The following is a 56,575-nucleotide window of genomic DNA, read 5'->3' as shown; positions in this document are numbered from 1 at the left end:
ATTAAATTTTTCTTTCAATTACATAATTCACCATCAAGATTAGGGCATCTTTGTATTCAGAATCAGGATATATTTGCAACAATTGTAGTGCTTCTTGTTGAAATTCAAGCATTTTTTGCTCGGCGTATTGAAGTCCATTGTTGCTTTTTACGAAAGCAATGACTTCTTTCACACGCTTCTTATCCTTATTATGGTTTTTGATGGAATTGATTAACCATGATTTTTCTTTAGGTGTACAATGGTTCAAAACGTAAATCAATGGCAAAGTCATTTTTTGTTCTTTGATGTCGATTCCGGTTGGTTTGCCAATCGCATCTTCAGTATAATCGAATAAATCGTCTTTGATTTGAAAAGCCATGCCGATAAGTTCCCCAAACTTGCGCATATTTTCAACTTGCACTTCATCATCAATTACAGATTTCGCACCCAATGCACAACACGAGGCAATTAAAGTAGCTGTTTTCTTGCGGATGATTTCGTAATAAATATCTTCCACTATATCAAGTCGACGTGCTTTTTCTATTTGTAACAATTCGCCTTCACTCATTTCTCTTACGGCCACTGAAATAATTTTAAGTAAATCAAAATCGCCATTGTCAATCGAAAGCAACAATCCTTTCGACAATAAATAATCGCCAACCAAAACGGCAATTTTATTTTTCCAAAGCGCATTGATCGAGAAAAAACCGCGTCTTCTGTTGCTGTCATCAACAACATCATCATGCACGAGTGTTGCGGTGTGGATCAATTCTATAACTGAAGCACCACGATAAGTGCGTTCGTTTACGGTTCCGTTGTGAAGCATTTTGGCCGTCAGAAAAACAAACATCGGTCGCATTTGTTTTCCTTTTCTATTAACAATATAATAAGTGATTCGATTAAGAAGTGCTACTTTGGAAGTCATCGATTCATAGAACTTTTTCTCGAAAAGCTCCATTTCAACCAGAATCGGACGTTTTATTTGTGAAGTGATGTTCATTACTTTTCCAAAGATACTTATTAAGTTTAGAGTTACAAAAGTAATAATTTCGTAATTTTCAAGTTTTAAATTAAACCATCTTGAACCCTAAAAGTCTTAACGGAAACTTAAAAAATTAATATTATGAAAACAAAGATTTTATTTCTGGGATTAGTTTTATCTATCCTATCGATTGGTTGTAGCAAAGATGACAATAAAGATAGCTCACAAGCTTTTTCATCCGATGAAGCCAAAGTAAATTCGAAAATTGATGTTGCCAATGATGATGTATCGGATATCGTAGAAGGGCAATACGATGCTACAGCAAGCAATGAGGCAGGAAGATCTTCTGCAGGCGCAGTTCTTATTAATTTACCTTCTTGCGCCACTGTTACAAGAAATCCAGATTTTGGAATTACTTTAACGCCGGGAACCGAAGTTACTAAAACCGTTGATTTTGGAACTGAAGGTTGCCCGATGGCAAACGGAAATGTTTTAAAGGGAAAAATCATCATTACTTTTACCTATCAACCAGAAGCAACTTCACACACCATCAATTATCAATTCGATAATTTCTATCACAATGCGATTAAATTTACCGGTAACAAAACCTTCACTAGAACCATGAGCGGCGGCGAAACCAGTCATCCGATTGTAACGATGGTTATGGACATGACCGCAACCTTTCCTGACTCAAGAGTTTTCACAAGAGTTGGAACCAGAACCAGAGAAATTATTGCCGGAATGAATACACCAAATTATTTTGCTGACAATATATACCAAGTTACAGGAAATTGGACAACTACTTTCCCAAATACAACGGTACAAACCAGCACAATTACAACACCTTTGTTAGTAAAAATGAGTTGTGTAAATCAAAACAAACCGTTATTAGTTCAAGGTGTGATTACTTTTTTAAGAAACGGAAATACAGCCACTTTAGATTATGGCAATGGAGAATGTGATAATCTCGCAGTATTCACAATCAATGGAAATTCTTATAATATTATTCTTGGCGGTAATTAAAATCGTCCATCTTACTTAATAAAAAACGTCTCAGTATTTGAGGCGTTTTTTTATGCTTCTTTATTGGCCAATTGCCCGCAAGCGGCATCAATATCTTTACCGCGACTTCTTCTGACTTTAGCGACAATTCCGTTTGATTCTAGTGCTTTGATGTAAGCATTAATCGATTCTTCTGAAGCTTGTTGGAATTCGCCATCATCGATTGGGTTGTATTCAATCAAATTAACTTTACAAGGAACGTACTTGCAGAATTTAACCAACGCATCAATTGAAGCTTTGTTGTCGTTGATGTCTTTCCAAACAACATATTCGTAAGTGATTTTGCTTTTGGTTTTTTGATACCAATATTCTAATGATTCCCGTAAATCTGCCAATGGAAAGTTGGTGCTAAACGGCATAATTCGAGAGCGAATTTCATCAATAGCAGAATGCAACGAAACTGCGAGTTTGAATTTGACTTCATCATCAGCAAGTTTTTTAATCATTTTAGGTACTCCTGAAGTAGAAACCGTAATGCGCTTAGGCGACATACCCAAACCTTCTTCCGACGTAATCATATCGATGGCTTTGATGACATTGTTGTAATTCATCAGCGGTTCGCCCATGCCCATAAAAACAATATTCGATAATGGATGATTGTAGTATAATCTGCTTTCTTTATCAATCGCAATCACTTGATCGTAGATTTCTGCAGGTTCAAGATTGCGCATTCTTTTGAGTCGAGCCGTTGCGCAAAAATTACAATCCAAACTGCAACCCACTTGACTCGAAACGCAAGCGGTTGTTCTCGTATTGGTTGGAATTAATACTGATTCGACCACCAATCCGTCATGCAAACGAACTGCATTTTTTACTGTGCCGTCTTCGCTGCGTTGCATCTGATCAACTTTGATGTGGTTGATGACAAAATTTTCTTCGAGCATCGTTCGAGTAGCTTTAGAAATATTGGTCATGTCTTCAAAACTGTGCGCGCCTTTGCTCCATAGCCATTCGTAGACTTGGTTGCCGCGAAACGACTGATCGCCTTGCGACACAAAAAAGTCACGCAGTTGGTCTTTGGATAAAGCTCGAATATCTTTTTTGTCGATTTGCATGGCGCAAATTTAGTGTAATTTGGTTATTCGCTTATTTGATATTTTGATAACTTTGAGGAAATTTTATAAAATGCACTTCATATCCCAAGAACTCGAAGATTATATCGAACAACATTCTGAAAAAGAACCTGAATTGTTGGCAGCTTTGAATAAGGAAACCTATCAAAAAATTTTATTGCCAAGAATGCTTAGCGGTCATTTTCAAGGTCGTGTATTAAGCATGTTATCGAAGTTGATTCGCCCGGTGAATATTCTCGAAATCGGAACTTATACCGGTTATGCTGCGTTGTGTTTGTGTGAAGGCATGCAAGAAAACGGTTCGTTGCATACGATTGACATTAAAGAAGAATTGATTGATTTTCAGCGCAAGTACTTTGATCGTTCGCCATGGGGAAAACAGATTGTCCAGCATTTGGGGGAAGCCATCGATGTGATTCCGACTTTGAATATCAAATTCGATTTGGTTTTTATTGATGCTGATAAAGAAAATTACCTCCACTATTATGAATTAATCTTACCGAAAATGAATCGCGGTGGCATCATACTTTCTGACAATGTGCTTTGGAGCGGAAAAGTTTTGGAACCTTTGCAGGCAAATGATATCAGCACGAAAGTACTTCTCGAATATAATGAATTACTCAAAAATGACCCTCGCGTAGAAACCGTTTTGCTTCCTATTCGCGATGGTTTGACCGTGAGTCGGGTGCTTTAAAAATTCATAACTTTTTTTGCGCCTTCGCGTCTTTGCGATAGAAAAAGAATATGGCTCGCAAAGACGCAGAGACGCAAAGTCAATAAATTCTCAAGTATATTTTATTTGAAATAAAATGTTCAATATTTCCGAATGCTCTAGCCCTGATCGCAGCGGTATCTTTTTGTGCCGTTGTTCGGCGCAAAAAATTTAGCGTAGAGCAGGAAACAGCTCCTAATTAAACTTCTGGAAAATATTTGGATTGTAAATATTGATACCCTTTGTAGAATAAAAATCCGAAAGTTGCACCGAAAACGTAGCCTGTGATTATGTCTAACGGGAAATGTAGCCCGAGATAAATTCTGCTGTAGGCGAAAATCAGTGGAAACACGAATACTAAAAACGCATAGCGGTAGTATTTTTTGAAAGTCATAAATACAAAAACCGTTGTTGCCATTGAATTGGTGGCGTGTCCTGAGAAAAAACTAAAAGTGTCGCTCGATTTTACGATACGGATAATGTCTTTGATTTCAGGATCGTTGCATGGGCGAAGTCGTTGTACGGAATCTTTAAAAAGATTGGCAGTTTGGTCGCCAACCAAAATCAAAACTGCGATGAAAAGCATCATAATACCTATGTTTTTCCAGCTTAATTTTTTTTGCAATAAATACAACACGAGTAGAAAAAGTGGTGTCCAATAAAGTTGTTTGGTGATGCAAAGCCACAAATTATCGTAGGTTTCAGTGCCTAATCCGTTGAGGAAAACGAACAACTGTTTGTCTGAAGCGATAATTTTTTCGAGCATTTATTTTTGTCTTTTAATAGGTCCGACAACATCTTCAACTTCTGCTGTCACGTCATCTTTTACTGATGTATCGGCGAGCAGTTTGTCTTTGGCTTTATTGATTTCGGAATTGATATTCTCTGTGATGCCGGTGAAATTGCCGTGCATTTCTTGAAAGGTTTTATCAAGTCCATTGGCTTCTGCTCCTTTTTGAATTTCGCTTTTAATATCGTTGGTCGCGTTTTTGAGTTGCGCCATGATTTTGCCCAATGTGCGTGCAATTTCAGGAATTTTGTCTGATCCGAAAAGCATTAAAGCGATAAATAGTATGAAAATTAATTCTCCTCCTCCAATTCCGAACATAATGGTTTATTTTGCTGCAAAGTTACAAAGTTTACGAGAAGATTTTTTCCTAAAATTATAATAAATTATTAGTGGCTTTAGTCTAAAAAATACTTTAACCACATAGAAACATAGAAAACAAAAATAAAGTCAGCTTTGTTTATTTAGAGATTAGATAGCCTATGCAAAATGAAATTTCTATAACAATTCTTTTTATATTAATTAAAACCTATGTTTCTATGTGGTTTAAAATATTAGATAATAATTTGTATCAGTCGAATTTTGATTTTTGTTCTTGTTTCGGCCATGTATTGTTGTTGGTATCGATATCCGCTGTTTCAAGTTTCGGGTCGATGACAATTTTAGCAATGGCTTTTTTGGTAGCAAAAGTACGGCTCACTTCAGCATCGTTCATTCTCCAGATTTGTGCCGGGAACTTTTGGTTTTCTGTGGTGCCGTCATCGTAAGTGATTTCAACAATAATCGGCATAACCAATCCGCCTGGCTTGTCGAAAGTAACTTGGTAAAAATATTTTGGACTGTCTAATTTCGCTCTTTCTTCTTCTGTGAATTTTGTTTGAATAAACGCATCTAAAGTCGCCACGGCTTTGAGGTCAAGTGGTTTGTTTAGCTCAGGTTTGAAATCTGTACTCGCATTGTCAATCATGTACACCAATGGTCCGGAAGCTTTGAGTCGGTTTCTTCTGTTAACTTCAGGTGCTTTGAAATCTTTGGGCGCATCGTTGCTTACGAAATATTGTTTCACTTCTTTGATTCCGATATCATTGTAATCGGTGGTGTAGAACCAGCCTCTGAAAAACCAATCCAAATCGACTGCCGATGCGTCTTCCATCGTTCTGAAGAAATCTTCTGGCGTTGGGTGTTTGAATTTCCAACGGTTCGCGTAGGTTTTAAAAGCATAGTCGAATAACTCGTGCCCCATAATCGTTTCGCGCAAAATATTCAATGCCGCTGCGGGTTTTCCGTAAGCATTATTTCCGAATTGTTTGATGCTTTCCGAGTTCGTCATAATCGGTTCAATTTTCGATTGATCGCCGCTCATATAAGGAATGATGGTTTTGGCTGGTCCACGATCAACAGGGAATTTTGGGTCAAAAGAAATTTCTGCAAGGTATTCCATAAATGTATTCAAGCCTTCATCCATCCAAGTCCATTGGCGCTCGTCGGAATTGACAATCATTGGAAAGAAGTTGTGCCCCACTTCGTGAATAACTACGCCCAACATGCCATACTTTACACGATCTGTATAGGTTCCGTCTTCTTGTGGCCGACCAAAATTCCAACAAATCATTGGGTATTCCATGCCTTGGTCTTGAGCATTTACTGAAACTGCTTTTGGATAAGGAAAATCAAAAGTATAACTCGAATAACTTTTCAAAGTATGCGCCACAGCTCGTGTAGAATAAGTCTCCCACAAAGGATTGCCTTCTTTCGGATACAACGAAACCGCCATGACTTTCTTGCTACCAAACTGCACAGCCATCGCGTCGAGTATGAATTTTCTTGATGTCGAAATTCCAAAATCACGCACATTTTCCGCTTTGAATTTCCATGTTTTTTTCTGAGTAGAAAATCCTTTTTCAGCCACCATTGCTTCCGCTTGGGTAACAATCACGACCGGTTTGTCGAAGGAATTTTCTGCTTGGTTGTATCTTTTCAATTGTTCTGGTGTAAAAACTTCTGCTCTGTTTTGCAATACACCTGTCGCTTCCATAATATGATCGGCAGGAACAGTAATATTAACTTCAAAATTTCCAAACGTCAAGGCAAATTCGCCACTGCCCCAGAATTGCATATTCTGCCAGCCTTCAACATCATTATACACCGCCATTCTTGGGTAGAACTGCGCCAATACATAGAGATTATTACCGTCTTTGAAATGCTCGTAACCTGAACGACCGCCATCAATCATATAGTTGTTGATGGTGTAATTCCATTTGATATTCAAAGCGATTTTTTGTCCGTGTGCCAATGGTTTCGCTAAATTGACACGCATCATCGTTTCATTAATCGCGTAAGGAATTGGATTGCCTTTGCTGTCTTTTACATAATCGATTTTAAAACCACCATCGAATTTGTCTTCGAGGTATTTTCTTGAAAATCCGGCCGCACTGATGGACGGATCTATTTTTGAATTTTCAATCAATGGTGTTTTGGAAGTTTTGGCTGCAATATTCTGATCGAGTTGAATCCACAAATAGTCTAATGATTCTTTGGCATTATTAGTATAAGAGATGGTTTCTGTACCGTAGAGTTTGGTGTTTTTATCATCGAGTTCAACATCAATTTTATAATCTGCTTGCTGCTGATAATAGTCCGGACCAGGTGCACCCGAAGCAGTTCGGTAGCTATTTGGAGTGGCCAACAAATCATACATCTGTCTGAATTTGTTTTCATCAAGATGTCCTTTTTCCTTTACTTTTGGAGTTTCCTGAGCGTTGATTTTTGGTAAAATAATCAGTAACAACAGCCAAATTGCAGTATTTTTTTTCATGAAATAAATTTTTAAAGAAGCGGTAATTTTCTGAGTTAAAAGTAATTGTTTTTTGCAATTTGTTATACAAACGAACTTATTTTAACACGCCGCTCGTGTTTTCATTGGTCAACAAAAGGCTTTGCTTTTTTCCGTTGCATGTGGTTTGAATGACATTCTGTTGGTCGGAAAACATATCCATTAAACTGGTGTTTTTAATGTCGAGCGACGTAACTTTAGCAATATCGTTAATTTTATAATAACCGATGACGACATTATTTTCAAGTTCTTTACTTACAAAAACAAACGGTTTTTTAGTTCCGTTGATTTTGATTGTAAAATGTTCTGCAAGGTATTGGTTCATGAACGCAACATCTTCGGGCGTTTCTGTTGGTTCACCAATGTGTGTGGTTTTAGTGTACTTCAATTGAAGGGCTTTATTCAAATCATCTATAAAAATTCGAGTCGTAATTTCAACGCGTTTCTTTGGTGCCACATAATTGATTTGATAAATCGAAATGTAGAATTTATGCACCGCAAAAGCCGTCAGCGTCACAAACAAAATCATTCCTAAAATCAATGTTTTTTTCATGGCTCAAAAATACTTATTTCTGTTCAACTAATAGAGAATCCTTATATTTTAAAGCCAATCCTTTAATCAGAAACTGCGTTAAGGTTTTGTTTTTGGCTTTCAATGCGCGAACGAAATCAGTATCTTCAATTAAAAAATAATGAAACCCTTTGATGTAATCCGCCGGAATTTTTAAAGTATTGACATAATAATCTTCTTCAAACCAGCCATCAAGTTGTAGCAACAATCTTTCTTTTTTTTCTACTTGAACTTCCTTTTTCAGCATTGTAGTTCGTCCAGAAATGGCATTCAATATTGGATTTAAAGGAACGATTCCGCTTCCGGTTGTCGCTTCATGAACTCGCCGTTCGGCAGGCGAATATTTTTTTTGCCCGTAAGGAATGATGCCAAGATTTTCGGCATTGATATTTGGGTTTTGATTGACTTTTACTTCTTCCAACGGCGTTATTCTTTCACTCATTTTAATCAGAACTCGCTCTTGAGATAAATCTTCTTCCAGAATAATCCTGCGTTTGGTTTCTAAATTAACTGCAGAAAACACAAGCGCGTCGCCTATTTTTACGGGGATGTTGAATATTCCGAGTTCATTGGAAACAGTCGCCTTTCCGGTTGTGGCATTTAATATATTGACTTTCTCGACGGCTACATCATTTGAAATGATTTTTCCAATCAATAATTTTTCGTTTGTTGTTTGAGCTGAAATAACTTGCGCCAACAGTAGTAAAAATAAAGTATGTAGTTTTTTTGTTGGCACTGGCGATTACTTCGTTGAAGGATTACTTTTCAAGAGCGGTAATTTTCTTGAACTCGTTGTTTTGCCCCACCAAGAAATCCATCAATTCGAAATTGGTGCTTGACTTAGCAATCGATTGGGCTTTGGCGTCATTTTCACAAAACACCAGAAAAAGTTTAATCTCATCGTCACGAAGTTTCAGACTGTTTGTGAAAAACGAGTAATGGATCTTTTGCATGACCACTTCGGTGAAATTGATATTGGAAGTAAAATCTTTTTTGTTTGGGTTTTTCTTGCGCAATAATTTCAACACATCTTTATACAATCGAACAAAATCGACACCGTTTTCGATGGCATTATAATTAGGCATCACCGTGTTTTTTGGAGAAGATTGTTTGTCGTCAAAATACTTTTTATCAACTTCAGCTTGTGAGTTTATTTTCGGAGTTTTGGTTTTGTTCCTTTCTACCAGCACTTCTCTTAATTGGTTAGGAAAGACTTTCAAAGGAACGATGATTACCTCATTTTCAATATCTTCTTTTGTAATGACTACTTTTTTCGATTTGAATAACAAACTCGAAAAAACCAAAGTGTCATTTTCTCTCGCAGAAATTTCAAAAGCACCTTCAAATTTGGTGATGGTTCCTGTTCTCGCATTGGTATTAAAAACAATCACATTTTCTACTTTAATGGAATCATTTACCACTTGTCCACGAATCATTTTCCTAGATGATTGAGCAAAGCCCAACTGGCTTAGAAGAAAGAAAATCAGTATGACGATGTTGGTTTTCATGGGTTGTGATTGCAATAGTATTTAAAAAATAAAAATACTACATCATTGCCAAAACTATGATAACACTATGTTAATTTAAAAAAGAAATCCGCTGCAAAATGTCGCGAAAGGTTTTTTATCTTTAACCCAAATTAGAGTAATTTTCTATGAAAAACCTTATTATCGCGAGTACTTCAACGCTGCATGGCGGCGGCTATTTAGACTATATTTTGCCGGAATTGGCAGTGCATTTTAAAAATTGCAAAACCTTATTATTCATTCCGTATGCCAGACCAAGTGGCATCTCGCATGATCAATATACCGAAAAAGTATCGACGGCTTTTGCAAAAATTGACATTAAGGTTCGGGGCATTCATGAATTTGAAAATCCAAAAGAAGCCATAGAAAACGCTGAAGGTATTTTTACCGGTGGTGGCAATACCTTTTTATTGGTTTTTCAGTTGTATAAAAACCACTTAATGACCGTTTTATCCAATACAATAAAAAATGGGACGCCATACCTTGGTTGCAGCGCCGGCAGTAATATTACAGGTTTGACGATGCAAACGACGAATGATATGCCGATTATTTATCCGCCGAGTTTTGATACTTTGGGGTTGATTCCTTTTAATTTAAATCCACATTATTTAGATCCGGATTCGCAATCGAAACACATGGGTGAAACGCGCGAAACTCGAATCAAGGAATTTCATGCATTCAATACGGTTCCTGTTTTGGGATTGCGTGAAGGAAGTTGGCTCGACGTCAGAGGAGAAAAGATACTACTCAAAGGAAATTTATCGGCTCGATTGTTTAGACAAAACCAAATGCCCGAAGAATTGGAAAGCGGAAGCGATTTGAGCTTTGTGGGGATGATATAAAATAAAAAAGTCGCCCGAAATGGACGACTAATGTTATTTGTAAAGTAAAAATTATACTTCCAATACGCTGTTTTCTGCACCTGCAAATTCGTTCCAGATGTATGAATCTGCTTCTACTTCGTTTACGAAAGCACCATCAATTACATATTTAAATTCGTAAGAAGCATCTTTGTTTACTTCAAAAACACCTTTGAAAGTTCCGTTTTTAAGTTTGCTTAATTCGCCTTCTTTTGAGTTCCAGTTGTTGAAATCTCCAACTACTGCTGCTGTGTTTGCTTCTTTAGCCTCTACTGTAAAAGTTACTTTGCAAACCGGTTTCGTTTTTATAAATTGTTTCTTAACTGACATAACTATTTCATTTTTAGAATTATGGGGCAAAGTAAATAAATTCATCGCAAGAAACCATAACCAAAAATACGATTTGAGAATATGGTAGAAAGTATCCAAAAAAATGGTTGTATTCTTAGGTTTTGAGGTCTGAAATTCTGAATATTGAATCAGAAAACGTTTTCGTTGTGAAGAGTTTTTATATAAAAAATCATCGATTTTTGAAATTAAATAGTTATTCAACTTCAAAAATCGATGATTATAATCGTTTGGCTTAGAATCTTTTACAATTTTGGCCCAGCTTTCACTAAATTTTGTCCTTCGGAATTGTCTGTATATTGTGCGAAGTTTTTGATGAATCTTGCTGCTAAATCTTCCGCTTTGGTATTCCATTCTGAAGCTTCAGCATAAGTATTTCTCGGATCTAAAATATTAGAATCTACATCGGGAAGTGCTGTTGGTACTTCAAAATTGAAAGTAGGAATCATTTTAGTTTCGGCTTTTTCAATCGAACCGTCTAAAATCGCATCGATGATGGCGCGTGTATCTTTAATTGAAATTCGTTTTCCTGTTCCGTTCCAACCGGTGTTGACCATATAAGCTTTGGCTTGGTGTTGTTCCATTTTTTTTACGAGTTCTTGTCCGTATTGCGTTGGGTGTAATGATAAAAACGCTTTTCCGAAACAAGCTGAAAAAGTCGGCTGTGGTTCTGTTACGCCTCTTTCTGTTCCTGCTAATTTAGCTGTAAAACCTGAAAGGAAATAGTATTTGGTTTGTTCCGGTGTGAGTTTAGAAACTGGCGGCATTACTCCAAAAGCATCAGCAGTTAAGAAGATTACTTTCGTAGCATGACCCGCTTTAGAAACCGGTTTTACAATATTGTGAATGTGATTGATTGGATATGAAACACGCGTGTTTTGCGTTACCGAACCATCTTTAAAATCGATTTTACCATTGGCGTCAACGGTTACGTTTTCTAATAATGCATCTCTTTTGATGGCTTCGAAAATATCGGGTTCGTTTTCTTTGCTTAAGTCGATGGTTTTGGCATAACAACCGCCTTCAAAATTGAAAACACCATCATTGTCCCAACCGTGTTCGTCGTCACCAATCAATTCTCTTTTCGGATCGGTTGATAAAGTAGTTTTTCCTGTTCCTGACAATCCGAAGAAAACGGCAACATCGCCATCTTTCCCTTTGTTTGCCGAGCAGTGCATTGAGGCAATTCCTTTGAGTGGCAAATAGTAGTTCATCATTGAGAACAACCCTTTCTTCATTTCGCCACCATACCATGTACCACCAATCAATTGGATTTTTTCGGTTAGGTTGAACGCAACATATACTTCAGAATTCAAACCATGTGCTGCGTAATCTTTGAAACTGGTTTTAGAACCGTTCATTACGATGAAATCGGGTTCACCAAAATTTTCTAATTCTTCTTCCGTTGGGCGAATGAACATATTCTTTACGAAATGCGCTTGCCACGCCACTTCCATGATGAAGCGAACTTTGAGTCTTGTATTTTCATTGGCACCGCAAAAAGCATCTACTACGAATAGTCTTTTTCCTGAAAGTTGGTTGACCGTGGTTTCTTTTAATGCGTTCCAAGTGTCTTGTGAAATGGGTTTGTTATCATTGACGGCTTTGTCTGAATTCCACCAAATGGTGTTTTCGGTGATGCTGTCTTTTACAATGTATTTGTCTTTTGGCGAACGTCCGGTGAAGTCTCCGGTCATTACGTTTACGGCTCCTAATTCTGTTAATTGTCCTCTTTCGAAACCTTGCAAGGATGGTTTTAATTCTTCATGGTATAAAAAATCAAACGAAGGATTGTAAATAACTTCTGCTGCATTTTTGATTCCGTACTTTTCTAACGAAATCGATTTCGTAATTTGAGCGTAATTATCCATAGAAATGAGTTTGTATTGTGTTTTAAATAAAGGACAAAAGTAAAAATAATATTTTATGTAGATTTATATTATCAAAATATTATCGTTTTTTCTTATAAAAATCGATGAAAAGCCATAACCAGCCGACGATTAATAACAATCCGCCAATGGGTGTTACGAATCCTATGGGTTTAAAATTGATAGTCGTTACATTCTGAGTCGCAAGCAAGTAAATTGAACCTGAAAAAAGCAACACGCCCGTCGTAATGAAATAGAAAATCATCTTCTTAGTTTTTTCGGCAATACTTTCTGACAGCCCGACAAACATCAAAAACAATGCGTGGTACATTTGGTATTTTACGCCGGTTTCGAATGTGTTGAGTTGTTCGAGATTTAAAACTTTCTTCAAGGCATGTGCTCCAAAAGCGCCTAAGATGATGGCGGTCATTCCTAAAAAAGTTGCGGTCGTAATTATCTTTCTGTCCATTTTTGATATCGTTATACTAAGCTGTAAAATTATCTGTTATAAAGGAAACGTCAAAGAAATTTAGGTTTTTTTAGCCCCGGTTGCAGCGGTATCCTTTTTCCTGCTTCTTTAGCAGGGAAAAGATTTAGCGGAAAACGGGATGAAGCTCCTAACAAAAAAATATTACATTTGCATTTTAAAACTACAAATAATATGAGAAAATTATTTTTTATCACATCGGTTTTATTGGCTAGTATCGCCAGTGCGCAAACCAATAAGGCGGTCAAATCGGGTGAGAAATTTGTGTATGCTGCTTCGTATAATATGAGTGGATTGATGACGCAACTTGCGCAGGTTATTATGGAAACCGAAACTGTAAAAACGTCTAAAAGTACTTTACTGCATTTGAATTGTGAGGCGACAACTTACAGCAAATGGGATACTTTTTTTAAGATTCGCGACAGTTATGAATCGTATGTGAATCCGACTACGCTCAAACCAAGTTTGTATAAAAGAGATATTCTTGAAGGCACTTTTACCAAAAAGGAAAAATATATTTTCAAAGGCAATACAATTGAAAGTACGCTCAAGAGAAAAAACATGCCCGAATCTAAAAAGGCTTTTCAGATTGGTGCGAATACGAATGATATTGTTTCTACGATTTATTTATTGCGTAACATCGATTTTAGCACAATGAAACCAGGGCAAATTAAATCATTTACCGTAGTTTTCGATGAAAAGGAAATGAGTGTTTCCGCAAAATATATGGGTAAAGAAACGGTGAAAGCCGGAAATTTGGGAACAAAAACCTGTTACAAAGTTTCGATTGGCGCCAAAATCAACAAGCTTAAAGGAACCGATAAAAACATTATTTACCTGACTGCTGATGCGGCGAAAGTGCCTGCTTTGATTCAGTTTAGCATTCCTGTAGGAACAGGTCAATTAACATTAACTAACGCAACCGGATTATAATTATGAGAAAAGTATTGATTGTTTTAGCCTTTTTATTTGCATTGCTGGGCATTGTATTCGCAATTTTACCGATGGGAACATTGGGTGTTTTACCTGTAGGATTGTCTTTGATTTTTGGTGGTTTGGCGTATTACAAATCCGAAGCTAATGATAAAGCCGTTCCGAAATGGTTGTTGATTGTCGCGGGATTGACTTTACTAGTGGTAATCGTAAGAAGCATGATTCCCGATGAAGTGGAACAAGATGTTCAATTTGAACAACATAAAATCGAATCCAAACAAGAAGATTTAAAAGATTTGGAAGGATTGGAATAGTATTGAAGACGGATTTTACGAATTGATACGGATTAAATCCGTGAAATCCGTGTTACCTTTTAAGCTCACATTTTGTGGGCTTTTTTTATATCAACAAATTCATACCTTTGGAAACTATTTGCAAAAAAACATGAGAAATATTCTAATTATCGGCGCCGGACGCTCGGCTTCTTCCTTAATTCAATATCTATTACAAAAATCGGATGCCGAGAATTTGCATCTGACCATTGGCGATTTATCGCTCGAACTCGCACAGCGCAAAACCAACAATCATAAAAATGCTACGGCCATTGCGTTCGATATTTTCAACGAAAGCCAACGCCATATTGAAATACAAAAAGCCGATATCGTCATCTCGATGCTTCCGGCACACATGCACATCGAAGTTGCCAAAGATTGCATCACTTATAAAAAACACATGGTTACCGCTTCTTATGTCAGTGATGCTATGCAAGAACTCGACGCCGCTGCCAAAGCCAACAACCTTATTTTCATGAATGAAATCGGACTCGATCCAGGAATCGACCACATGAGCGCCATGAAAATTATCGACGAAATCCGCGACCAAGGCGGCAAAGTAATTTTGTTCGAATCGTTCTGCGGTGGACTCGTAGCTCCGGAATCCGACAACAATTTGTGGAATTACAAATTCACTTGGGCACCGAGAAATGTCGTGTTGGCCGGCCAAGGTGGCGCAGCGAAATTCATTCAAGAAGGCACTTACAAATACATTCCATACCACAAATTATTCCGCCGCACCGAGTTTCTCGAAGTTGAAGGTTACGGAAGATTTGAAGGTTACGCTAACCGCGATTCTTTAAAATACCGTTCTGTTTACGGACTCGATGACGCGCTGACTTTATACCGCGGCACCATTCGTCGTGTAGGTTTCTCCAAAGCTTGGAATATGTTCGTGCAACTCGGTATGACCGACGACAGCTATAAAATCGACAATTCAGAAAACATTAGTTACCGCGAATTTGTCAATTTGTTTTTACCGTTTCATCCGACAGATTCTGTTGAAATTAAATTGCGTTTGCAACTCGGCATCGAACAAGACGATATCATGTGGGACAAACTCCTTGAACTCGACTTATTCAACAAAAACAAAATCGTTGGACTCAAAGATGCTTCTCCAGCGCAAATCCTCGAAAAAATCCTGACCGACAGTTGGACACTCGAAGAACACGACAAAGACATGATTGTGATGTACCACAAATTCGGTTACGAAATCAACGGCGTAGAAAAACAAATCGATTCGAAAATGGTCTGTATCGGCGACGACCAAACCTATACTGCGATGGCAAAAACTGTGGGTTTACCCGTAGCCATGGCGACCTTACAAATCCTCAACGGCAACATCAAAACGCCTGGCGTACAACTGCCAATCAACAAGGAAGTTTATTTACCGATTTTAAATGAACTCGAAACTTTCGGAATCCATTTCAAAGAAACTGAAATGCGTTATGTGGGTTACAATCCGGATCATATTAAGCTTTAGTATTAGGAGCTGTTTCCCGCTATCTGCTAAATCTTTTGTGCCGAACGCCGGCACAAAAGGATATCGCTACTATCGGGGCTAGGACTGCGGGGTTCTAAAATACGAACGTCATTGCGAGCGAAGCGAAGCAACCTGTCTTAAGTTGAGCAGATTGCTTCGCTGCGCTCGCAATGACGGTGCACCAATACAACCTTTTGTTTTATTCCTATATTTGCTTTTTAAATACAATCAAAAACACAACATTCTGTTACAATTTAAAACCAAATGAAAATCAATTCCCTTCAAATAGAAATCGACGGCATCGACAAAGAAATCCTGCGCGACCTCATGGAAGATGCCCGAAAGCCCATTCTCCAAATCGCCAATAAAATCGGAATTTCTGGCGCGGCCATTCACCAACGTCTCAGAAAATTGGAGCAAGCCGGAGTTATTTCAGGTTCGAAATTTATTGTCAATACCAAAGTTTTAGGCTACAGCACGATGGCTTTTGTAGGCGTTTATCTCGACAAAGCCGCAAAGAATTCAGAAGCCGTAAGAGAATTAAAAAAAGTTCCGGAAGTTTTAGAATGCCATTATACTACAGGAAACTGGTCGATACTCATTAAAATCATTTGTCGCGACAACGAACATTTAATGCAATTGCTCAACACCAAAATCCAAGCCATTGAAGGTGTTTCGAGAACGGAAACTTTCATTTCTTTGGATCAGCAAATCAACCGACAGATTCAATTATAGTTGCTTTAGAAAATCGAATGAAGTAACCATAGTAAAATACTGTAGGCAATCCATGCTATAGTACCAATCAAGAGAAAAAGCAAAATCAAAACTGGCACGACGACTTTCCATGCACCACCTTGATGTCGGCCATCCAAATAATGTTCATGAATAAGTTTCATGTTTCGCTCATTAGCTTTAAAGGCCACGTCAAAAATATCCCCAAGAATCGGTATCGACCCAATAAGTGCATCAATCACAATATTGAATGAAATTCTAGCAATCACAAATCCGCTCGCACCATTGCTTGCCAAAACAGCAATCATGTAGCCAGAAACTAAAAACCCTGCAAAATCTCCAACACCCGGAATAAGACCAATCAAAGCATCCAAACCGAATTTAATTTGAGTTCCGGGAATTTTAAATTGGGAATCCATCAGTTTAGCTAATGAATCCAAATTTCTAATTGTTGCGTTTTTTTGTATTTTCGACTCCATCTTTTTTAAAGTTTTTTATCAACATGTTGTGCCGTTAAAATTACCATTAACGTCAAAAAAAGTGTTTCGTGATTTTGGAAAATAAATGCATAATTTCCATATTGGTTAAACAAAAAAATCCGCAATTTTCATTGCAGATTTTTATTATCTTAATGGTGTCGATCACCTTCTGTTCATGTAAATCATCACGTAATACATCAATGTAGCTACCGAACCAATCGCTGCTACGACGTAAGTTCTGGCGGCCCATTTCAAAGCATCTTTGGCTCCGGATTGCTCTTCTTGTGTGAGCATTTGTTTGTTTTCGAGCCAAGCTAAAGCACGATTGCTTGCATCATATTCTACCGGAAGTGTAATCAGCGAAAACAAAGTAGTCGCAGCAAAAAGCACAATACCCACCAATAACAATTGTGGAAACGTGCGCATCATCAAAATACCAGCAATCAAAACCCACTGGATGTAACTTGACGCTACACTAACCACAGGAACCAATTTCGAACGCATTTCGAGCCAACTATATGCGGTGGCATGCTGCACAGCATGACCACATTCGTGAGCGGCAACGGCTGCAGCGGCGGCATTTCTTTGGTTGTATACGGCTTCACTTAAATTGACTGTTTTGTCCGCCGGATTGTAATGATCGGTTAATTGCCCTTCAACGGAAATCACCTGAACATCCGTAATGCCATGATCGGCCAACATGCGTTCTGCGATTTCTTTTCCCGACATGCCGTTTTGCAATTGTAATTTCGAATACAATTCGAATTTGTTCTTAAGCCTGTTGCTGACCAACCAACTTACCAACATCAATAAACCTGCTAATATCAAATACATAATTTTTAGTTTTAAAATTTAAAAGTACAAATTCGCTGTCAATTTACAAGCCAATTTGGTTTGCGTTAACATTCGTGCAATTTTGTCATGTTTTTTTGCGACTTTGCGTCTTTGCGAGATTTAATTTTTTCTCTCGCAAAGACGCAGAGGCGCAAAGTATTTATCCAACGAGATTAATTATTTTCCCAGGAACGACAATGACTTTATTAGGCGTTCTTCCTTCGAGTTGTTTGATGGTGCGTTCGTCTTTCATAACAATTTCTTCAATTTGTGCGGCAGTTAAATCGAGTGGTAATTCTAATGTGAAACGCATTTTTCCATTGAATGACACCGGATATTCTTTACTGCTTTCGACCAAATGTTTCGCATCGAATTCAGGAAAAGCAACTGTTGAAATTGAATCTTGATTTCCCAATTGGCTCCACAATTCTTCTGCGATGTGCGGCGCGTAAGGCGAAATAAGAATAGCTAATGGTTCGAGAATCGCACGCTCATGACAATTTTGTGCTGACAATTCATTGACGCAAATCATAAACTGACTCACCGACGTATTGAACGAGAAATTCGTAATGTCCTCGCCTACTTTCTTAATCGTTTTATGCAACGTTTTCAAACTGTCTTTCGATGGTTCGTTGTTCGTGACAATCAAACCATGGTCATCAAAATACAAACGCCAAAGTTTTTTAAGGAAACCGAAAACACCGGTGATTCCTGCTGTATTCCATGGTTTGGCTTGCTCGAGTGGACCGAGGAACATTTCGTATAGGCGTAGTGTGTCGGCACCGTATTCGTTGCATATGTCATCGGGATTAACCACGTTGTATTTGGATTTGGACATTTTTTCGACTTCACGGCCAACGAGGTATTTGCCGTTTTCCAAAATAAATTCAGCATCGTCATAGTGGGAATATAATGGATGTGCTTTGAATTTCTCGATGTCGAGTTCATTGGTCACATCATTGATGACAGCCAAATCAACGTGAAGTGGGCTAAAATCAAATTTGATTATATACAAACCGCCATCTGGAAATTTCTCCTCAAGAATCCTATTCAGTTCCTCTGTTAAAAAATCCTTTTCGCTTCTTTTTCCCGATGAAACCAAAATTTTAAATTTAGAGCTATCAAAAGGACCTGGCCCGCCAATTGTCGGTTGAATGCGATACACAAAAGCACTCATCCCCAAAATCATTCCCTGATTGATCAACTTCTTAAACGGTTCTTCCGTCGGAGCAAAACCTTTATCTTTCAAAAACTTGTTCCAGAATCGCGAGTACAACAAATGTCCTGTTGCGTGTTCGCTTCCGCCAATGTATAAATCTACATTCTGCCAATAATCGAGTGCTTTTTTGCTTGCGAATTCATTCGGATTATGTGCATCCATATAACGCATCCAATACCATGAACTTCCCGCCCAGCCCGGCATCGTGTTGAGTTCTAAAGAAAAAATCGTTTTGTTATCGATCAGGTCGTTAGAAACGACTTTGTTAGAATTCGTGTCCCAAGCCCAATCCGTGGCGTTGCCTAGTGGTGGTTGCCCGTCTTCGGTTGGCAAGTATTTCTCGACTTCAGGCAATACGATTGGTAAATATTGCGCATCAATCATTTGTGGTAAACCATTGACGTAATATACCGGGAACGGCTCACCCCAATATCTTTGGCGGGAAAATACAGCATCGCGCAAACGATAATTGGTTTTGCCTTTGCCTTGGTTTATTTTTTCGAGTTCGGCGATAACTTTCTTCGTCGCTTCTTTATAATTCAATCCGTTTAGGAAATCCGAATTTGCAATCTCAACATTGTCTTTTGAAGCAAAAGCTTCTTCTGAAATATCGGCATTGGCGAAAATATTTTTGATGGCTGGCATTCCGTTTTGTCCTTTGAAGAAATTCGCAAACGCATAATCGCGCTCATCGCCACAAGGAACAGCCATGACAGCTCCAGTTCCGTATCCTGCGAGAACATAATCGCCAATCCAAACCGGAATCGGTTCTTTGGTGAATGAATGTTCGGCATATGCTCCTGTGAAAACTCCAGAAATGGTTTTTACATCGGCCATTCTTTCGCGTTCGGAACGTTTGGCGGTTTTTTCGATGTAGGCTTCAACAGTGGCTTTTTGTTCGGGCGTTGTGATTTTTGAAACCAATTCATGTTCGGGTGCTAAGGTCATGAAGGTTACTCCGAAAATGGTGTCGGGTCTTGTAGTAAATACTTCTATAGCTTGTAGAGTTTGCTTCGCTTCGCTCGCAATGACGTAGTTTGGTTGGACGTTAAAGGTAATCATTGCTCCGACCGATTTCCCGATCCAGTTGCGTTGGCTTTCTTTGATGCTTTCGCTCCAATCGATAGTGTCTAGACCTTGCAGCAAACGCTCAGCGTAAGCCGAAATGCGCATGCTCCATTGTGTCATTTTTTTTCGGATGACCGGGTGACCGCCACGTTCGGAAACACCGTTGACAATTTCATCGTTGGCGAGAACGGTTCCGAGTGCTGGACACCAATTGACTTCAGTTTCAGCGAGATACGTTAAGCGATATTGCAGTAATATTCTTTGTTGTTCTTCGGATGAAAGCGCATTCCATTGCGCTGCGGTGAAAATGGTTACGTTGTCATCGCAAATCGCTTCTACCATCTCGTTGCCTTCTGACTCGAATACTTTTATGAGTTCAGTGATATCGAACGCTTTATCAGAATTTTTGCAGTACCAAGAATTAAACAATTGGATGAAAATCCATTGGGTGTGTTTGTAGTAATCTTTGTCTGATGTGCGCACTTCTCTACTCCAATCGAATGAAAATCCGATTTTGTCAAGTTGTTCGCGGTAACGTGCTATATTTTCTTTCGTTGTTTTATCAGGATGTTGCCCGGTTTGAATCGCGTATTGTTCTGCCGGCAATCCGAAACTGTCGTAGCCTTGCGGATGCAGTACGTTGAATCCTTGGTGGCGTTTGAAACGTGCATAGATATCGGAAGCGATGTAGCCTAATGGATGCCCAACATGCAAGCCTGCTCCGGACGGATAAGGAAACATATCAAGTACGTAATATTTAGGCTTGTCAGAATGGTTACTTGCGGCGAAAGTTTGTTCTTTTGCCCAATGTTTTTGCCATTTGGCTTCGATTTGGTTTGGATTGTATTTCATTTTTTTAGTTGCTGAGTCGCTGAGTGACTGAGATGCTGAGTTTTGTATGCGTTAACGGGAACGCTATGTTTGTTTTATTGTTCGTTTTTGTTGAGGCGCTGCTGCGTTGTTGGTAGCAAAGTACGCTCAAAAATTAGCCCCGATTACCTCACCTGACTCTTATTTGATTTGGAGTTCGGTGAACACTGCGTGTTTGCAGTGGTTATCCTTTTGTGCCGGGGTTCGGCGCAAAAGATTGGAACGGAAAGCGGGACTGCGGTTCTTGGGAAAAACAAATATACTGCTCCTAAACCCGAGCGACAGCGAACTGACGCAGTAAACCGGAAGCAAATTTACGTTTATTGTGCGAAAGACAAAACTTTGGGCGTTATAAACTGTGATTAAAGAAATTCTTTATTATTTTTACGCCATAATAACAACATTTATGAGTTCTTCTTTCGAAAAATTTCAAAAGCGCCGACTGATTTCTTCTTATTTTTCGGTGGTACTGAGTATGTTTCTGGTGCTTTTTCTTCTGGGTATTTTAGGTTTTTTTGTAATCAATTCTAAGAAATTGTCTGACGATTTTAAGGAAGAAATTGTGATGACCGTTTTCTTTAAAAGTGAAGCGACCGACAGTGTGACGTCTGCTTTTGCGCAGGAATTGAAAGTGGCGAAATTTGTCAAATCGAGTGATTATATGACGAAAGAACAAGCAGCGAAACAGCACACGGATGTGATTGGCGAGGATTTTATGACTTTTTTGGGCGCCAATCCGTTGTTGAATTCTTTTGATATTCATTTGAAAGCGGATTATATTGATGCGGAAAATATCAGAAAAATTGAGAGTCGATTTCGTGCCAATGACATGGTTTCGGATGTGGTTTATGACAAGCAATTGGTGAATTTGGTCAACGATAATATCAAAAAAGTAAGCATGTGGATTTTGATCATCAGCGGTATTTTGGCGCTTGTGGCGGTTTTGTTGATCAACAGTTCAATGCGACTTTCTATTTACTCAAACCGCTTTATTATTAAGACCATGCAAATGGTGGGCGCGACCAAATCGTTTATTAGAAAACCGTTTATTTGGCAGAGCATTCGATTGGGATTTATTGCAGCGGTATTGGCGGTATTGGCTTTGATTGGTACGTTGTTTTACATCAATACGAATTTCCCGGGCTTGGGTATTATGGATGATCAGGTGCTCATTGGCATGGTGCTCATTGGCGTTTTGGCGTTGGGGATTTTGTTATCGTGGATTAGTACATTCTTTGCGACGCAGCGATTTTTGAATTTAAGAACGGACGATTTGTATTAATTTAGATTTTTAGACTATTGGATCGTTGGATTATTAGATGAAGCCGCATCCTAAAAATATATACTCATGAAAGAACAGGAACACGAAAAACAGGAATTCCTTTTTGATAAGATTAATTATAAAGTGCTATTGATTGGAATTGCAGTGATTGCTTTGGGATTTATATTGATGTCTGGTGGCGGAAGTGATAATCCGAAAGTTTTTAATGAATCTGTTTTCGATTTCAGAAGAATTCGTTTGGCTCCGACTATGGTTTTGATTGGGTTTGGGATTACGATATATTCGATACTTAAAAACCCTAAGAAAGCTAATTAGATTGCAAGACTATAAGATTGTAAGATTCGTTTATCGAATTCTGGTCTTAAAATCTTATAGTCTTATAGTCTTAAAATCTTATAGTCTTAAAATCTAAGAAATGAATACACTACAAGCACTCATACTCGCCATCATCGAAGGCATCACAGAATTTCTACCCGTTTCTTCAACCGGCCACATGATTATTGCGAGCTCCTTTTTTGGGATTGAGCATGAGGAATTCACCAAACTCTTTACGATTGTGATTCAGCTCGGCGCGATATTGTCGGTTGTGGTTTTATATTTCAAACGGTTTTTCCAGACTTTGGAATTTTACTTTAAACTATTAGTTGCCTTTATTCCGGCAGTTGTTTTGGGATTGTTATTCAGCAAAAAAATTGATGCTTTATTGGAAAACCCTGTAACGGTAGCGGTTTCGTTGTTGTTGGGCGGTATTCTTTTATTGAAAGTTGACGATTGGTTCGGCAATTCAGAGAATATCGAAATCACGTATATGAAAGGTTTGAAAATCGGTTTGTTTCAATGTTTGGCAATGATTCCTGGCGTTTCAAGAAGCGGCGCAAGTATTGTCGGCGGTATGTCACAGAAACTTTCACGAACTGCGGCAGCGGAATTCTCGTTCTTTTTGGCGGTTCCGACGATGTTGGGCGCGACAGTTAAAAAATGTTACGACTATTATAAAGACGGATTTGTATTGACGCACGATCAGATTAATTTTCTGATTATTGGTAATGTAGTTGCTTTTATTGTAGCGCTTTTAGCCATCAAAACTTTTATTGGTTATTTGAGCAAACACGGATTTAAAGTGTTTGGTTACTATCGTATTGTAGTTGGAATTGCTTTGTTGGTGATTCACTTTTTCATTCATCCTTTGTCTGTAATATAATGACTGGCGAAGATTTTCAAAACGGACAAATCTTATTGATTGACAAACCTTTGCAATGGACATCCTTTCAAGCGGTCAATAAAATGAAATGGGTTTTGAAAAGCAAACTCGGACTAAAGAAAATCAAAATCGGACATGCCGGAACGCTAGATCCTTTAGCGACGGGATTATTGTTGGTTTGCACGGGAAAATTCACCAAAAGAATTACGGAACTTCAAGGGCAAGCGAAAGAATATACAGGCACTTTTTATGTTGGAGCGACAACGCCATCCTATGATTTGGAAACTCAAATCGACCATACTTTCCCGACTTCACACATTACTGAAGATTTAATTCACGAAACCATCGAGCAATTCCTTGGCGAAATCGATCAGAAACCACCAATATTTTCCGCAATTAAAAAAGAAGGTGTTCGTTTGTATGAGCATGCACGAGCCGGAGAAACGGTAGAAATCGCTTCGAGAAAAACGACCATTCATGAATTTGAAATTACGCGAATTGCGCTTCCTGAAATTGATTTTCGGGTAGTTTGCAGTAAAGGAACCTACATTCGTTCACTAGCTTTTGATTTTGGAAAAGCATTGAATTCAGGTGCCCATCTAACGGTTTTGCGCAGAACAAAAATCGGCGATTATGATGTAAAAGATGCTATGGATGTTACTTTATTTGAAGATTCAATTGCTCGCAGTGCAACATAAGTTCAACGATTTCATTTTGGGTGCTGATGCCTTTGTCGTGCAAGTACCATAACTGCAATTCCTTTTTAGCGGTTTCATCAATGACTCCGTATTGTTGTTTGTAGCTTTTGATTAATTGGGTTGCTCCTTTTGGTCGAGCGCCCCAATTTCCCAGAACTTTTTCTGTAGTGTTATCGAGAACAATCAGTTTTGGAATGGCTTTATTTCCGTTGGTCAGAAACTGATTCATCAGCAATTCATGTTCATCGCGAAAGACAATTTTCAAATCGATATGTTGCGAGAAAGCAGCCATTTTATTCATAATCGGCAATAATTGTGCAGCATCGCCACACCAACCTTCAGACAAAACCAACCAAGTATATTGCTTTTTGAGTTGCAATAATTTTTGAATGTTGTCTTCAGCAATCACCATTTTCTTATCGAGTCGATTCATTCTGGCTTCGTTGAGTTCAGTATAATGAATCAAATCCTCCGATTGTTGATGGCCCGAAACCTTACCTTGAGCCAATAATTCAGAAACAATAGTTCGGTATTTTGCGTAGGAATGACTGTTCAATAATGCTTGGGCGACGGCAACTTTCATGATGTAAGATTTTGGCATTACAAAGTTACTATTAAAAGTATCTAATCAGTATGAGAATTATCATTTCCTGTTACACTTTTAATAACTTAAAAATTCTACCACATAGAAACATAGAAAAAGTAATAAAATAACATCTTAAAGGAAATTCTTTCCAACATAGTTAAATCTATATCCAACAAAGTTGCTTTTCTAATATCATTAATGCTATGTTTCTATGTGGTGAAAAAAAATTATATGCAATAAAACTCACAAGTATATTTTTCAAAAAGACTATTTCACGAAAAAAGAATATAACTATATTTGCACAACTCAATAAACAAAGTAATGAAGTACAAAAGAATTCTTCTAAAATTAAGCGGTGAAGCATTGATGGGCGACCGACAATACGGAATTGATCCGGCACGTTTGTCCGAATATGCAGACGAAATCAAACAAATCCATGATCAGGGCGTTCAGATTGCTATTGTGATTGGAGGCGGGAATATTTTTAGAGGAGTTGCCGGTGCCAGCAATGGTATGGATCGCGTTCAAGGTGATTACATGGGAATGCTCGCAACGGTTATCAACGGCATGGCTTTGCAAGGTGCTCTCGAAGACAAAGGCATGTTAACGCGTTTGCAAACCGCTTTGAAAATTGAAGCGATTGCCGAACCTTACATCAAAAGAAGAGCAGTGCGTCATTTGGAAAAAGGACGGATTGTAATCTTTGGCGCCGGAACCGGAAACCCTTATTTCACGACTGATACTGCTGCCGTTTTGCGTGGCGTTGAGATTCATGCCGATGTGATTTTGAAAGGAACCCGTGTCGATGGCATTTATACTTCCGATCCTGAAAAAGATTCTACAGCCACCAAATTTGATTTTATTTCATTTGAAGATGTACTTAAAAAAGGCTTGAATGTAATGGACACAACAGCATTCACCTTGAGCCAAGAAAACAAATTGCCGATTCTTGTTTTTGATATGAATAAAAGAGGAAATTTATTGAAAATTTGTAACGGAGAAAATATAGGAACCGTAGTTAATGTTTAATAAGATTATAAGATCGTAAGATTGCAAGACCATAAGATTGACTTTATTGAAATCTTACAGTCTTAAAATCTTAAAGTCTTACAGTCCAAAATCCAAAATATGACCGAAGAGATTGAATTTATTATAGACAGCACCAAAGAATCAATGAACGGTTCTATCGCGCATTTAGAAAAATCATTTCTAAACATTCGTGCCGGAAAAGCATCGCCAGCCATGTTGGGCAGCGTGTTTGTAGATTATTATGGTTCACAAACACCATTGGCTCAGATTTCGAACATCAATGTTCCTGATGCGAGAACGATTACGATTCAACCTTATGAAAAAACGATGTTGCATCCGATTGAAAAAGCGATTATGGTCGCCAATATTGGTTTCAATCCGATGAATAATGGTGATATCGTTATTATTTCTGTGCCGCCACTCACCGAAGAACGCCGACGTGATTTGAGCAAACAAGCCAAAGTAGAAGCCGAAGATGCTAAAATCGGAGTTCGTAACGCAAGAAAAGATGCGAATACCGAAATCAAAAAGTTAGAAAAAGAAGGCACATCGGAAGATATTTGTAAAACTGCTGAAGACGAAATACAAAATCTGACCAATGCATTCATCAGAAAAATAGACGAACATCTTGCTTTGAAGGAAGCTGAAATCATGAAAGTCTAAATCCACTACAATATCAAAAAATCCGTCGCGTTACTGAACAAGACGGATTTTTTATTTTGTCTATCTTTATAAAATCAGATTCGCTTTCGAAACCAAACCATGAAAAAACACTGTTGGCTATTGTTGTTATTGTCGCTTGTAAGTCAGGCGCAATTTCATGTCAATGGTGTCATCAAAGACAGTGCTTCCAAAAAAGCTTTGCCGTTTGCTTCGATTGTTTTGAATGGAACTTACAGCATTAGCGATGTCGATGGGAAGTTTTCCATCACTTCAACAGCAAAAATATCAGGTTTAAAAATTTCTTATGTAGGTTACGCTTCCGCAGAAATTGCAGTCGATGATGAAAAGAAATTCTACACCATTTCATTAACTCCAAAATCGAATGATTTGAATGAAGTCAGGGTTTCCAACAAAAATTCCGCACTCGAAATCATCCGCAAAACCATTCAAAATAAATCGCAGAACAATCCGCTTCAAAAACTCAAAAGCTTCGAGTTTAAAGCCTATAACAAATTACTGATTACAGCCAATCCGGATTCTATTGACGGCAGAATCGACACGCTTTTTATCAAAAAAACATTGGGTAAAAAGCAAACCAAAATTGATTCTTCGGATTATAAATTTAAAAAAATTATCACGAAACAGCATTTGTTTCAAACCGAGAAAGTATCGCAGTTTCAATACAACGACAAAGGATTTAAGGAAACCATTCTCGGCACCAAAATGTCAGGTTTTAAAAATCCTATCTATGAAATTCTGGCGTTCAATCTGCAGTCGTTTTCGATTTATGACAATCAATACGAATTGTTCGAAACGAAATACAACAGTCCGATTTCGGATCATTCGTTTGAGCAATATCGATTCAAAATCCTCGACAGCACTTCCATTCAAGGCAGAAAAGCCTACATGATTTATTTCAAAAACAGAAAAAAAAGCAAAGAAGCCGGACTCGAAGGTGTGCTGTATATCGACGCGGGAAATTTTGCCGTTGCCAAAGCCATCATGCGCATCAAAGGCCTTTTGGATGTTAGTGGCACGCATGAATTTGAATACATTCCTGAAGAAAAAATCTGGTTTCCAGTACATAAAGCTTTCAAAATTGTCAAAGGAAAAAACAATTATGACATCCGCATTTTGGGTGAAACTTTGCCGTTTGATGCCGATGACAACAAAGATGACGATTCGCGAAAAAAGGTAGCTTCCGATTTTACGTACTTGCTTTCCGAAAGCAATATGTTCGACATTCATTATAATATTCCGGTCAAAATTAGAAACCCGTTTCTGTTTATGGAAGTCAAAAAAGACGCCCCAAACCAAGACGAAAAATTCTGGAACCATTACCGAAAAGACACTTTAGACGTTCGAAGCCAACGCACTTATGTTGCACTCGACAGCCTCGTAGCCAAAGAAAAAATTGAGAAACGGCTTTTTGTAGGCAGAAAAGTTTTGAACGGTTATGTACCATTCGGTTTTTTCGATCTCGATTTGCGTTACCTCATCAGCTACAACAATTATGAAGGTTTTCGTTTTGGTTTGGGTGGCAAAACGAGTGAGCAATTTTCTAAGATTTTCCGCATCGATGGTTATACCGCTTATGGTATTAAAGACGGTCATTATAAATACAATTTGGGTTCAGCCATTCGCATCGGAAACCATTCGAGTACGTGGGTTGGTGCTTCCTACACCGATGATATTCGAGAGATTGGTAGTACTTCTTTTGCAGTCGATAAAAGGGTTTTTAAGTTGTATAATCCGCGACCGATTAACGTGAGTACTTTTTATGCGTATCAAAGTTGGCGCGCTTATTTTGAGACGAAATTCATTCCGAAAACGGAAAGCATTGGGCAGTTGAGTTATGCTCAGATTGAACCGAAATTCAATTATTTATACAATCTCGACGGCAAATCGTATCAGGTTTTTAATATGACGACGGCGCAATTCTCCTTGCAATGGAATCCGTTTAGCGATTATATGCAAACCGAAGATGGGCGATTGGAAGTCGAAAAACGCTTTCCGAAATTCACGTTTCAATTCACCCAATCGATTCCGAAATGGCTGCAAAATGATTTCGTATTTGGCAAAATCGACTTCCGAACCGAATACGAAAAAAAATACTTGAGCGGGCAAAAAACATCGTTACTGTTAGAAGCCGGTTATGCGTTTGGCGACGTTCCATTGACGCATTTATACAGTACATCGCCGAACAGTTTGACGAATGATAAAGTGTTGCAACGTATTACCATTGCTGGTAAAAACAGTTTTGAAACGATGTATTTCAATGAATTTTTCTCGAGTGAATACCTGACACTTCAAGGCAAACATGCTTTTAGAAAAGTTCGTGTTTCGAGAAAAGTGAAACCCGTTTTTGTGCTCGTAACCCGAATGGCTTTTGGCGATATGCAGAAAAAAGAACAGCACATCGGTTTTGAATATAAGACTTTAGAAAAAGGCTATTTCGAATCCGGACTTGAAATCAATCAAATCTATAGCGGTTTTGGAATCGTTGGGTTTTATCGTTACGGGCCTTATGAATTGCCTCGTTTTGAAGATAACTTAGCGTTGAAATTGTCTTTTGTGTGGGATTTGGGGTTTTAAGGTGTATGCTCTATGCGGTCATAGATTTCAGAAGTGAACTTTTTGAGGAAATCGGCATTGAGAGATTTATTGAATTTGAGCGCTTCGTAGCGCTCAGGGTTTTTGTTGATGAGTTTCCCATCGAACAGAATCCACCTTTCTTCAAGGAAAACCTTATTGTTTTCAAGATAAAAATCATTGATGCACCAGCCTTTACCGGAAACCTGGTTGTATTCCCTAGTCTTAATCATTTGTAATGCATCTTTTTCTTTGATATAGATGATACTGATAAGCGTGTTGCTTTTTTTGAACAGACAAGTCGCATAATCGATATTGCGCAGCTTCGAAACACTTACGTCAACACTATCAAGCGAAAACGATGCATTCTTCAATACTTCGCCTATATTCGCAATCGCATCGTATGAATTTACAAGAATTTTTGAGGCTTTCGGGTCGGTTTCCGCCAATAAAGCATCGGGTGCATTTTCGTAATAGTTTAAGCCTTTCTTGTTGTTCTGTATTTCAATTTTTACAATACTATCGAAAGGAATACTCCTTGTCAGGTTGAGAAATACAGACCGACCGCCTTTCAAAGTATCCCTATCGAGCAAAACCATTTGAAAATAATAATGGTATTTCTGCCCATTTTTATGGGTGACGCGCATTTCGACAGACGGCTCGTTTTTCATCGCAACAATATTCCCGTTCTTATCTGTAACTTCGAGCACTTTAACATTGTTCAACAGATATTTGGTCTTGCCGATAAGCAATGGATTATTGATTTCAACCTGGCGCATTTTATTGGATTCGCTTCCAAGATACTGCCGCTTAAAACTGTCCGGAGAAATGGTATAGGTTTTACATGAAATCAATACTAGTAAAAAAAGGAATAACGGTAATTTCATGTTTCGTTTTAAATTGATTTTTGGGCAATTTAATAAAAACGATAGCCCAAACCAAGTGTCCAAATCATTTTGTCTTCGGCATCATAACCATAATAGGGTGCAATAGCCATCCAATGTTTGTATTCGATGCTTGGCGAAACTCCCAATTTTGGAAAAGCCTTTTTATCGATAATCACCAATGACGGAAAAGCCCCGGCACCGATTTTAAAATTTTTATTGAATTTAAATTTAAGGCTTGGCCCACCGACATTGATGCCAATGGTTTTACTGCCGAACGACATCGCAATCATGCCATCCAGTTCCATACTGACTTTTTTCTCTGGTTTTGGTTCCACTTTTTCTTGTGAATGCATCGCAAAACTGTACAACAACATACTAGTAAAAACCGCCATTTTCATTACATTCATATTTAAGGTTTAATGATTAATACCGAAGGTGTATTATGCAACCAAGTGCTTTGTGAATCGACCAATTTTTTCCAGCTTTCGAGGCTGATAATCATTAAATCTTGTTGCTCCAGGAATTCTTTCCTGATGGTTCTTTCGTTCATCATCATGATATGGTTTGGCGCAATTTGTTCGATGGAGCGAATCGTTTCTTTAATTTCAGGATTGCTTTTGATATGCCCTGTCGCATCCAAAACTGTGATTTGAGAACCGTTGTTGTGAATGAGTTTTTGTACAAATTCAATCAGAAACACATCTTCACTGCTGAAAATCGGTATGAAGACACGGTTGATTTCTTCAAGTTCTTTATCGACAAAAATACCGACGGGCATTTTGCTGTGGGCGATGATTTGACGTGTTCTTTCATCGAAAGGAGAATTTTCAAACAAGCCTTCTTTCCCGATGAATTTATCAATCAGACGATCCGGATTGATGATCCTTGTTGTAAAACCTAGCACTTTCCCCAGAAGTGTTCCTTCAAAAATGGATTGTCCGAGTCCGATTAATAGCAAATCATAATCGCCTTGATTCGCGGTATCGGTAATGTCTGAATCAATATCAATCGAGACTTTAAAAAGCGTGTCTATTTTCTGGTTTAGGTTTTCGGATTCTGAAACGACCGGCAGGAAGATTTCCTTTTCATAATCTTTGACATCAAAAGAATGAATCTCAGAACTCAATGATAAATGCATCGCTGTCACTGAAGTATTGCCACTTTGTTTTTTGACAAGACTGTTCGCAATTCTGAGCAATGCTTTCCCGCGTTCCGGCGTGGCGAATGACAATAGGATTTTATATTTACTTCGGTTGCTGATGGCTTCAGGAATAGTAGAATTTTTCGGTCGAAAGATATAATTGATAAAACTCAAAGCCGGCCCAGTCATAAATGTCGTGACCAACGCCATAATGACCATCATCGTAAAAATCTCTGTCGACAATACGCCTAAATCGTAACCAATATTGAGTACAACCAATTCCATCAATCCACGCGTGTTCATCAACGCGCCAATCGACAAACTGTCTTTCCAACTTTGCCCGACAAACTTGGCTGCGAGTGCGCTACCTAAAAATTTTCCAACGACTGCCACGAGAATAATTAAACCTGTTATTTTCCATAAATGCGGATCATTCAACAAACCGATTTCTGTACGTAAACCCGTAAAAACAAAGAACAACGGAAGCAAAACAATGACCGACACATCTTCGACCTTTTCAATGAAAAAATTTCTAAATTTACTATTTTCAGGCATAATCGCTCCAGCCATAAAAGCACCAAACAGCGCATGAATACCAATTAATTCCGAAGCATACGACGAAAACAACAAAGTCAAAAAGAAAATAGCTACGACAGGTTTGTTGAGACTTTCTCGTGTCGCATTCAAATCGCCTACTCTTTTCAAAAACGGGCGCACGACTTTGAGCATCAATGCCACGTAAACAATGGCCAAACCAATAATGTATAAGGCACTGACGAATGAACCTGCTTTGACAATAGCAATCACAACAGCCAAAATACACCAAGCCGTGATATCATCTGCAGCGGCGCAAGTAATGGCAATGCTACCAAGTTTCGTTTTATGAATGCCACGTTCTTGAACAATACGTGCCAAAACCGGAAACGCCGTAATACTCATGGCGATACCGAGAAACAATCCGAAAGAAATAAATTCTATGCCTTGTGGCGCAAACGATTGGTAGATATAATAAGCAAGTCCGACGCCTAAAGCAAACGGAATAATGATGCTCGCGTGGCTAATCACAACGGCTTCATGAGCTTTGTTTTTAAGCACTTTCAAATCGAGTTCCATGCCGATTACGAACATAAACAGTATCAATCCGATTTGACTCAAAAACTGCAAATTGCCTAATGATTCTTTTGGAAACAACAATCCTGAAAATTCCGGAAAGTAAATCCCAACGAGCGATGGCCCGAGCACAATTCCTGCGATGATTTCCCCGACTACGGAAGGCTGTCCGATTTTTCTACAAATCCAGCCAAAGAAACGTGCGACCAAAATAATGGTGATAATTTGCGCCAACAGTATCGCCAATGGGTGCTGCAGATTGTGTTGCATCGAAGTGATGAAATCTTCCCAATGTCCGTTCACAGTAGTATGAGCAACAATATTACGCCCGGTTTCGAGTGCTTTTCCTGTGGTGATAATCCAATACATCAAAGCGGAAAATCCACCAATAATAAACACGTAAAAGAAAGAATTTTTAATATTTTTCATACTGCTGATTTTAAAGCATGGCTTTTTACAGTGCAAATATCAGAAGTGCGTCGAAACAATCAGCATCGAAAAGTAGCTAATTGACGGCTTTTGTAATAAGAACGACAAACTTTGTAATGAATCAGATTTTGACTTTCAACAGCAATTCAGGACGGTACGTTTCGCTTAAAATTAAAATCAAATTTTTACCATTTTTATCTTGTTGTCGAAGGGTAATTTCATTGTGGCTGAAGAATTTTATAGCTTTTACCGCAATGACTTCTTTTTTATTGATGCGACAAAAATCGGATTCGGGAAGTTGGCTTAATATCGATTCAAAGTTGATGTTTTTCAACAAAACCAAACTTCCGTCGGTGAGCAATGCTTCCTTATCTCGACTGTCATTCAACGCCGTTCTGATGATGACAATCTGATGAAAATACAACATCGTTTTTCCCTTATCGGAGTTCAGTGAAATGAATTGCTGTGTCGTTGTGTTTTGATTGAATCGATCAAAAGCTTTTATAACGGCTTTCTGCAAACGTTCTTTTTTAACAGGTTTTGTGATATAATCGACAGCGTCAATTTCAAAAGCTTCGGCTGCGTGTTCTTTGTATGCCGTGGTAAAAATGATCATTTTCTTTTCAAGCAATTGCGCGAGATGCAATCCGTCAATTCCGGGCATTTCAATATCGGAAATGCAAAGATCGAAATCGAGATTGGGCAATGCTTCCAATAATTTTTGAGGATTGTTGAAGGTTTTGACGATGTCGAGTTCCGGAATCTGTTCACACAACATTTTGAGGTAAACCAATCCTGGCAATTCATCATCAAGCAAGATGCATTTGATTTTTGTATTCACGCAGGTCGATTTTTAAATGAGCGATATAAATGTCATTCTCGATGAATTTGTCGAGTTTGAACTGGTCTTTGTAGATAATCTTCAAACGTTGTTCTAATGTCGCTGCGCCTATGCCACTTCGTTCTTTCAACAATGCTTTCTTATCAGAAATTTTATTAGAAACCGTGAGGTAAAAACAGTTTTCTTTAAATTCAAATACAACCGAAATAAACGCATCGGCATTTTGGAGATCAGCATGTTTGAAGGCATTTTCAATTAAATCAATCGAAATCAATGGTGCTAATAATCGCTGTTCGTAAAGTGTTTCACCCTCATTGATTTTGGTTTTGACTTTGAGTTCGAAAAGCGGACTGACTTTAATCTTATTGATTTCAATCAGATTCAACGCAAACTCAATTTCTTCTTTGGGCGAAACGAATTTTTTCTGGCTTTCATATAAGATATAATCGAGCACATTGGCGAGTTTATCGAGTGCAAAATACGTTTGGTACGCATGCGATTGGATTGAATTCAGGATGTTTTTAAAAAGATGCGGATTGAGTTTCGATTCGAGCGTTTCGAGCTGCAGGTTGTTGATTTTCATTTCGAGTGCTTGAAACTTTGCTTCAACACTTTTCTTTGATTGCTCAGATTCTCGCCAACGGTATACAAAATAACAAAGCGCTAGCAACAAAAGCAGGATGACAGTTAGAAACCCATATAGGAAAGGATGCTGCATAAATGATTTTATATTACGATTGGAAATGGAAGTGCTATGGCTTCAAAATCAAAACCGACGGCACATTACTGAGCCAAATACTTTGAGAATCGACCAATTTTTTCCAGCTTTCTAGACTGATAATCATCAAATCTTGTTTGGCTAGAAATTCTTTTTTCATGATTCTGTCTTGCAATAAAGTCAGGTTGTTTGGATATTTTTCTTCTAAAGAATGCACGGCACTTTCCAACACAAAATTGGTTTTAATCATGTTGTTGCTGTCCAAAACTGAAATATTCGAATCGTTGTTGTAGATTAATTTCTGGCAATAATCCATCAAGAAAGTATCTTCGGAAAAGAACAATGGAATGAATACATTTTTAACTTCTTGCAATTCTTTATCGATTAATATGCCAAGCGGCATTTTACTTTTCGAAATGATTTGGCGTGTTCTTTCATCGAAAGGCGAATTCTCGAATAAGCCTTCTTTTCCTGTAAACTTATCAATCAAACGATCGGGATTGATGATTCTTGTTGTAAACCCAAGTACTTTTCCGAGCAACGTACCTTCAAAAATCGATTTCCCTAAACCAACCAATAACAAATCGTAATCGCCTTGATTCGCAATGTCGGCAATGTCGGTTTCTATATCTACGGTGGCTTTGAATATCGTGGTGATTTCCTGTTGCAGCAATTTCGATTCTTCTAAAATCGGCGAGAATCGTTTGCGCTCTTGTTCTTCAAGATTGAAAGAATGCATTTCATCACTCAACGACAAATGCATCGCGGTAACCGTTGAAGTTTCTTGTTGCTTATTCACTAAACTATGCGCCAAACGCAACAACGATTTCCCCTTTTCGTTATTTCCGAAGGAGATTAATATTTTATATTTATTTTCAGTGTCATCATCATCTTCAGGAATATAAACATCTTTGGATTTGAATACATAGTTGATTAAATCTAAAGCCGGGCCTGTCATAAAAGTGGTTACCAAGGCCATAATCACCATCATGGTAAAAATTTCTGAAGTCAATACGCCCAAGTCGAAACCGATGTTTAATACGACCAATTCCATCAATCCGCGTGTGTTCATCAAGGCACCAATGGTTAAACTGTCTTTCCAACTTTGGCCTACGAACTTGGCAGCGATGGCGCTTCCTAAAAATTTTCCGGCAACGGCAACGAGAATAATAAAACCGGTAATCTTCCATAAGTACGGATCATTGATCAATCCGATTTGGGTTCTCAATCCTGTAAAAACAAAAAACAACGGCAGTAATAAAATTACAGAAACATCTTCAACTTTATTGATGAAAATCGCTCTGAACTTCGCAATATCAGGCATAATCGCGCCGGTCATAAAAGCGCCGAACAATGCATGAATTCCAATAATTTCGGTAACGTATGATGATAAAATTAAGGTCAAAAAGAAAATAGCAACAACGGGTTTGTTTAATTTATTTTTCGTTCCATATAAATCTCCGATGCGTTTCAAAAATGGTTTCACTACAAATATCATCATGAAAACATACACTAATGCAAGTCCAATAATATATAATGAACTCACAAACGAACCCGCTTTAACAATCGCAATAACAGCAGCTAAAATACACCAAGCCGTAATGTCGTCTGTGGCAGCGCAAGTAATTACTATGGTTCCGATTCTGGTTTTATGAATGCCTCGTTCCTGAACAATTCGCGCTAAAACCGGAAATGCTGTGATGCTCATCGCGATACCCATGAAAAGACTGAATGATAAAAACTCGATGCCCACTGGCGCAAAACGATGGTATACAAAATACGCCAAACCAATGCCTAGCGCAAACGGAATGATGATGCTTGCGTGGCTGATTACTAAAGCTTCGTTGGCTTTGTTTTTGAGCACTTTCAAGTCGAGTTCCATACCAATCACGAACATGAAAAGTATCAACCCTATTTGACTTAAGAACTGAAGATTCCCTAGTGATGCCACGGGAAACAATGCATTTGAAAATTCCGGGAAATACATGCCAAGCAAAGAAGGCCCGAGCACTATACCCGCGATGATTTCACCGATTACTGTCGGTTGCCCAATTTTCCGAAACATCCAGCCGAAGAAACGGGCGACAATAATAATCGTAATAATTTGTGCTAGAAGAATCGCCAAAGGATGTTGCACATTATGCAGCAAGGACGTTAAAAATTCCGACCATTGTGTTTTGTTCGAGTTGACAACCACTATTGACCGTCCGGCTTCAAGGAATTTCCCTTGTGCCAGAATCCAATAAATTAAGGCGGAAAAACCTCCTGTAACAATGATGTAAAAAATGGAATTTTTAAAATTCTTCATAAACCTATTGGTATTACTTTTTGGGCTTAATCCACATCAAAGATGCGAAACCAAATATATAAATTATAACCACAAAAAAAATAGTAACGGAAATTTAATATCATCAAAAAAAACAAATAAATCTCACCCAATTATGAAGTGTTTTCTCTTGTTTTATTTACCTTTGCCACTTCTTTGCATCATTTATGAAAAACACTTTAAAAGTCGGATTTTGGGAATTAATTGCCCGAATCATACTTAAAAACAGAATCGCCATCATTGTCGCTATTGCCGCTCTTACGCTATTCCTTGGATTCCAATGGCGCAACTTAAGCATGACGTATACTGAAGCGAATCTGTTGCCTAAAAAACACATCGTCAACCAACAATATCAGGATTTCTTAAACAAATTCGGCGAGGAAGGCAACCTCATCGTCATTGGTTTTAAAGACAAAACTTTCTTTACGCCGAAAGCTTTCGCAGCCTGGAATGAGTTGATGACCGAGCTTAAAAATTCCAAAGAAGTTGATTTGGTGGTTTCTTTGAATGATTTGAAAAAACTTAAAAAAGACACGATTGCTCAGAAATTCCAATTGGTTTCATTGATTGATCAAAGCCAAACTGACCAAGCCGAATACTTACAAAAAATCAAATACGAACTGTTTCATAAATTGCCATTTTATGAAGGTTTGCTGTTCAATAAAGAAACTGGGAGCATTCGATCGGCGGTTTATTTAAAGAAAAACATCGTCAATACCGAAGCGAGAAAAACCTTCATCATTGAAAATCTCGTTCCGAAAATTGAAAAATTCGAGAAAGCCACGAATATCGATTTGCGTGTTTCGGGTATGCCATACATTCGAACGATTAATGCTGAGAATATGAAAGGTGAAATTGCGCTCTTTATCGGCGCGGCGTTATTCATCACCTCATTCATTTTCTTCTTATTTTTCCGTTCATTTCGCGCGACCTTCATCTCGATTTGCATTTTGCTTTTGGGCGTGATTTGGTCTTTCGGAACCTTGGGGTTTTTCCATTACAAAATCACGATTCTAACCGCTATTATTCCACCTTTGATTATTGTCATCGGCATTACGAATTGTATTTTCCTGATCAATAAATACCAGCAGGAAATCAAGATTCATCAGAATCAAGCCAAGGCTTTGCAGCGTGTGATTTCGAAAATTGGCGTTTCTACGTTGATGACCAATTTGACAACCGCTGCAGGTTTTGCGACGTTTATGATTACGGGCAATGATTTGCTTTTCGAATTTGGTTTCGTGACTTCTATTAATGTGATTACGGTGTATTTATTGACGCTGTGCATTGTTCCGATTGTCTATAGTTTTATGCCTTTGCCTAAAGAAAAACACTTGTACCATTTAAGCAAAAATTACATTTCTTCGTTTTTGGGTTGGGTTGAAAATATCGTCAAATTCAAACGCAGTCGCATTTATATTATTTATGCAATACTGCTCATATTCAGTCTTATCGGCTTGATGCAAATGAAAGTTTCGGGAAGTTTGATTGGCGAAATGCCCAAAAGCGCATCGTTTTTTAAAGACATTCTTTTTTATGAAAAGGAATTCAAAGGCGTCATGCCATTAGAAATCATGATCGATACGCAACGCAAAAAAGGCGTGATGAAATTATCGACCATGAAAAAAATGGACGAATTGCAACAAACCATTGCACAAATTCCGGAATTGTCAAAACCGGTTTCGGTGGTTAATTTGGTGAAATATTCGAAGCAGGCTTTTTACAATGGCAATCCTGATTATTACGAACTGCCGACTTCTCAAGAACAAACATTCATTTTGTCTTACGCTAAAAATGCGACCAAGAATACCAAAGACAATCTGATGAAAAGTTATGTTGATTCGACCGGACGATACGCGAGGATTACGACTTTTATGAAAGATATCGGCACCGAAGATATGGCGCGCGTTGAGAAACAACTCAAAACCAAAATCAATGCAATCTTTCCTGAAGACCGCTATAAAGTAACGTTGACCGGAAAAGCATTGGTGTTTCAAAAAGGCACAACGTATCTCGTAGACAACTTAATCGAATCGTTGATTTTTGCGATTTTTATGATTGCGGCTTTGATGGCGTATTTGTTTCGTTCGGTTAAAATGGTTATGGCTTCGGTGATTACGAATATACTGCCGTTGTGTATTACATCGGGCTTGATGGGTTATTTTGGAATTCCATTAAAACCATCAACGATACTGGTTTTCAGTATCGCATTTGGAATTTCGGTCGATAACGCCATCCAATTTATGGCGAAATACCGACATGATTTAATTCAAAATAATGGGCGCGTGAAGAAATCAGTTTTTAGTGCTTTGCGCGAAACGGGTATCAGTACATTTTATACATCTGTTGTGTTGATTTTCGGTTTTGCGATTTTCACACTGTCGAGTTTTGTCGGCACGATTGCTTTGGGTGGACTCATATCATGCACTTTACTGTTTGCGATGTTCGCCAATTTGCTTGTCTTGCCGGCTTTGGTTTTGACGTTTGAAAAAAAGAAAGCTAAGAAAGAAGATTACGCTGATGATTAACCCACAGCCCTAGCCCCGATAGAAGGGAAAATCCTTGGCATTGGGAGATTGCCGCGCAAGCTCGCAATGACAAGATTGGAATGATAGCGGGATTAGCTTCTAAAAAACAAAACCTGAAAAAACAGCAACAGATTCCTCCTTCGTCGGAATGACAAATTCGATTATATTTGCAATCTGAAATCTGAAATCTAAAATTTTCACAATGAAACATACAAAAGTAAAAGACTTACTGCAAAGCAACGCCGCAATCAAAGAAGTTAACGCCAAAGGTTGGGTAAGAACTTTTAGAAACAACCAGTTTATTGCTTTGAATGACGGTTCGACTTTGAACAATATCCAATGCGTTGTTGATTTTGAAAACACGCCAGAAGAAACATTAAAAAGAGTGACCACCGGAGCCGCGGTTTCAGTTACGGGTTCGCTCGTGGAAAGCCAAGGTGCCGGACAAAAATATGAAATTCAGGTTTCGAAACTGGAGATTTTGGGCGATTCGGATGCGGAGAAATTTCCGATGCAACCCAAAAAACATTCGCTCGAATTCTTGCGTGAGAATGCGCATTTGAGAGTTCGTACCAATGCGTTCGGAGCCATTATGCGTGTGCGTTCGGTGTTGTCGTTTGCGGTGCATCAATATTTTCAAGAGAAAGGTTTTGTGTATGTGAATACGCCTGTGATTACTGGTGCGGATGCGGAAGGCGCGGGTGAAATGTTTCAGGTGACTTCGTTGCCTTTGGACAATTTGCCAAGAACAGAAGATGGAAGCATTAATTATCGTGAAGATTTCTTTGGAAAACATACGAACTTAACGGTTTCAGGGCAACTCGAAGGCGAAACTTTCGCGATGGCTTTGGGACAGATTTATACATTTGGACCAACATTTCGTGCCGAAAATTCGAACACTTCACGTCACTTGGCGGAGTTTTGGATGATTGAGCCAGAAGTAGCTTTCAATGATTTGAATGACAATATGGATTTGGCGGAAGACTTTATCAAATATGTTGTAAAATATACCGTTGATAAATGTGGAGACGATTTGAAATTCCTCGAAAGCAGATTGGCTGACGAAGAAAAAGCAAAACCGCAAGCAGAACGCAGTGAAATGACTTTGTTGGAGAAACTGAATTTCGTGATGAACAATGATTTCAAACGCGTTTCGTATACAGAAGCGATTGGCATTTTACGAGATTCAACACCGAATAAAAAGAAAAAATTCAATTATATCATTGAGGAATGGGGCGCTGATTTACAATCGGAGCATGAGCGTTTCTTGGTGGAAAAGCATTTCAAATGTCCGGTAATTTTATACGATTATCCGGCGAACATCAAAGCGTTTTATATGCGTTTGAACGAAGACGGCAAAACCGTTCGTGCCATGGATATTTTATTTCCAGGTATCGGTGAAATCGTTGGTGGTTCGCAAAGAGAAGAACGTTACGATGTATTGGTAGAAAAAATGAAAGCACTCGGCATCGACGAAGAAGAATTGTGGTGGTATCTCGACACAAGACGTTTCGGAACCGCAGTACATTCAGGTTTCGGATTGGGTTTTGAAAGACTCGTATTGTTCGTGACGGGCATGACCAATATCCGTGATGTGATTCCGTTTCCGAGAACACCGATGAACGCGGAATTTTAATTGAAGGGACTAAGGCACTGAGGTGCTAAGGTTCTGAGGTCTAAAAAATACATTTTAAAGATTCGAATTTTTGATTAACTTTAATCCATCAACATGAGGGACTTAGTGCCATAGCACCTTAGAACCTTAGCACCTTTTCCAATGTTAAAACAATTTCTAAATCTCAAATTATCGCAGAAATTATCACCTCAACAAATTCAGTTGATGAAGTTAATTCAGTTGCCTACGCAAGCATTTGAACAGCGACTCAAAGAAGAGATGAATGAAAATCCTGCGCTCGAAGCCGGAAAAGAAGAAGACGAAGATTACGAAAAAGACGAGTTCGACAATGATGAAGAGTATGATGACTTTGACGACAACGAATCGATTGAAGCGGAAGACATCAATATTGATGAATATTTGAGCAACGACGAAACTCCTGAATACAAAACCCAAGCTAATAATTACAGTGATGACGATGACCGACGCGAATCGCCTTTGGCTTCACCGGTTAGTTTTCACCAAGATTTAATCAACCAACTCAATACTTTTATTCTGAATGATGACGAGCGTGAGATTGCAGAATTTCTCGTGGGAAGCATTGACGATATGGGTTACATCCGTAGAAGTATTGCTGATATTGTTGACGATATGGCTTTTACACAAGGTATTTACACCGATGAAAAAACCGTGGAGCGCATCTTGCACATCATCCATGAATTGGAACCTTCAGGTGTTGGCGCTCGCGATTTGCAAGAATGTTTGTTGTTGCAATTGAAGCATAAAACACCATCGGAATATGTAGCTTTGGCAACCGATATCATCGAGAATCAATTCGATGCGTTTACCAAAAAACATTACGAAAAACTGCAACAGAAATTCAATGTTTCTAATGAACAGCTTAAAAAGGCGGTGCATGAAATTGAAAAACTCAATCCAAAACCCGGCGGTTCATTTACCGGAAATAATAAAATTACAGAAAACATTGTTCCTGATTTTGCGATTCGAATTGTGGATGGCGAACTCGAATTGACCTTAAACGGCAGAAACGCGCCAACGCTTCATGTGTCGAAAGATTATCAGGAAATGTTGCAAACGTATAAGGTTTCTAAAGACAAATCGCATGCTCAGAAAGACGCCGTGCAATTTATAAAACAAAAACTCGATGCCGCGAAATGGTTTATCGATGCTATCAGACAGCGACAAGAAACCCTTTTCGTGACGATGAATGCGATTATGCATTATCAAAAGGAATTCTTCCTCGACGGTGACGAAACGAAGATGCGCCCGATGATTTTAAAAGACATTGCCGATACTGTTGGTTTGGATATTTCGACGATTTCTCGTGTGGCGAACAGCAAATTTGTAGAAACACCTTACGGCACGAAACTCATCAAGGAATTTTTCTCGGAAGCGATGAAGAACGACCAAGGGGAAGATGTTTCAACCTTAGAGATCAAAAAAATCCTCAAAAATATTCTCGAAGAAGAAGACACTCACAAACCATTTCCCGACGATCAATTGGCGGAACTTCTTAAAGAAAAAGGTTATCCGATTGCGCGAAGAACCATCGCAAAATATAGAGAACAGCTTGATATTCCGGTAGCGCGACTGCGCAAAAAAATGTAATCTTGTTAAAATTATTGCATTGAAAAAAATCCTGCCGTTTTTCTCCTATCTATTTCATCCGCTATTTATTCCGCTGTTTGGAAGTCTTTTTTATTTGTATGCACATGACAATTATTTCGAACCTTTTGCGAAATTTTTAATGCTCGCCCAAATCATTCTGATTACGATTTTGGTGCCAATGACATTGCTTTATTTTTTGAAAATTATTGGCAAAGTCGATTCGATTATGGTTTCTGAAACTTCGCAGCGCAAAATTCCAATGGCGATTCAGCTTTTTTTGATGGCGATGTTGCTCTTTAAAAGCATTACTTTAGAAAACACACCTGAATTGTTTTATTTCTTTTTTGGTGGTATGACGAGTACTTTTTTAGCGTTGTTTTTTTTGTATGTCAATATGAAAATCAGCATTCATATGATTGGTATGAGCTCACTAACCGCTTTTATTATTGGATTGAGTATTCACGATTATTCCAATTGGATGTGGTTGATTGCTGCGCTAATACTAATGAATGGCGTCGTAGGTTCCTCACGTTTGCAAATGAATGCGCATACGGGAAAAGAGTTGGCGATTGGATTTGCGATTGGATTGATTCCGCAACTCGTATTGTGGCGACTTTGGTTATAGAATGTAAAACATCAAACCGAAATGCAACGCTTGAAATTTGATGCTTTCGCCATTATCGACCACTTTCGCGGATGATTTGAATATTGGTAAAATGCCGTAATAGGAATAAAAATTCCAACTATTATGTCCGGCAGCAATGTAAAGTCCGACTTGAAATTTATTAAAATCTTTATTATTCGATATTCTGACGCTGTATAAATCATCGATATAAATCGATCGGTTGTAGAGCAAATAACTGAATTGAATTCCGGAATAAACACGCCAAAACTTATGGCTTTCCGGACCTGAAGTACGCCATCTGAACTCAATCGGAACATCCACAAAAAGCTGTTCGAATTTGTTTTTTTTATAATTGGCGCCGAGAACCGTTGTAGAATAAACCGGCGTGCCATTCACTTCAGTGATGAATAAATTTTGAAAATAATTATTATACGAAAAACCCAACCCCGGAGCAATGGCCACATTTCTCTGCTTGTTGGTCGGAAAATCTCTTAAAAAACCGATTTTAAAACCCGGTGAAAATTTGTTCTGGGAAACGCCCGTTGGTGTTTTTAGTAAAGTGTTGTAGGTAATCGCGCAGTAAAACTGATCTTCTCTATACAACGAATCGATAGCAATCATAGGTGCCGGCAATTTGATTTCTTGCGAGAAAACATTTAAAGTAATAAAAAACAACCCAAAAAAGAAATAACGCATCGCTCTAATTTTGTGGTTTAAAGGTAAAAAAAACGGTGACAAGTTTGAATATTAAAATGTAAATTTGTGAGGCAACAATTATGTTCTAAACCTAATCCAAACTAAAATTGAATTCATATGGATAAAGAGCAACAAGAGTTATACGAAAATGCACGCAAAAGATTGCGTCAAAAGAAGACAGTATATTTTCATTTTGTATTGTTGGTTATGGGCAGTTTATTTATGTTTATTGCCAATATTTATTTAGAATTTGGTGCTCCAAACCATTGGTATATCTGGGCTATTACGGTTTGGGTTTTTCTATTTGTATTGCATTTCATCAAAGTTTTTATCACCGATCGTTTTATGAATAAAGATTGGGAACGCGAACAAATTCAGCAATTGGTTGAAAAGCAACAAAACAAAATTGACACTTTAAAATCGAAAGCTTCTAACGATTAAACCTTGCGAATCGAATGATTATAATGATTGCGGCGGTAGCCGAAAATTTTGCTTTAGGAAAAAACAATGAACTCGTTTGGCATTTGCCAGATGATTTCAAGCGATTCAAACAACTCACGACGAATCATTACATTATTATGGGGCGAAAAACATTTGAAAGTTTCCCAAAACCTTTACCCAACAGAATCCACATCATCATTACGCGACAAAAAGATTATACGGCTGAAGGTTGCTTTGTGGTTGATAATTTATTGGATGCTTTGGCGATGGTTCCAAATGATGAAAATGCTTTTATCATTGGTGGTGGTGAAATTTATAATCTGGCAATGCCATACACTGATGTCATTGAATTGACGAAAGTGCACGCGAATTTTGAAGCCGATACTTTCTTTCCAAAAATAGATTTTTCAGCTTGGCAATTGGTTGCTGAGGAATACCATCCGAAAGATGAAAAGCATCTTTTTGATTTTACTTATGAAACGTATCGTCGCGTTTAAAATTTTCAGATTGTATAGTTTATAGTATATTTGTCGAAAATAAAAAGCTATTGATTTCAAATTTATAGTTTTAAACTATTTTTGTGAATCACCTATATGTCAGAGAATATTACTCCATACAAATCTTCTACGCTCAGCAAAAAAGAGCAAGTTGCTCAAATGTTTGATAACATTTCCGGAAATTATGACGGTTTAAACAGGGTCATTTCGTTTGGAATTGATGTGCAATGGCGTAAAAAAGTACTACAACTTGTAGCTGCTAAAAATCCAAAAACCATACTTGACATCGCCACCGGAACCGGTGATTTAGCGATATTGATGGCCAATACAAACGCGGAAAAAATTATTGGTTTGGATATTTCTGCCGGCATGTTAGCCGTAGGAAAGCAAAAAATTGCAGCGAAAAACCTCTCCAACAAAATTGAAATGATGTTGGCCGATTCTGAAGCGATGCCTTTTGAAGACAATACTTTCGATGCGATAACCGTAGCTTTTGGCATTCGAAATTTCGAACATTTAGACAAAGGATTGGCCGAGATTTGTCGCGTGCTTAAACCCAACGGAATTTTTGTGATTTTAGAAACTTCCAATCCAACAAAAACGCCTTACAAACAAGGTTATGTTTTTTATACCAAATACATTTTGCCATTAATTGGAAAATTATTTTCGAAAGACAATGTGGCCTATGGTTATTTATCGGAATCCGCTTCAGTATTTCCATTTGGAGAAGCATTGAACAATATTTTGAGAAAAAATGGGTTTATAGATGTCGAAGCAAAACCACAAACCTTTGGTGTGGCAACGATTTACACAGCTTCAAAAAATTAATATTGATATGAAACAACTCATTGCTTTCCTCCTATTCTTCTGTGTCCTTACCGGACATGCGCAAAAAGGCAGAAGAATATTTGGAAAAGATCCGTTAATCAATCTCGAAAATTTTGATAAACAACGGGTGTATTGGGGTTATTTTTTGGGTTTCAATTCTTATGATTATAAATTCGATTACAAGAAAAACGCACCGGATATCAATGTCGACAGAACAATAGGATTTAGCGTTGGTTTGGTGGGCGATTTAAAACTCATGGAATATATTAACCTGCGTTTCGAACCTGGATTGTTTTATACACAGCGAAATTTAACATATACAACACTAACAAAACCCATCGACAGAGATCGGGAAGTGCCTGCAACTTATATTCATTTTCCAATTTTATTAAAATTTTCTTCGCAACGTACCGGCAATATTCGACCTTATCTTTTAGGCGGATTTTCATTCACCAAAAATCTTTCGAGTAACGAAACAGCGACGGATGACAATGCACAACAAAAATTCCGTGTGAAAGAATGGACTAAAAATTACGAATTGGGTTTTGGTATCGATTTATATCTTGAATATTTTAAATTTTCGCCATCCATTCGCGGTGTGTTTGGACTCGAAAATGAACTCATTCCCGACAACGACCCCAACAGTCCATGGACAGGAAATGTGAATTCGATGAAAACCAGAGCGATTTTAATCAATTTTACTTTTCACTAAAACCACGGCGAAATTCACTCAGAACAATCGCTGCTGCTGAAGCTACATTTAAACTTTCTGTTTGTTGAAATTTTCCAAAACGTGGAATCGTAATGCGATTTTTGATGGTTTTCTCAACATCTACAGAAATTCCGTTGGCTTCATTGCCTAAAACTACAATCGCTTCTTGCGGTAGATTTTCTTTATAGATATTGTCGCCCGACATAAAAGTGCCGTAAACCGGCAATGTGGCTTCGGTCAAAAAATCATTCAAATCTACATAATGCACTTGCACTCTGGCGATAGAACCCATCGTAGCTTGAATGACTTTTGGATTGTAGATATCGACGGTTTCTTTGGAGCAAACCAATTGTTCGATGCCATACCAATCGCACATGCGCAGAATCGTGCCGAGATTTCCAGGATCTCGAATATCATCGAGTGCTACGAGCAATCCTTTTTCAATCATGGGTTTCAATTCCGGAATCATAAAAACCGCAAGGCAATTGTTGGCCGCTGTTAGGGCACTTATCTTTTGCAATTCCGTTTCGGAAATTATTGTTTTTTGGTGAACAGGAACGGATTCGAAAAGCGCTTCCGTAACATACAAATGCTGCAATTCAAAATTAGATTGCAATAGTTCCTGAATGACTTTTACACCTTCGGCGATGAACATTTTGTGAATGGAACGGTATTTTTTTTGTTGCAAACTCGTTATTACCTTTATTTGGTTTTTACTAACCATAGAAAAACTGTACTTTTGAATTAAATATTCCGCAACTCTTGAGAAACGCTTCGACAAAAATATCATTATTTATTCTAATAGGAATCATTCTCGTTGCTTGTAATACGCTTAAAAGAGTTCCCAAAAGCAAAAGGCTTCTGACAAAAAACGAAATTGTCGTCAATGATAAGAAAGTCAATACCGAAAACATCACGAGTTTAATTTATCAGAAACCCAATACTTCCATTGGCGGTATTCATTTGCGATTGTATTTATACAACTGGGCGAAACTCAATCATGATTCTATTTACAAATCTAAATTTATCAAAGATCCTGAAAAATACAAACACCAATCGAAGTGGTTATCGGCGAAGCAAGTCAATCGTTTGGGGAATTCTTTTTGGTATGCCGGCATTCACGAATTCTTGAGAACTACCGGAGAACCACCATCAATTTTGGACAAGAAAAGTACTGAAAAATCAAGGCTTCGATTGAAATCGCATTATTTTAATAATGGTTATTTTAATGTAAAAACTTCGTACGAAATCGATTCCTCGCGTATTCGAAAAGCTAAAATCAAATACAATGTGATTACGGGAAAACCTTACATGATTGATTCCGTCAGAACTACAATTCAGTCGCCGGCATTGGATTCGCTGTATAAAACGCAACAAGCCAATTCGTTCATCAAATCAGGAAAGCAATATCAAATTGCAGATTTCGACAACGAAAAAAATCGGATCACCACACATTTTAGAAATAATGGTGCGTTTTATTTTCAACCTACCTATGTCAATTATGCGATTGACACGCTCAATGGTAATTATAAAACGAATGTGAATCTCAAAATCGACAACTATTCATTTAGCGAAGGTGATTCAACGAAAACCCAACCTTTTAATTTGTATAAAATCAGCGAAGTCAATATTTATACGGATTACAATTCGAAAGACACTTCTGATGTAGCGGAGAAAAAAACGACCTTTTCGAATTTCAATTTATTCAGCAAAGGCAAATTAAAATACAAACCCAAAGCGATAACCAATGCGGTTTTTATCACCAAAGGAAGTTATTTTTCTGATTTGAGAACCAACTTGAGCACGCGGTATTTGACCAATTTGAAAGTTTTTAATTACCCGACCATTCGATACAAACTCGATCCGAATGACAGTTTATCGCGTTCGATTATTGCCGATATTTATTTGACGCAAAGAGAAAAATTCAGTTTTGGTTATGGAATTGATTTTACGCATTCGAACATTCAAGACTTTGGAATTTCAGGGAGTTTATCGTTTGGAATTCGCAACATTTTCAACGGTGCCGAGACTTTCGAAATCGCAACGCGTGGTAATATTGGTTCATCGAAAGACTTAGCCAATCCGAACAATCAATTTTTTAATGTTTCGGATTATGGTGTTGATATGAAGCTTAATTTCCCACGAATCTTTATGTTTTTCAATACTGATAAAATCATTCCTAAAAGTATGATTCCTTCTACGGCATTGACTTTAGGTTTTTCAAAGCAGAAAAATATCGGATTGGATAAGGAGAATTTTACGGGAGCGATGACCTATAATTTTACGTTGAATAGGACGACGACATTCCGATTTGATTTATTTAATATTCAATATGTAAAAAACATCAATCCCGATAATTATTTTAATGTATATCAATCTTCATTTCTTGCATTGAATAATTTAGCGATAAAGTATAATGCCAATCCTGGTTATTTTGAAGATGGTGAATTGACTATTCCGAGTGGTGTCAAAAGTTTTTTAAATGATATTGATCAGAATACTATAATACCTTCAACCGAAGATTCGAAAACGCTTCGAAGCATTGTCGAACGTGCGGGAAGGCTCACAGAAAACAACTTAATCTTTGCTACCAATTTTTCAGTTTCTAAATCAACAAAGAAAGATCTTTATGACGAGAACTTTCATGTCTTTCGTTCGAAGATAGAATCTGCTGGAAATTTCCTTTCATTGCTCGCGAACTTATCGAAGCAAACCGGAACACAAGGCGTCAACAAAACCATTTTCGAAGTGGCATATTCGCAGTATATCAAAGGCGAATTGGAATATGTCAAACATTGGGATTTTAAACGCAAAAAAGTATTGGCGTTCAGAAGTTTTGCGGGATTGGCCGTTCCGTACGGAAATTCTGTAAGCGTTCCTTTTTCGCGAAGTTATTTTGCCGGCGGATCCAATGACAACAGGGCTTGGCAATCCTATTCGCTTGGTCCAGGAAGAAGTTCTGCTGTGAATGACTTTAATGAAGCGAACTTTAAAATTGCGGCGAGTGCCGAATTTCGATTCAATTTCTTTGGTAAATTCAACGGTGCTTTGTTTGTAGACAGCGGCAATATTTGGAATGTTTTTGATAATATTGAAGATGAAAAATCAGTATTTAAAGGCCTTAAATCTTTGCAAGATACCGCAGTAGGTTCGGGATTTGGATTGCGTTACGACTTGAGCTTTTTTGTTTTTAGAATTGATTTCGGATTCAAAACCTACAACCCATCCGACACATCGAATAAAAAATGGTTTCGCGATTATAATTTCCCAAATTCGGTGCTAAATATTGGAATAAATTACCCTTTCTAAATTTATAAATTATTATTTTTGTACACTTAATTTTTAAACACACAATCATGGCTCACAATATAAAACCAGGTGTTGCTACCGGAGACGAAGTACAGGAAATCTTCCGTTATGCCAAAGAAAAAGCATTCGCACTTCCTGCGGTAAATGTTACAGGATCTAGTACAATCAATGGCGTTTTAGAAACGGCTGCAAAATTGAAAGCCCCTGTTATCATTCAGTTTTCGAATGGTGGAGCTGCTTTTAATGCCGGAAAAGGATTGCCGAATACCAACGAAAAAGCAGCGATTGCTGGTGGTATTGCAGGAGCCAAACATATTCATACTTTAGCGGAAGCTTATGGCGCGACGGTGATTCTTCATACCGACCATTGTGCTAAAAAATTATTGCCATGGTTAGACGGTTTGCTAGATGCGAGTGAAAAGCACTTTGCTGAAACTGGGAAACCGCTCTACAGTTCCCATATGATTGATTTGTCTGAAGAACCACTTCATGAAAACATAGAAATCTGCAAAGAATACCTCAAACGCATGAGCAAAATGGGTATGACCTTAGAAATCGAATTAGGCATTACCGGTGGTGAAGAAGATGGCGTTGACAATTCTGATGTCGACAGCTCGAAATTATACACCCAACCTGATGAAGTGGCTTATGCATACGAGGAATTGATGAAAGTGAGTCCGCGTTTTACGATTGCTGCAGCATTTGGAAATGTGCACGGTGTATACAAACCAGGTAACGTAAAACTAACGCCGAAGATTTTGAAAAACTCTCAGGATTATGTTCAGAATAAATTCAACACAGGTCACAATCCGGTTGATTTTGTTTTCCATGGCGGATCAGGTTCGACTTTGGAAGAAATCAGAGAAGGCATCAGTTATGGTGTGATTAAAATGAATATTGATACTGATTTGCAATTTGCGTTTACGGAAGGAATCCGTGATTATATGGTGAATAACATCGATTATTTAAAAACCCAAATCGGAAGCCCTGACGGACCGGAATCACCAAACAAAAAACATTACGATCCAAGAAAATGGGTGCGTGAGGGCGAAGTAACATTCAACAAAAGATTGGAGCAAGCATTCGCAGATTTGAACAACGTAAATACACTTTAAAAATTACGAATTACGAATTACGAGATTAATTCATAATTCATAATTTATAATTCATAATTATAGACTATGGCTTGGTTTAAAAGAACAGAAAAAGGAATTACGACCGCGACCGAAGATAAAAAAGACGTTCCGAAAGGATTGTGGTATAAATCGCCAACAGGAAAAATTATTGATGCTGATGAATTGGAGCGCAATCTTTGGGTAAGCCCCGAAGATGGTTTTCATGTTCGAATTGGTAGCGCTGAATATTTTCAGATTCTATTTGACAATAATGAGTTCAAAGAATTGGATGCTAAAATGACATCGAAAGATCCGTTGCATTTTGAAGACACCAAAAAATACTCCGATCGTTTGAAAGAAGTGATGGACAAAACGAAGTTGAAAGACGCTGTTCGTACCGCAGTCGGAAAATCGAAAGGAAAAGACGTTGTGATTTGCTGCATGGATTTCGCTTTTATCGGCGGATCGATGGGTGCCGTTGTCGGAGAGAAAATCGCTCGTGGTATTAATCATTCAATTAAGAATAAAATGCCATTTGTGATGATTTCAAAATCGGGTGGCGCGCGTATGATGGAAGCGGCTTATTCGTTGATGCAATTAGCGAAAACCTCAGCAAAATTGGCACAATTGGCGGAAGCTGGAATTCCATATATTTCGTTGTGTACGGATCCAACAACCGGGGGAACTACTGCTTCGTATGCGATGTTGGGCGATGTGAATATTTCAGAACCTGGAGCATTGATTGGTTTTGCCGGCCCAAGAGTTGTAAAAGACACGACGGGAAAAGATTTACCGGAAGGATTTCAGACTGCAGAATTCGTCCTTGATCACGGTTTTCTCGATTTTATTGTACCCAGAAAAGAACTGAAAGACAAGATCAATTTGTTTATTGATTTGATTGAGAATAACGAGATACGATAATTTTTTTAACCGCAAGGTTCGCAAAGATTTACGCGAGGTTCGCAAAAGATTTGAAGAGAAACCCGACAACTATATAAATTGTCGGGTTTTTTATGTTTTCTTAGTGTGCTTTGCGTAAATCTTTGCGAACCTTGCGGTAAAATCTTTTTACATTCCAGTTCTTATCGCCTCCACCGGATCCAAACGCGAAGCACTAATCGCCGGCAATATCCCCGAAATTAAACCAATAAAGGCGGAAAGTCCCGTGCCTAAAACGATATTCCAAAATCCTAATATAAATTCAAATTCGAGCGCGTTGGTTAAAACAATCGAGATGATCCAAACCAACAACAATCCAACGATACCACCAATTACCGACAAAATCACAGATTCGAATAAAAACTGGAATAAGATGAATTTGTTTTTCGCACCCAATGATTTTTGAATGCCGATTAAGTTCGTGCGCTCTTTGACAGAAACAAACATAATGTTAGCAATTCCGAATCCACCAACTAACAGCGAAAACCCACTGATAATCCAACCAATCATATTCATCTGTGACACGATACCATCAATCAAATCGGTAAAGCCCGATAGAATATTCACGAAGAAATTATCGATTTCATCTGCTTTCACACCACGCATGTTGCGCAATTTTTGGGCGATTTCAGCGCGTAACTCCGGTATGTCCGTACCTTTTTCAGGTTTGATGATAATTACAGGCAACATCGATTCATTGTTGTCACCATACAATCGACGTAAAAAATTGGTTGGTATGAACGCTGAAGTATCATCGCCTCCGCCCAACTCGATTCCAGAATCACCTTTCTTTTTCGTGACGCCGATTACTGTGAATCTTTGTCCATAAATGCGTATCATTTTATTGATAGGGTCGCTTTCATCAAACAAACCTTTAGCCACTTCAAAACCTAAAACCACCACCGCTTTTCCTGAATTCGATTCGGATTCATTAAAAAATCGCCCTTCTGAAAATTCCATGCGTTGAATATCGACAAACTCGGAAGTCACCGGAACCATATTCACATCAGACACCGTTTTCGATTCATATTTGACACTTTCACGAGGCGCAAAAAACTGAAAACAAAAATTTTCGGTATGATTGACATTCTCTTTTAAGTATTGGTATTCTTCGTAAGTTACTTTTGGAAATTGCTCCACTTTCCATCGCGGAATGTCGGTCGGACCAAAACAAACACTAGTCAAATACATCGTGTTTTTGTCTAAAGTGCTCAAATCGCTTTTAATTTTTCGATCTAAAGAATCAACCGCAGCAAGCACTGCAATGATCGAAAATATTCCTATCGTTACACCCAGCAGTGACAATAAAGTACGCAATTTGTTGGTGCGAAGCGCATTCATCGCAAAACTAAAACTCTCGCTGAGCAGTCGGAAATAGACAATCATAAGAAATTAAATTTTCGAATTTAAAGGTATGACATTAGTGGGCATGATGCTATAAACGTTACAAAAATTGAAATTTTTATGCAATTTAATCGATTGGCAATCTGAAATTCAAAAAGGATAATGAGTACATTTATGGCTCAAAAGACAAAAACAATTTAAAACCAAACTCATGAAACACTTGCTGTTTGTTATTCTTTTACTCCACATCAATTTAGTGTTTGGGCAACAGAATTTAGTTCCATATGTAAAACCCATCATTGGTTCAGAAAAAATGGGACATACATACCCGGGCGCAACCGTACCGTTTGGAGCCGTGCAATTGAGCCCCGAAACCGATACCATTTCTTATGAATTGAACGGAAAGTATAATGGTGCGGTGTATCAATATTGTGCTGGATACAAATACGAAGACAAGACTATAGTAGGTTTCAGCCATACCCATCTCAGCGGAACCGGGCATTCCGATCTTGGTGATTTTTTGATTATGCCAACCCAAGGAAAACTCCAATTGAATCCCGGAACTGCAACCAAAGCCAAAAGTGGGTTTCGTTCCGCTTTCTCTCATGTAAACGAAATTGCTGAAGCCGGTTATTATAAGGTAAAACTCGACGACCATAATATCATCGCTGAAATGACGACAACAACTCGCGTCGGAATGCATCAATATTCTTTTCCAAAATCGGATGAAAGCCATATCATACTCGATTTGATGGCTGGGATTTACAATTACGATGAAAAAGATGTTTGGACATTTGTTCGAGTAATCAACGATACTTTGGTTACAGGCTATCGACAAACCAATGGCTGGGCGAGAACACGCACGGTATATTTTGCGATGTCATTTTCGAAACCATTCCTCAATTACGGACAAAAAAATGATGATGATAAACAGCCGTACCATGGCTTTTGGGGAAAATTTGATCAATCCAAAAACTTTCCAGAAATAGCAGGAAAGAAAATCCGAATGTACTTTGATTTTAAAACCGCCGAAGCCGAAAAAATTAAAATAAAATTCGCTTTATCTTCTGTGAGTCAGCAAAATGCTTTAGAGAATATGCAATCCGAAATCAAAGATTGGGATTTTGAGAAAGTAAAATCGAGCGCACAAAAATTATGGAATACGGAACTCAACAAAATTAAAATCGAAGCATCAGAAGACACGAAGGTGAATTTTTATACTGCGATGTATCACACGTTCATCAACCCAACAGTTTATACCGATGTCAACGGCGAGTACAAAGGCTTGGATCAGAATACCCATGTTGCTGAAGGTTTCACCAATTACAGCACGTTCTCTTTGTGGGATACTTATCGTGCGCTGCATCCTTTTTTCAACATCATTCAACCTTCGCGTAATAATGACATGATCCAATCGATGATGGCACATTACCATCAAAGCACTTTGCACATGCTACCGATCTGGTCGCATTATTCGAATGACAATTGGTGTATGAGTGGTTATCACAGCGTATCAGTGATTGCAGATGCTATCATCAAAGACATTTATAAGGGCGATGCAAATGAAGCGTTGAATGCTTGTATTGCAACGGCAACACATCGAAATTACGAAGGTATTGGCACTTACATCGATTTGGGATTTATACCTGCTGAAAAAAGCGGCGTGTCGGTTTCGAATACTTTAGAATACGCTTACGATGATTGGTGTATTGCGCAATTGGCGAAAAAATTAAACCGTCAAGATGTTTATGAAACGTTTATGAAACGCTCTCAGAATTGGCAAAATAATTTCAATCCAATTACAGGATTCATGCAGCCAAAATTAACCGACGGAACTTTCAAAACCAATTTTGATGCGATGTCAACCAACGGGCAAGGATTTATTGAAGGCAACAGTTGGAACTATAGTTTTTTTGTTCCTCAAAACCCATCTGGGCTTATTGACAAAATGGGTGGTTCAACTGCTTTTGCAAATCGTTTGGATACTTTATTTTCGATGCATTTACCCGATTCGTTTTTTGCCGAAACCGAAGATATCACAAGAGAAGGAATCATTGGCGGATATGTTCACGGAAACGAACCTGCCCATCATGTTGCCTATCTTTACAATTGGACAAACCAACCTTGGAAAACCCAATTTCAAGTCAGAAAAATTATGGCGATGCAATACAAACCAACACCCGACGGTTTAGGCGGAAATGATGATTGCGGACAAATGAGTGCTTGGTATATTTTCTCAGCATTGGGATTTTATCCGGTAGCTCCGGGTTCGAATGACTATGCGATTGGGTCGCCATCCGTCAACAATGCGACATTGACTTTAGAAAACGGAAAGACTTTTACGATTGATGTGGTTAATCAAAATGCCAAGAATGTGTTTGTGCAGAAAGTGCTGCTTAACGGCAAACCATTACCGACTTTATTCATCAATTACAATGATATTATGGCGGGTGGCAAATTGACATTTCAGATGGGTTCGAAACCTAAAAAAACAATACGGTTTTTCTAGAAATTATATTTGATTTATACCAAATTAAAAAAACTGCATATTAAAGTAAAACCTATAAAATTAAAACTAGGGCTTTTTATTATCAAAAACTTTCATCATCTCTACGGCTTTATCGACCAACCCGGCGGCCTTTAATGATTCAGCGTAGCGATAAAAATATACTGGATCCAAATCTGTAGTCATGGCAAATAATTGTTCATACCATTTAGCGGCTACCTTCAAATCGCCTCCAAAGAAACGTCGATCACCCACTTTTTTAAACATATCCACAGATTTGTATCCTTTACCTAAAACCCTTTCGTAGGTTCCTAAGACATCGATATCAACATATTTCTTTTTTACTGTATCGACCACATCAAGTTTAATTGGGATGATGACAGGAACAGTAGCGGTGATGTTATTGGTAAAGTCTTTAGAGGGTTCGCTTTTAGTTGTTGATTTTACTGATACTTTTACTTTTGCATATCTTGGAGTAACAATCCTAACATTGTTGGGTCCTAGATCATGAGTAGGAATCAAACTCAAATTCGAGACATCATAGCTTGTGATATGGCTTCCAAAAGGCATGTTGATTCTTTCTTCAACATGATACGATGCGATTGGAAGATGATGCTCTGGAGTAGTGCCAGAAATGGATAGCGTGTTTTCTATTAAAGCATCAGATACATCACTGTTGGGTTGTGAAAAACAGTTTAGTGAAAAAACACTTGTTATTACTATAAAAATCGGGGCTAGATTTTTCATACTAATTCAAATTAAAGGATTGGATACATTAAGAACGTATTGCTAAATTATATACTGTTTTCATTGTTGGTTCCTTTTTTCTTTAAATAACCCCAAAAAACGTTGAAGTGCAAATTATGCCTATTCTCACTGCATTTAAAGCTAAACAATTCCTAAAAAAGAAGATTATTCCTCGGCTTATTTCTATTAAAAAAAACACCTTTTTTACGCTAAAAAAGTCTGCAAATCATCCAATCAATTCAGAACAAAAAACTACTTTTGCAGCCATAAACAACACTACTACATGAACACTACAAAAACCATCCAATCAGCACTGATTTCTGTTTTTTCGAAAGACGGATTAGAGCCCATCGTTCGCAAATTACACGAACAAAACGTTACCCTTTATTCCACCGGCGGAACTGAAGATTTTATCAAAAATCTAGGAATTCCTGTAGTTCCTGTTGAAGACGTTACCTCCTATCCTTCCATCCTTGGCGGAAGAGTAAAAACCTTGCACCCAA

General features: G+C 38.1%; 51 protein-coding genes and 1 pseudogene. 27 read left to right on the top strand and 25 right to left on the bottom strand.

Annotation, left to right across the window (positions count from 1 at the left end):
- Position 1: 1 nt before the first annotated feature.
- Positions 2–979, bottom strand: coding sequence for a polyprenyl synthetase family protein (locus RMO03_RS09710; RefSeq protein ID WP_309641906.1), 978 nt, complete (start codon positions 977–979; stop codon positions 2–4).
- Positions 980–1,102: 123 nt separating this feature from the next.
- On the opposite strand from RMO03_RS09710, the gene RMO03_RS09705 reads away from it, so the two are divergent.
- Positions 1,103–1,984 carry a hypothetical protein gene (locus RMO03_RS09705; protein ID WP_309641905.1) on the top strand — a complete coding sequence of 294 codons (882 nt, stop codon included), beginning with the start codon at positions 1,103–1,105 and terminating at the stop codon, positions 1,982–1,984.
- Between the two features lie 50 nt (positions 1,985–2,034).
- Here the strand turns inward: RMO03_RS09705 and rlmN are convergent, their stop codons facing one another.
- The gene (rlmN, locus tag RMO03_RS09700) at positions 2,035–3,078 is read right to left on the bottom strand and encodes a 23S rRNA (adenine(2503)-C(2))-methyltransferase RlmN (protein WP_309641904.1); all 1,044 of its coding nucleotides are present in this window, start codon (positions 3,076–3,078) and stop codon (positions 2,035–2,037) included.
- Positions 3,079–3,148: 70 nt separating this feature from the next.
- On the opposite strand from rlmN, the gene RMO03_RS09695 reads away from it, so the two are divergent.
- The gene (locus RMO03_RS09695; RefSeq protein ID WP_309641903.1) at positions 3,149–3,790 is read left to right on the top strand and encodes an O-methyltransferase; all 642 of its coding nucleotides are present in this window, start codon (positions 3,149–3,151) and stop codon (positions 3,788–3,790) included.
- Between the two features lie 217 nt (positions 3,791–4,007).
- Here the strand turns inward: RMO03_RS09695 and RMO03_RS09690 are convergent, their stop codons facing one another.
- The 6 genes from RMO03_RS09690 to RMO03_RS09665 all read right to left on the bottom strand — a co-directional run bounded on the left by RMO03_RS09690 (position 4,008) and on the right by RMO03_RS09665 (position 9,507).
- On the bottom strand, positions 4,008–4,574 hold the full coding sequence (locus RMO03_RS09690) for a phosphatase PAP2 family protein (RefSeq protein ID WP_309641902.1): 567 nt from the start codon (positions 4,572–4,574) through the stop codon (positions 4,008–4,010).
- Positions 4,575–4,916, bottom strand: coding sequence for a twin-arginine translocase TatA/TatE family subunit (locus RMO03_RS09685; RefSeq protein WP_309641901.1), 342 nt, complete (start codon positions 4,914–4,916; stop codon positions 4,575–4,577).
- A gap of 250 nt (positions 4,917–5,166) precedes the next feature.
- Positions 5,167–7,410, bottom strand: coding sequence for a M1 family metallopeptidase (locus RMO03_RS09680; RefSeq protein WP_309641900.1), 2,244 nt, complete (start codon positions 7,408–7,410; stop codon positions 5,167–5,169).
- A gap of 76 nt (positions 7,411–7,486) precedes the next feature.
- Positions 7,487–7,981, bottom strand: coding sequence for a DUF6702 family protein (locus RMO03_RS09675; RefSeq protein WP_309641899.1), 495 nt, complete (start codon positions 7,979–7,981; stop codon positions 7,487–7,489).
- Positions 7,982–7,994: 13 nt separating this feature from the next.
- The gene (locus RMO03_RS09670) at positions 7,995–8,735 is read right to left on the bottom strand and encodes a hypothetical protein (protein ID WP_309641898.1); all 741 of its coding nucleotides are present in this window, start codon (positions 8,733–8,735) and stop codon (positions 7,995–7,997) included.
- Between the two features lie 22 nt (positions 8,736–8,757).
- Positions 8,758–9,507, bottom strand: a complete 750-nt coding sequence (locus tag RMO03_RS09665; protein WP_309641897.1) for a hypothetical protein — start codon at positions 9,505–9,507, stop codon at positions 8,758–8,760.
- A gap of 146 nt (positions 9,508–9,653) precedes the next feature.
- On the opposite strand from RMO03_RS09665, the gene pepE reads away from it, so the two are divergent.
- On the top strand, positions 9,654–10,367 hold the full coding sequence (gene pepE, locus RMO03_RS09660; protein WP_309641896.1) for a dipeptidase PepE: 714 nt from the start codon (positions 9,654–9,656) through the stop codon (positions 10,365–10,367).
- A 51-nt stretch (positions 10,368–10,418) separates the two neighbouring features.
- On the opposite strand, the gene RMO03_RS09655 is transcribed toward pepE, so the two are convergent.
- The 3 genes from RMO03_RS09655 to RMO03_RS09645 all read right to left on the bottom strand — a co-directional run bounded on the left by RMO03_RS09655 (position 10,419) and on the right by RMO03_RS09645 (position 13,070).
- Positions 10,419–10,715, bottom strand: coding sequence for an isoamylase early set domain-containing protein (locus tag RMO03_RS09655; protein ID WP_309641895.1), 297 nt, complete (start codon positions 10,713–10,715; stop codon positions 10,419–10,421).
- Positions 10,716–10,978: 263 nt separating this feature from the next.
- Complete coding sequence (pckA, locus tag RMO03_RS09650) at positions 10,979–12,604, bottom strand: phosphoenolpyruvate carboxykinase (ATP) (protein WP_309641894.1); 1,626 nt, start codon at positions 12,602–12,604, stop codon at positions 10,979–10,981.
- Positions 12,605–12,683: 79 nt separating this feature from the next.
- A complete protein-coding gene (locus tag RMO03_RS09645) occupies positions 12,684–13,070 on the bottom strand; it encodes a DUF423 domain-containing protein (RefSeq protein WP_309641893.1) in 387 nt (128 codons plus the stop codon).
- A gap of 192 nt (positions 13,071–13,262) precedes the next feature.
- On the opposite strand from RMO03_RS09645, the gene RMO03_RS09640 reads away from it, so the two are divergent.
- From RMO03_RS09640 to RMO03_RS09625, 4 genes are all read left to right on the top strand, one after another.
- The gene (locus tag RMO03_RS09640; RefSeq protein ID WP_309641892.1) at positions 13,263–14,021 is read left to right on the top strand and encodes a DUF3108 domain-containing protein; all 759 of its coding nucleotides are present in this window, start codon (positions 13,263–13,265) and stop codon (positions 14,019–14,021) included.
- A 2-nt stretch (positions 14,022–14,023) separates the two neighbouring features.
- Positions 14,024–14,335: a hypothetical protein gene (locus tag RMO03_RS09635; protein WP_309641891.1), complete on the top strand. Its 312-nt coding sequence runs from the start codon at positions 14,024–14,026 to the stop codon at positions 14,333–14,335.
- Between the two features lie 130 nt (positions 14,336–14,465).
- Positions 14,466–15,836, top strand: a complete 1,371-nt coding sequence (locus RMO03_RS09630; protein ID WP_309641890.1) for a saccharopine dehydrogenase C-terminal domain-containing protein — start codon at positions 14,466–14,468, stop codon at positions 15,834–15,836.
- 264 nt (positions 15,837–16,100) lie between these two features.
- Positions 16,101–16,571 carry an Lrp/AsnC ligand binding domain-containing protein gene (locus RMO03_RS09625; protein ID WP_309641889.1) on the top strand — a complete coding sequence of 157 codons (471 nt, stop codon included), beginning with the start codon at positions 16,101–16,103 and terminating at the stop codon, positions 16,569–16,571.
- A 5-nt stretch (positions 16,572–16,576) separates the two neighbouring features.
- Here the strand turns inward: RMO03_RS09625 and RMO03_RS09620 are convergent, their stop codons facing one another.
- The 3 genes from RMO03_RS09620 to RMO03_RS09610 form a co-directional block, all read right to left on the bottom strand.
- Entirely contained in the window at positions 16,577–17,047 is a 471-nt protein-coding gene (locus RMO03_RS09620; protein WP_309641888.1) for a DUF4112 domain-containing protein, read from the bottom strand.
- A 162-nt stretch (positions 17,048–17,209) separates the two neighbouring features.
- A complete protein-coding gene (locus RMO03_RS09615) occupies positions 17,210–17,881 on the bottom strand; it encodes a zinc metallopeptidase (RefSeq protein WP_309641887.1) in 672 nt (223 codons plus the stop codon).
- Between the two features lie 160 nt (positions 17,882–18,041).
- Positions 18,042–21,020, bottom strand: a complete 2,979-nt coding sequence (locus tag RMO03_RS09610; RefSeq protein WP_309641886.1) for a class I tRNA ligase family protein — start codon at positions 21,018–21,020, stop codon at positions 18,042–18,044.
- A gap of 424 nt (positions 21,021–21,444) precedes the next feature.
- Between RMO03_RS09610 and RMO03_RS09605 the strand changes: the two genes are divergently transcribed.
- From RMO03_RS09605 to truB, 4 genes are all read left to right on the top strand, one after another.
- Positions 21,445–22,320 (top strand): permease-like cell division protein FtsX, encoded by an 876-nt coding sequence (locus tag RMO03_RS09605; protein WP_309641885.1) that lies wholly within the window; start codon positions 21,445–21,447, stop codon positions 22,318–22,320.
- A gap of 66 nt (positions 22,321–22,386) precedes the next feature.
- A complete protein-coding gene (locus RMO03_RS09600) occupies positions 22,387–22,635 on the top strand; it encodes a DUF3098 domain-containing protein (RefSeq protein WP_309641884.1) in 249 nt (82 codons plus the stop codon).
- Positions 22,636–22,735: 100 nt separating this feature from the next.
- Positions 22,736–23,521, top strand: coding sequence for an undecaprenyl-diphosphate phosphatase (locus tag RMO03_RS09595; protein ID WP_309641883.1), 786 nt, complete (start codon positions 22,736–22,738; stop codon positions 23,519–23,521).
- Positions 23,521–24,219: a tRNA pseudouridine(55) synthase TruB gene (truB, locus tag RMO03_RS09590; RefSeq protein ID WP_309641882.1), complete on the top strand. Its 699-nt coding sequence runs from the start codon at positions 23,521–23,523 to the stop codon at positions 24,217–24,219. The genes RMO03_RS09595 and truB overlap by 1 nt, the downstream gene beginning before the upstream one ends.
- Here truB and RMO03_RS09585 read toward each other — a convergent pair.
- Entirely contained in the window at positions 24,179–24,802 is a 624-nt protein-coding gene (locus RMO03_RS09585) for a thioredoxin family protein (protein WP_309641881.1), read from the bottom strand. The genes truB and RMO03_RS09585 overlap by 41 nt on opposite strands.
- 324 nt (positions 24,803–25,126) lie before the next feature.
- On the opposite strand from RMO03_RS09585, the gene pyrH reads away from it, so the two are divergent.
- The 3 genes from pyrH (at position 25,127) to RMO03_RS09570 (ending at position 29,092) form a co-directional block, all read left to right on the top strand.
- Positions 25,127–25,834 (top strand): UMP kinase, encoded by a 708-nt coding sequence (gene pyrH, locus RMO03_RS09580; RefSeq protein WP_309641880.1) that lies wholly within the window; start codon positions 25,127–25,129, stop codon positions 25,832–25,834.
- Positions 25,835–25,933: 99 nt separating this feature from the next.
- A complete protein-coding gene (frr, locus tag RMO03_RS09575; RefSeq protein ID WP_309641879.1) occupies positions 25,934–26,497 on the top strand; it encodes a ribosome recycling factor in 564 nt (187 codons plus the stop codon).
- A 99-nt stretch (positions 26,498–26,596) separates the two neighbouring features.
- Positions 26,597–29,092: a DUF5686 family protein gene (locus tag RMO03_RS09570; protein ID WP_309641878.1), complete on the top strand. Its 2,496-nt coding sequence runs from the start codon at positions 26,597–26,599 to the stop codon at positions 29,090–29,092.
- Here RMO03_RS09570 and RMO03_RS09565 read toward each other — a convergent pair.
- The 6 genes from RMO03_RS09565 to RMO03_RS09540 all read right to left on the bottom strand — a co-directional run bounded on the left by RMO03_RS09565 (position 29,089) and on the right by RMO03_RS09540 (position 36,523).
- Positions 29,089–29,976, bottom strand: a complete 888-nt coding sequence (locus RMO03_RS09565; protein ID WP_309641877.1) for a hypothetical protein — start codon at positions 29,974–29,976, stop codon at positions 29,089–29,091. The two genes, RMO03_RS09570 and RMO03_RS09565, sit on opposite strands and share 4 nt — an antisense overlap.
- A gap of 29 nt (positions 29,977–30,005) precedes the next feature.
- Positions 30,006–30,383, bottom strand: coding sequence for a hypothetical protein (locus tag RMO03_RS09560; protein ID WP_309641876.1), 378 nt, complete (start codon positions 30,381–30,383; stop codon positions 30,006–30,008).
- Positions 30,384–30,385: 2 nt separating this feature from the next.
- Entirely contained in the window at positions 30,386–32,656 is a 2,271-nt protein-coding gene (locus tag RMO03_RS09555; RefSeq protein WP_309641875.1) for a cation:proton antiporter, read from the bottom strand.
- Between the two features lie 121 nt (positions 32,657–32,777).
- On the bottom strand, positions 32,778–33,497 hold the full coding sequence (locus RMO03_RS09550; RefSeq protein ID WP_309641874.1) for a response regulator transcription factor: 720 nt from the start codon (positions 33,495–33,497) through the stop codon (positions 32,778–32,780).
- Positions 33,466–34,215 carry a histidine kinase gene (locus tag RMO03_RS09545; protein WP_309641873.1) on the bottom strand — a complete coding sequence of 250 codons (750 nt, stop codon included), beginning with the start codon at positions 34,213–34,215 and terminating at the stop codon, positions 33,466–33,468. Before RMO03_RS09545 ends, RMO03_RS09550 begins: the two co-directional genes overlap by 32 nt.
- A 34-nt stretch (positions 34,216–34,249) precedes the next feature.
- The gene (locus RMO03_RS09540) at positions 34,250–36,523 is read right to left on the bottom strand and encodes a cation:proton antiporter (RefSeq protein WP_309641872.1); all 2,274 of its coding nucleotides are present in this window, start codon (positions 36,521–36,523) and stop codon (positions 34,250–34,252) included.
- Positions 36,524–36,708: 185 nt separating this feature from the next.
- On the opposite strand from RMO03_RS09540, the gene RMO03_RS09535 reads away from it, so the two are divergent.
- The 4 genes from RMO03_RS09535 to RMO03_RS09520 all read left to right on the top strand — a co-directional run bounded on the left by RMO03_RS09535 (position 36,709) and on the right by RMO03_RS09520 (position 42,938).
- Complete coding sequence (locus tag RMO03_RS09535; protein WP_309641871.1) at positions 36,709–39,069, top strand: MMPL family transporter; 2,361 nt, start codon at positions 36,709–36,711, stop codon at positions 39,067–39,069.
- 202 nt (positions 39,070–39,271) lie between these two features.
- A complete protein-coding gene (gene asnS / locus RMO03_RS09530) occupies positions 39,272–40,705 on the top strand; it encodes an asparagine--tRNA ligase (RefSeq protein WP_309641870.1) in 1,434 nt (477 codons plus the stop codon).
- Positions 40,706–40,846: 141 nt separating this feature from the next.
- A complete protein-coding gene (gene rpoN / locus RMO03_RS09525; RefSeq protein WP_309641869.1) occupies positions 40,847–42,313 on the top strand; it encodes an RNA polymerase factor sigma-54 in 1,467 nt (488 codons plus the stop codon).
- Between the two features lie 19 nt (positions 42,314–42,332).
- Positions 42,333–42,938, top strand: coding sequence for a hypothetical protein (locus RMO03_RS09520; RefSeq protein ID WP_309641868.1), 606 nt, complete (start codon positions 42,333–42,335; stop codon positions 42,936–42,938).
- Here the strand turns inward: RMO03_RS09520 and RMO03_RS09515 are convergent.
- Positions 42,933–43,634, bottom strand: a complete 702-nt coding sequence (locus tag RMO03_RS09515) for a porin family protein (RefSeq protein WP_309641867.1) — start codon at positions 43,632–43,634, stop codon at positions 42,933–42,935. The genes RMO03_RS09520 and RMO03_RS09515 overlap by 6 nt on opposite strands.
- A gap of 117 nt (positions 43,635–43,751) precedes the next feature.
- Between RMO03_RS09515 and RMO03_RS09510 the strand changes: the two genes are divergently transcribed.
- The 4 genes from RMO03_RS09510 to RMO03_RS09495 all read left to right on the top strand — a co-directional run bounded on the left by RMO03_RS09510 (position 43,752) and on the right by RMO03_RS09495 (position 46,112).
- Positions 43,752–44,075, top strand: a complete 324-nt coding sequence (locus tag RMO03_RS09510) for a 2TM domain-containing protein (protein WP_309641866.1) — start codon at positions 43,752–43,754, stop codon at positions 44,073–44,075.
- 14 nt (positions 44,076–44,089) lie between these two features.
- A complete protein-coding gene (locus tag RMO03_RS09505; RefSeq protein WP_309641865.1) occupies positions 44,090–44,572 on the top strand; it encodes a dihydrofolate reductase in 483 nt (160 codons plus the stop codon).
- Between the two features lie 96 nt (positions 44,573–44,668).
- On the top strand, positions 44,669–45,400 hold the full coding sequence (gene ubiE, locus RMO03_RS09500; protein WP_309641864.1) for a bifunctional demethylmenaquinone methyltransferase/2-methoxy-6-polyprenyl-1,4-benzoquinol methylase UbiE: 732 nt from the start codon (positions 44,669–44,671) through the stop codon (positions 45,398–45,400).
- A gap of 7 nt (positions 45,401–45,407) precedes the next feature.
- Entirely contained in the window at positions 45,408–46,112 is a 705-nt protein-coding gene (locus RMO03_RS09495; RefSeq protein ID WP_309641863.1) for a porin family protein, read from the top strand.
- On the opposite strand, the gene RMO03_RS09490 is transcribed toward RMO03_RS09495, so the two are convergent.
- Complete coding sequence (locus tag RMO03_RS09490) at positions 46,099–46,836, bottom strand: RNA methyltransferase (RefSeq protein ID WP_309641862.1); 738 nt, start codon at positions 46,834–46,836, stop codon at positions 46,099–46,101. The genes RMO03_RS09495 and RMO03_RS09490 overlap by 14 nt on opposite strands.
- A gap of 38 nt (positions 46,837–46,874) precedes the next feature.
- Here RMO03_RS09490 and RMO03_RS09485 point away from each other — a divergent pair, with 38 nt between their 5' ends.
- The 3 genes from RMO03_RS09485 to accD all read left to right on the top strand — a co-directional run bounded on the left by RMO03_RS09485 (position 46,875) and on the right by accD (position 51,457).
- Complete coding sequence (locus RMO03_RS09485; protein ID WP_309641861.1) at positions 46,875–49,421, top strand: BamA/TamA family outer membrane protein; 2,547 nt, start codon at positions 46,875–46,877, stop codon at positions 49,419–49,421.
- A gap of 47 nt (positions 49,422–49,468) precedes the next feature.
- Positions 49,469–50,536, top strand: a complete 1,068-nt coding sequence (gene fbaA / locus RMO03_RS09480; RefSeq protein WP_309641860.1) for a class II fructose-bisphosphate aldolase — start codon at positions 49,469–49,471, stop codon at positions 50,534–50,536.
- 66 nt (positions 50,537–50,602) lie between these two features.
- Positions 50,603–51,457, top strand: coding sequence for an acetyl-CoA carboxylase, carboxyltransferase subunit beta (gene accD / locus RMO03_RS09475; RefSeq protein WP_309641859.1), 855 nt, complete (start codon positions 50,603–50,605; stop codon positions 51,455–51,457).
- 147 nt (positions 51,458–51,604) lie between these two features.
- Here accD and RMO03_RS09470 read toward each other — a convergent pair whose 3' ends face one another.
- The gene (locus RMO03_RS09470; RefSeq protein ID WP_309641858.1) at positions 51,605–52,861 is read right to left on the bottom strand and encodes an ABC transporter permease; all 1,257 of its coding nucleotides are present in this window, start codon (positions 52,859–52,861) and stop codon (positions 51,605–51,607) included.
- Positions 52,862–53,030: 169 nt separating this feature from the next.
- Between RMO03_RS09470 and RMO03_RS09465 the strand changes: the two genes are divergently transcribed.
- Complete coding sequence (locus RMO03_RS09465) at positions 53,031–55,328, top strand: GH92 family glycosyl hydrolase (protein ID WP_309641857.1); 2,298 nt, start codon at positions 53,031–53,033, stop codon at positions 55,326–55,328.
- 66 nt (positions 55,329–55,394) lie between these two features.
- On the opposite strand, the gene RMO03_RS09460 is transcribed toward RMO03_RS09465, so the two are convergent.
- Positions 55,395–56,072 carry a hypothetical protein gene (locus RMO03_RS09460; protein WP_309641856.1) on the bottom strand — a complete coding sequence of 226 codons (678 nt, stop codon included), beginning with the start codon at positions 56,070–56,072 and terminating at the stop codon, positions 55,395–55,397.
- A gap of 283 nt (positions 56,073–56,355) precedes the next feature.
- Here RMO03_RS09460 and RMO03_RS09455 point away from each other — a divergent pair.
- Positions 56,356–56,575, top strand: a pseudogene (locus tag RMO03_RS09455) (bifunctional phosphoribosylaminoimidazolecarboxamide formyltransferase/IMP cyclohydrolase PurH); the annotation flags it as partial.

Source organism: Flavobacterium sp., from assembly GCF_031411595.1.
Lineage (GTDB): Bacteria > Bacteroidota > Bacteroidia > Flavobacteriales > Flavobacteriaceae > Flavobacterium.
The sequence above is the reverse complement of the archived record's forward strand: the minus strand, read 5'-3'. Positions and strand labels throughout refer to the sequence as shown.

Coding starts and splice junctions, on each gene's coding strand:
- RMO03_RS09535 (WP_309641871.1), top strand. CDS start 36,709: ATGAAAAACACTTTAAAAGTCGGATTTTGGGAATTAATTGCCCGAATC.
- RMO03_RS09675 (WP_309641899.1), bottom strand. CDS start 7,981: ATGAAAAAAACATTGATTTTAGGAATGATTTTGTTTGTGACGCTGACG.
- RMO03_RS09570 (WP_309641878.1), top strand. CDS start 26,597: ATGAAAAAACACTGTTGGCTATTGTTGTTATTGTCGCTTGTAAGTCAG.
- RMO03_RS09645 (WP_309641893.1), bottom strand. CDS start 13,070: ATGGACAGAAAGATAATTACGACCGCAACTTTTTTAGGAATGACCGCC.
- RMO03_RS09545 (WP_309641873.1), bottom strand. CDS start 34,215: ATGCAGCATCCTTTCCTATATGGGTTTCTAACTGTCATCCTGCTTTTG.
- rpoN (WP_309641869.1), top strand. CDS start 40,847: ATGTTAAAACAATTTCTAAATCTCAAATTATCGCAGAAATTATCACCT.
- RMO03_RS09705 (WP_309641905.1), top strand. CDS start 1,103: ATGAAAACAAAGATTTTATTTCTGGGATTAGTTTTATCTATCCTATCG.
- pyrH (WP_309641880.1), top strand. CDS start 25,127: ATGAAGTACAAAAGAATTCTTCTAAAATTAAGCGGTGAAGCATTGATG.
- ubiE (WP_309641864.1), top strand. CDS start 44,669: ATGTCAGAGAATATTACTCCATACAAATCTTCTACGCTCAGCAAAAAA.
- RMO03_RS09460 (WP_309641856.1), bottom strand. CDS start 56,072: ATGAAAAATCTAGCCCCGATTTTTATAGTAATAACAAGTGTTTTTTCA.
- RMO03_RS09610 (WP_309641886.1), bottom strand. CDS start 21,020: ATGAAATACAATCCAAACCAAATCGAAGCCAAATGGCAAAAACATTGG.
- RMO03_RS09555 (WP_309641875.1), bottom strand. CDS start 32,656: ATGAAAAATATTAAAAATTCTTTCTTTTACGTGTTTATTATTGGTGGA.
- RMO03_RS09680 (WP_309641900.1), bottom strand. CDS start 7,410: ATGAAAAAAAATACTGCAATTTGGCTGTTGTTACTGATTATTTTACCA.
- RMO03_RS09615 (WP_309641887.1), bottom strand. CDS start 17,881: ATGTATTTGATATTAGCAGGTTTATTGATGTTGGTAAGTTGGTTGGTC.
- pckA (WP_309641894.1), bottom strand. CDS start 12,604: ATGGATAATTACGCTCAAATTACGAAATCGATTTCGTTAGAAAAGTAC.
- RMO03_RS09640 (WP_309641892.1), top strand. CDS start 13,263: ATGAGAAAATTATTTTTTATCACATCGGTTTTATTGGCTAGTATCGCC.
- RMO03_RS09665 (WP_309641897.1), bottom strand. CDS start 9,507: ATGAAAACCAACATCGTCATACTGATTTTCTTTCTTCTAAGCCAGTTG.
- RMO03_RS09655 (WP_309641895.1), bottom strand. CDS start 10,715: ATGTCAGTTAAGAAACAATTTATAAAAACGAAACCGGTTTGCAAAGTA.
- RMO03_RS09505 (WP_309641865.1), top strand. CDS start 44,090: ATGATTATAATGATTGCGGCGGTAGCCGAAAATTTTGCTTTAGGAAAA.
- RMO03_RS09565 (WP_309641877.1), bottom strand. CDS start 29,976: ATGAAATTACCGTTATTCCTTTTTTTACTAGTATTGATTTCATGTAAA.
- RMO03_RS09595 (WP_309641883.1), top strand. CDS start 22,736: ATGAATACACTACAAGCACTCATACTCGCCATCATCGAAGGCATCACA.
- fbaA (WP_309641860.1), top strand. CDS start 49,469: ATGGCTCACAATATAAAACCAGGTGTTGCTACCGGAGACGAAGTACAG.
- RMO03_RS09560 (WP_309641876.1), bottom strand. CDS start 30,383: ATGAATGTAATGAAAATGGCGGTTTTTACTAGTATGTTGTTGTACAGT.
- RMO03_RS09510 (WP_309641866.1), top strand. CDS start 43,752: ATGGATAAAGAGCAACAAGAGTTATACGAAAATGCACGCAAAAGATTG.
- RMO03_RS09695 (WP_309641903.1), top strand. CDS start 3,149: ATGCACTTCATATCCCAAGAACTCGAAGATTATATCGAACAACATTCT.
- RMO03_RS09465 (WP_309641857.1), top strand. CDS start 53,031: ATGAAACACTTGCTGTTTGTTATTCTTTTACTCCACATCAATTTAGTG.
- RMO03_RS09690 (WP_309641902.1), bottom strand. CDS start 4,574: ATGCTCGAAAAAATTATCGCTTCAGACAAACAGTTGTTCGTTTTCCTC.
- pepE (WP_309641896.1), top strand. CDS start 9,654: ATGAAAAACCTTATTATCGCGAGTACTTCAACGCTGCATGGCGGCGGC.
- RMO03_RS09625 (WP_309641889.1), top strand. CDS start 16,101: ATGAAAATCAATTCCCTTCAAATAGAAATCGACGGCATCGACAAAGAA.
- RMO03_RS09540 (WP_309641872.1), bottom strand. CDS start 36,523: ATGAAGAATTTTAAAAATTCCATTTTTTACATCATTGTTACAGGAGGT.
- accD (WP_309641859.1), top strand. CDS start 50,603: ATGGCTTGGTTTAAAAGAACAGAAAAAGGAATTACGACCGCGACCGAA.
- truB (WP_309641882.1), top strand. CDS start 23,521: ATGACTGGCGAAGATTTTCAAAACGGACAAATCTTATTGATTGACAAA.
- RMO03_RS09515 (WP_309641867.1), bottom strand. CDS start 43,634: ATGCGTTATTTCTTTTTTGGGTTGTTTTTTATTACTTTAAATGTTTTC.
- frr (WP_309641879.1), top strand. CDS start 25,934: ATGACCGAAGAGATTGAATTTATTATAGACAGCACCAAAGAATCAATG.
- RMO03_RS09490 (WP_309641862.1), bottom strand. CDS start 46,836: ATGGTTAGTAAAAACCAAATAAAGGTAATAACGAGTTTGCAACAAAAA.
- rlmN (WP_309641904.1), bottom strand. CDS start 3,078: ATGCAAATCGACAAAAAAGATATTCGAGCTTTATCCAAAGACCAACTG.
- RMO03_RS09635 (WP_309641891.1), top strand. CDS start 14,024: ATGAGAAAAGTATTGATTGTTTTAGCCTTTTTATTTGCATTGCTGGGC.
- asnS (WP_309641870.1), top strand. CDS start 39,272: ATGAAACATACAAAAGTAAAAGACTTACTGCAAAGCAACGCCGCAATC.
- RMO03_RS09630 (WP_309641890.1), top strand. CDS start 14,466: ATGAGAAATATTCTAATTATCGGCGCCGGACGCTCGGCTTCTTCCTTA.
- RMO03_RS09620 (WP_309641888.1), bottom strand. CDS start 17,047: ATGGAGTCGAAAATACAAAAAAACGCAACAATTAGAAATTTGGATTCA.
- RMO03_RS09600 (WP_309641884.1), top strand. CDS start 22,387: ATGAAAGAACAGGAACACGAAAAACAGGAATTCCTTTTTGATAAGATT.
- RMO03_RS09585 (WP_309641881.1), bottom strand. CDS start 24,802: ATGAAAGTTGCCGTCGCCCAAGCATTATTGAACAGTCATTCCTACGCA.
- RMO03_RS09685 (WP_309641901.1), bottom strand. CDS start 4,916: ATGTTCGGAATTGGAGGAGGAGAATTAATTTTCATACTATTTATCGCT.
- RMO03_RS09605 (WP_309641885.1), top strand. CDS start 21,445: ATGAGTTCTTCTTTCGAAAAATTTCAAAAGCGCCGACTGATTTCTTCT.
- RMO03_RS09495 (WP_309641863.1), top strand. CDS start 45,408: ATGAAACAACTCATTGCTTTCCTCCTATTCTTCTGTGTCCTTACCGGA.
- RMO03_RS09710 (WP_309641906.1), bottom strand. CDS start 979: ATGAACATCACTTCACAAATAAAACGTCCGATTCTGGTTGAAATGGAG.
- RMO03_RS09470 (WP_309641858.1), bottom strand. CDS start 52,861: ATGATTGTCTATTTCCGACTGCTCAGCGAGAGTTTTAGTTTTGCGATG.